Source organism: Brachybacterium phenoliresistens (genome assembly GCF_039530785.1).
Classification (GTDB): domain Bacteria; phylum Actinomycetota; class Actinomycetes; order Actinomycetales; family Dermabacteraceae; genus Brachybacterium; species Brachybacterium phenoliresistens.
This window is the reverse complement of sequence record NZ_BAAAOW010000002.1, coordinates 561,148-616,278: the sequence shown is the minus strand read 5'-3', so window position 1 is coordinate 616,278 and position 55,131 is coordinate 561,148. Positions and strand designations below refer to the sequence as shown.

The following is a 55,131-nucleotide window of genomic DNA, read 5'->3' as shown; positions in this document are numbered from 1 at the left end:
TCGCGCAGCGCACCCACGCCGTCCGCGCCCATCTGCTCGACCAGCTCGGCGAGCACGAGCGCGCCGCCGACGCGTACCGTGCCGCCGCGGCCCTCACCGAGAACGAGACCGAACGGCGCTATCTCCATCGCCGAGCACGCCGGTCCGCGCCGGAGCAGGAATCGCAGCCCCGCGGCGCACAGGCCGCCGACGACGCCGCGACCTGCACCGACGTCCCCCGAGGAAGGCCCGGACGCGTCTGAGCGCCGGCCTGCAGACGACGCAGGGCCCCGGCGAGAACCGGGGCCCTGCGTCGTGGACCGAGCTCCGAGACATCGGCGATGTCCCGAGCCGTCACATCGGTGGAGATGGCGGAGGACGCAGGCATCGGCGGATTCAGGTGGCCGGCTGGGTCCGGGTGTCGAGCTCGGGGCTGTCGGCGAGCTTGAGCCAGACGACGCCGGCGATGATGACGGCGAGCCAGAAGCCCTTGGCCAGGGTCAGGGTCTCGTCGAAGAACACCGGTCCGAGCACCGCGGCGCCGACGGCGCCGATGCCCGCCCAGACCGCGTACCCGATCCCGACATCGATCCGCTTCAGCGCGACGCTGAGGAAGAACAAGGTGAACAGGAAGAACACGACGGCGATGATCGACCAGAGCGGGTCGGTGAAGCCCCGGCTGCCGTTGACGCTGAGGGCGTAGCCGACCTCGAAGACGCCAGCGATGAGCAGCGCGATCCAGGCACCGCCCCTCTTCTCACCCTGGATGGGGGCCGCAGAGGTGGTGGAAGTGGTCATGGAGGCTTTCCTTTCGAGAGTGTGTGGGGGCCGGATCAGGCGGTGCCGGCGAGGTTGAGGCCGACGACGCCGCCGATGACGACGAGGATGCCGAGGAACTTCTTCCAGGTGAGCTTCTGCGACAGGAACAGGGCGCCGACGATGACGATCCCGACGCCGGCGAGCGAGGTCCAGAGTGCGTATCCGATGCCGACGTCGAAGGTGAGGAGGGCGAGGCTGAGGAAGAAGGTCGCGATCCCGCCCGAGACGAGGGTGGCGATCGTCCACCAGAGGTGCGTGAACCCATTCGCTTTCCCGGCGGCGATGCCGACAGCGACCTCGAAGACGACGGCGATGGCGAGATAGAGCCAGCTCATGATGATGTTCCTTTCAATCGGTTGCCCGGTCGAGCGGATGCGCGGCCGGAGGTGCGGTGGTGCAGATAGCGGGTGAACGGGTCGGCACCGTGCGGCACGGCCAGCGGCCGGTAGAGGCGGTCGCGTGCTGCGCCGGTGATGCCGAACGCGGGATAGCTCGCCCGATAGTCGAAGCCGAACCCGGCGACCTCGTCGCGGTCGACGGCGACGTGGACGGTGCCGATGCCGCGATCGAGCGCGTAGCGGTAGCACAGGCCGCACGGCTCCCCGGTAGCCAGCACCGTGAACCCGGCGAGGGAGTCGAGACCGTGACGAGTCATGGCATCGCGCATCGCGACGACCTCGGCGTGCGCCATCGGATCGCCGGTCTCGGCGACCCGATTCACGCCGAACACCGAAGCCGCCTCACCGTCGGTGCCCACGAGGACGCCGACGAACGGGAGGCCGCCTGCGTCGACATGCGCGGTGCAGGCGTCGACGGCCTGCGACATCACCGACGCCAGGGTGCTGGTCCCGGTGCTCACGACTGCCCCGGACGTGCTGCGACCTTGCGCTCGGTGACGTCGTCGACGATCTTCTGGAGCCGGGTCGCTGACGGCACGCCGCGCAGCACCTGGCCTTCGATCACGATGCCGGGCACCGAGTCGATGCCGACCGTGTGCACGGCGTAGCCCTGGTCGGCGCGCTGCCGGTCACGTCGCTGCTCGCTCCGCAACGCCGCTTCGACCTCGGCCCGGTCGAGGCCCACAGAGACGGCGACGTCGATGATGACCTCATCGAGGCCGATGTTGCGATCCTGCTGGAAGAACGCGGCGAACATCGCCTCGGTGTACGCCTCCGCCAGGCCGCGCTCCTGTGCCAGCTGCAGCACCATGAACGCCTTCTCGGTGCGTGGCTGTGGCGAGACGGTCGGCAGGGTGATCGGCAGGCCGACCTGGTCCGACATCGGGTACACCGCGTCTCGCCACACGCGCGGCAGGTACTCGTCCTCCGGGCGCAGCGTCGGCACCGGATCGGGGCGCAGCTCGAACGGACGGATCGTGACCTCCACGTCACGGTCGCGCTTCAGTTCCTCGATCGCCGGCTCCACGAGGAAGCAGAACGGGCAGACGTAGTCCACGAACACGTCGATCGTGATGGGCATGGATCATCCTCTCTCTAGGTGTGTGTACATGCACTTATTTGGGCGAGAAGCACGCCCGCAACGGAACGCTGCGGGCGTCAGGGCTTGATGAGTGCGCCCACCTCCGCCAGCGCCGAGGCCACGAGACCGGTGTCGAGGTGGGGGAAGTGCTTCACCGGGTTGCTCAGCAGGTCGTGCACGCGAGCCTCGAACGGCTCGCGCACCTCGCGCAGCAAGGCCTCACCGGACTCATCGATCACGGCATAGACGCCGCGACCATCGTCGGCACAGACATCCCGACGGGCATGCCCCTTGGACTCCAGGCGGCTCACCAGGCGAGTGGTCGAGGTCGACGTGAGGCCGACCCGCTGCGCGAGCACCGCGATCCGCAGCTCCTTGTCCGACTCCCGGCTCAGGAGGGTCAGCGCGCGATACTCGGTCAGGCCGAGTCGGTAGTTGTCACCGAGCCACTTGTCGAGGCTCGCATCCACCGCCGAAGCGAAGGCCGCAACCCGAGACCACGCACCGCTCGCATCCCCGATCACGCTGTCCCCCGATCGCCTAAGTGTGTGTACATGCACCAAGATTAGCACGATGCCCTGCCGTGTCACATCTCCCCCGCTCGATCACCTGCAGCGCCCGTCCCTCCCGCTCGACACCGGAGTGGAGGTCCGCCTTCCTCATCGACCGCGATGACGTCCTCGTCACCGACCTCGAGTCCAGGGTAATCCTGGCCGAGTCCACCATCGACCGCACTCGCGGCCACCGACAGAAGAAGCAGGGCCCCGGCAAGAACCGGGGCCCTGCTTCGTGAACCATGTCCCGAGACATCTGCGAACGATGTCCCGAGCCGTCACATCGGTGGAGCTAGGGGGATTCGAACCCCCGACCTTCTCATTGCGAACGAGACGCGCTACCAACTGCGCCATAGCCCCGGGCGGGTGGTCGCCGCGCCGCGAGGCGTGGAACCGAGATGACACCCTACCAGAGCCCGGCCCGGATACCGTGGCCTCCTGAGGCCCCGGGAGGAGGGACGCCCATGCGCATCACCCGCCGCGGATGGCTGGCCGGGGCGATGCTCGGCGGCCTGTCCGCCTGCACCGCTCCCCCGCCGCCGCCCGGCGCCGGCGACGACGAGGCGCGCGTGATCGCCGACGGGCTGGAGGTCCCCTGGTCTCTGGTGTTCCACGAGGGCGCGGCCCTGGTCAGCGAGCGCGACAGCGGGCGGATCCTCGAGGTCTCCGAGCAGGACGGCGTGCTGCGGGAGGTCGCGGTCCTCGAGGACGTCGCAGCCCGCGGCGAGGGCGGCCTGCTGGGACTCGCCGTGCTCGACGGGCACCTCTACGCGTACCTCACCGCCGCGCAGGACAACCGGATCGTGCGGATGCCCCTGTCGGGCACGGCCGCATCCCTGGCCCTGGGCGCGCCGGAGACGATCGTGGACGGCATCGCGGCCGCGCAGATCCATGACGGCGGCCGCCTCGGGGCCGGCCCGGACGGGATGCTGTACGCGACCGTCGGCGATGCCGGGTCCCCCGACTCCGCCCAGGACCCGGGCAGCCCGAACGGGGCGATCCTGCGGATGATGCCCGACGGCACGGCCCCGGCGGACAATTCCCGCGCCGGCTCCCTGGTGTGGAGCTGGGGCCACCGCAATCCCCAGGGCATCGCCTGGGACGCGGACGGGACGATGTACGCCAGCGAGTTCGGGCAGAGCAGCTGGGACGAGCTCAACATCATCGAGCCGGGGGCGAACTACGGGTGGCCCCTCGTCGAGGGCGTCGGCGGGCAGGGGAGGTTCCGCGACCCGATCGCGCAGTGGGCTCCGGCCGAGGCCAGCCCCAGCGGCATCGCGATCGCCGAGGGCACGGTCCATATCGCGAACCTGCGGGGGCGGCGCCTGCGCAGCGTCGATCTCGAGGATCCGACCCGACAGCGCGAGCGGCTGGTGGGCACGCACGGCCGGCTGCGGGACGTCGTGCTCGCGCCCGACGGCTCGCTGTGGGTGCTCACCGGCAACACGGACGGCCGCGGAGATCCCGCGCCCGGCGACGACAGGATCCTGCGGATCGCCGCGCCCTGAGGGCGCTCTGCCGCGCGGCAGCCGCCGGCGGGTGACGGCACTGTCCCGGGGGTCCCCCGCCCCGCACGGGCTCTGGCGTGTCCCGGCCCGACGCGGGATCATGGATCAGGAGGTGCATCATGTCGGACCTGATCATCACGGACGTCGAGCCCGAGACCATCCGCGCCCTCGAACGGACGGCGATGGCCCGCGGACTCTCGCGCGACGAGTTCCTCCGTCACCATCTCGAGCTGCTCGCGGAGACGGAGAGCCGCCCGATCCTCACCCGCGCCGCCCTGGCCCGCCCGCTCTCGGCGAGCACGGACCTGCGCGACGATCACCAGGAGCATCGCGCCGCGTCCTGACGGGCGGAGGCCGATCGGCAGCCGGACGGATCGGCAGCCGGGCGGCGCGAGGCGCCGGCTGCCGATCAGCCGAGCGTGCTGCGGAAGAAGCGGGCGGACGCCTCGATGGCCTCCCCGCGCGCCTGCTCATCGACCTGATCGGGGATCACGAAGCCATAGTGCCCCGTCTCGGGCCCGCCGACGGCCGCACCGTCGGCGCCGGGGATCCCCCGGGTGTAGAGCTCGCCGTGGGTCTCCGGCGGGGTCTCGGTATCCGCCCGGGTCCAGCGCACCGCCACCGGGACGTCGATCGCGGCGAGGCTCGCCGGGTCGATGGCCGGCCCCAGCGCCGGGCACAGCAGGAATCCGGCGCGCACCCTCGGGTCGCGCAGATCCTCGGCGGCGCGCGACGCCCAGGCCTGCGCCGCCTCCGCGCCGTAGCGGGACCTCAGCTCCTCCCGCAGCCCCGGGTACTCCGGCGGGGACGGCAGGTCCTCGGCGCTGCGCAGCAGCGCGCGGTAGGCATCGGCCCCCACCCGGGCGCCGCACAGGGCCGCCGCCGAGTACCCGCCGAGGGAGAATCCCGCCGCGCCGACGGGCCCCCGGGCGGGCACCCGGTCCAGGGCGAAGCTCAGGTCCGTCGGCCGCTCCCACCACCAGGCGAAGCCTTCGGCGCGGTACGGCTCGACGTGCGTGTTGCCGTGGTGGTCCGGGGCGAGGACGTCGAATCCCTCCGTGCGCAGCGCCTCGGCCCACCAGGCCAGATCCTCCGCCGCGCCGCCCGTGCCGTGGGAGAGCAGCACCAGCGGCGCCGCGGCGCGATCCGCCTGCCAGCGGTGGATGCGCACCGGGCGGGGCCGGTCCCCGTCCAGGGCCCGGCGGGTGGGGTCCTCCAGGACCTGGCAGGTCGCGCTCATGCCGGCTCCCTGTCGGATCGAGCCTCGGTGAGGAAGGCACGGGTCGCCGCGAGGAAGGCGTCGGGCTGGTCGTAGGTGACGATGTGCCCGGCGTCGGGGATCGTGACCAGCTGCGAGCCGGGGGCGGCCGCTGCGGCCGCGGCCACCTCCTCGGGCGCCACCAGGGTGTCCCGGTCGCCGCGCATCCACAGCGTCGGCACCTGCAGCCGCGGCAGCTGCGGCAGCAGGTCCAGGCGCATGGACCGCGGCCCGTAGGCGTGGATCTGCCAGTCGTCCAGCACGCGCTCGTGATGGGCCTGCTTGGCGCGGGCCTCGTCGATGACCCGGTGCAGGATCTCCTCGAAGCCGGGCGTGTCCTCGCCGGCGACCAGCTGCCCGGCCAGGGAGCGGCGGATCATCCCCGGGGAGCGCGCCAGCAGCAGGGTCGAGGCGCGCAGCAGCCCCGGGGTGCGCAGCATCGCCCAGGTGAGCAGCTGGGCGGGGCGCCGCGCGCCGATGCCGCCGGGGCCGACGGCCACCAGCGCCTCGACCCGCTCGGGATGGCGCAGGGCGATCCCGGTGGCCAGCCCGCCGCCCATGGACAGGCCGATCAGCGCCGCCTTCGGGAGGTCGAGCCGGTCCAGCAGCTCGAGCAGGATCGGCCGCAGGGCGTCGTCGTCCAGCACGCCGCGCCAGGGGCGGGAGGCGCCGTGGCGCGGCAGGTCGACCACGTGGACGTGGTGGTCCTCGGCGAGCGCCGGGGCGACCTCCCGCCACACGCCGCGGCCGGTGTCGAGCATCGCGCCGTGCAGCAGCACCAGGGCCGGTGCCTCCGGGTCCCCGCCGCGGTGGACCCGGATCGGCCCGCCGGCCACCCTCAGGTCGAGGGGGCTGTCGAAGAAACGGCTCATGGGGGCTCCTCCTGGCGGCGGGGTCTGCTCGCAGTCTTCCACGGTTCCCGGTGCCGGGCAGGGACCCCCGGCCCCCGGGTAGCAGGGCGCGGCCCGGCGCGCACGGCCCGGCGCGGACGCCTAATTCCCTTGCCGCCGCGCCCGCGGCGTCCATACCGTGCAGGCATGCCCCACCTCGACGTCTCCGCCATCGGCTATGCCCTGCCCGACGGGCGCCCGCTGCTCAGCGACGTCTCGCTGCGGGTGGGCCAGGGTGAGCGCGTCGCCCTGATCGGCGCGAACGGCGCCGGGAAGACGACCCTGCTGCGGATCATCCTCGACGAGGTCGCCGCGAGCTCCGGGGCGATCACCCGTGCCGGCACTCTCGGGGTGATGCGCCAGTTCGTCCGCGGCGGCACCGTGCGCGAGCTGCTGCTCTCGGTCGCCCCGGCCCCGCTGCAGGCCGCGGGCGCGGAGCTGGAGCGGCGCGAGGCGGAGATGGAGGCCGCGGGCACCGAACGCTCCCAGATGGCCTTCGCCGCGGCCGTGGCCGCGTGGGGAGACGCCGGCGGATACGAGGCGGAGGTCCTGTGGGACACCTGCACGATCGCCGCCCTCGGCATCCCCCTGGACCGCTGCGGGGACCGCCCCCTGACCACGCTCTCGGGCGGGGAGCAGAAGCGCCTGGCCCTGGAGGCGCTGCTGCGCGGCCCCGACGAGCTGCTGATCCTGGACGAGCCGGACAACTCCCTGGACGTCCCGGGCAAGCGCTGGCTCGAGGAGCAGCTGCGCGCCACCGACAAGGGGGTGCTGTTCGTCAGCCACGACCGCGAGCTGCTGGCCCGGACGGCGACCGCGGTCGTCACGCTCGAGCTGGGGGCGGCCGGCAGCACCGCCTGGACGCACCCCGGCAGCTTCGCCTCGTATCACGCCGCCCGCGCGCAGCGCTTCGCACGCCTGGACGAACTGCGCCGCCGATGGGACGAGGAGCACGCCAAGCTGCGGGCCCTGGTCCAGATGTACAAGCAGAAGGCGGCCTACAACTCGGACATGGCCTCCCGCTACCGGGCCGCGCAGACCCGCCTGGCCCGCTTCGAGGAGATCGGTCCGCCCGAGGAGCAGCCCCACGAGCAGAACGTGCGGATGCGTCTGCCCGGCGGCCGCACCGGCAAGCGCGCCCTGGTCTGCACCGGGCTCGAGCTGACCGGGCTGATGCACCCCGTCGACCTCGAGGCGCGGTTCGGGGACCGCGTGGCGGTGCTCGGATCCAACGGCTCGGGGAAGTCGCACTTCCTGCGGCTGCTCGCCGCCGGCGGCTCCGATCCGGAGCCCGAGCACGCGCCCGTCGGCGAGGTCGAGATCGCCCCGGTTCCGCACACCGGCACGGCGCGGCTGGGCGCGCGGGTGCGCCCCGGATGGTTCGCGCAGAACCAGGGCCGGCCCGAGCTGCACGGCCGCACGCTGCTGGAGATCCTCCACCGCGGCGACGAGCATCGGGCGGGCATGCCGCGGGAGGACGCCTCGCGGGTGCTGGCCCGTTACGACCTGGCCCGGGCGGCGGAGCAGATGTTCGGCTCGCTCTCCGGCGGGCAGCAGGCGCGCTTCCAGATCCTGCTGCTGGAGCTGGGCGGGGCGACCATGCTGCTGCTGGACGAGCCCACCGACAACCTCGACCTGGTCTCCGCCGAGGCGCTGCAGGATGCGCTGGCGCTGTTCGAGGGGACGGTCCTGGCCGTCACGCACGACCGGTGGTTCGCCCGGGACTTCGACCGCTTCTGGGTGTTCGGGGCCGATGGCGAGGTCCGCGAGAGCGACGAGCCCATCTGGGACGAGGGACGGGTCGCCCGGCCGCGCGGCTGAGCCGCAGGCCCCGGGCTCCGAGTCCTGAGCCGAAGGTCCGCGGAGAACCGCTATCGTCGGTGCATGAGCACGAGCAGCGCCGACCGCATCGTCCAGGACCTGCAGCCGTGGATCGCCGCGGCCCCGGCCGGTGCGCGGATGCCCTCCAGCCGCGAGCTCGCGGCCCGCTACGGGGCGAGCCCGGTGACGGTGCAGCGGGCGATGCGGACGCTGGTGGGCCTGGGCCTGGTGGAGAGCCGCCCCGGTGCGGGGAGCTTCGTGCTCGGCGCGCGCACGCACCGCCCCTCGGACTTCGGCTGGCAGACCGGCGCCCTGCGCTCGGCCGGCGGGCGGGTTCCGCTGCTGTCGACGCCGCTGCGCGATGCGGCGACCGACGCCATCGGCCTGCATTCGGGGTACCCGGCCCGCGAGCTGCTGCCGGAGCGGCTGGTGCGGGCGGCGCTGACCCGGGCGGCCCGCGGGCACGGCGCGCTGACCCGCGGGCCGGCGACGGGCCTGCCGGCGCTGCAGTCCTGGTTCGCAGCCGAGCTCGCCGCGGCGACGCCCCCGGGGATCACCCCGGTCGCCGCCCGCGACGTGCTGGTGGTGCCCGGGACCCAGAGCGGCCTGAGCTCGATCTTCCGGGCCCTGGCGACGACCGGCAGCCCGGTGGTCGCCCAGTCCCCCACCTACTGGGGCGCGCTCCTCGCGGCCGCGCAGGCCGGAGTGCGGGTGGTGCCGGTCGAGAGCGACGCCGAGGGGCCGGTGCCGGAGGATCTCGGGCGGACCCTCGCGCGGACGGGAGCGCGCCTGTTCTATGCCCAGCCGACCTTCGCGAACCCCAGCGGGGCCAGCTGGTCCCCGGCCCGCCGCGACCAGGTGCTGTCGGTGGTGCGCGAGCACGGCGCCTTCCTGGTCGAGGACGACTGGGCGCGGGACTTCGGCATCGACGAGGCGCCGGCGCCGCTGGCGGCCTTCGACGACGCCGGGCATGTCATCCACGTCCGCTCGCTGACCAAGAGCGTCTCCCCCGCGGTGCGCGTGGGCGCGGTGATCGCGCGCGGCCCCGTGCGCGACCGGCTGCTGGCCGATCTCGCGGCCGAGTCGATGTACGTCAGCCCCGTGCTGCAGGCCGCCGCCACCGAGGTCGTCCTGGACCCGTCCTGGCGCGCCCATCTGCGCCGCCTGCGCGACCAGCTGCGCGAGCGCCGGGACCTGCTGGCGCGCAGCGTGGCCGAGCACATGCCCGCCGCGAGGATCGAGCGCCTGCCGCGCGGCGGGCTGAACCTGTGGGTGCGCCTGCCGGACGAGGTCGACGCGGATCAGCTGGAGCGGGACTGCGAGCAGGAGGGCGTGCTCATCGCCGCCGGGACGGAGTGGTTCCCCTCCGATCCCTCCGGGCCGTACGTCCGCCTGAACTATGCCGGCCCCGATCCCGCGCGCTTCCCCGAGGGGACCGAGATCATCGGCCGCGCGATGGTCCGGCAGATGCGCTGACCCGCGAGAGGGTTCGGCAGATGCGCTGACCCGCGCGATGCGCCGCGCCCGGGCCCTGGTCGTGCGGCACGTGTCTCCGCCCCCGACGGAGCCGCGATGTCCAGGACTCACTGCTATCGTGGTGCATGAATCAAGAGAGTAGCGCTACTACTTCTGGGGCGATCCCGCTATCCCGATCCTCCGGGCTCGGATGGGGGCTGCTGGGCGTCGCCGCCTTCTCCCTCACCGTCCCGCTGACCCGCATCGTCGTGGACGGCGGGGCCATGTCCCCCGTCTTCGTGGGGGCGGGGCGCGCCGTGGTCGCCGGCACGCTCGCCGTGGCCGCCCTGCTGCTGACCCGCCCGCGGCGCCCGCAGGGGCGCCAATGGCTGCGCCTGGCGATCGTCGCCGGAGGCATCGTGGCCGGCTTCCCGCTGCTGACCTCCTTCGCCCTGCGGACCGTCCCGGCGGCGCACGGCGCGGTGGTGATCGCCCTGCTCCCGGCCGCGACCGCGGTGGTGGCGGTCCTGCGCACCCGCGAGCGGACCCGCCCGGCGTTCTGGGCGGCCGCGGCGCTCGGCGCCGTGGCCGCCGGCGCCTTCGCCCAGGTGCAGGGCGGCGGCTTCGGCGGACTGCACCGCGAGGACCTGCTCCTGTTCGGCGCGGTGATCGCTGCAGGAATCGGCTACGCGGAGGGCGGGCTGCTGGCGCGGGAGCTCGGGGCGTGGCAGACGGTGGCCTGGGCGCTCGTGCTGTCGCTGCCGGCCATGACCGTCCTCGCCGTCGCCTCGATGGGCCAGGGCCTGCCCCACGCCTCCGGCGTGCAGTGGGCAGGGTTCGCCTATCTCGCGGTGGTCAGCATGTTCCTGGGGTTCTTCGCCTGGTACCGCGGCCTCGCCATCGGCCCGATCACGCAGGTCAGCCAGATCCAGCTGGCACAGCCGGTGATGAGCATCGGCTGGGCGGCGCTGCTGCTGGGCGAGCCCCTCACCGTCGCGACGGCGGCCGGCGGCCTGGCCGTGATCGCCTGCGCCCTGCTGGCCGTGCGATCCCGCGGCACTGGTCGGGCCTCGCCCGCCTCTGCGCCGACCAGCGCGACCGGCGAGCCCCGGGAGGAGGAGGTGAGCGTCCAGCCCGCCTGACGGGACCTCCCCGACGGCGCGCAGTACGAACGGCCCGTGGGCCACGGGTCTCGCCCGACGGGCGACGGGAGCCGCTCAGCGGAGTCGGGAGCCGCCGAGCGGCGACAGTCCTCGCCTGTCGCGACCGAGGTGCCGCGAGGGGTCCGATTGACGGGCGCCGACAATATCGATAGGCTGGCTAACAGTTAGAGTTTCTACCTAGACCGGGCCGCGTGTCGGCCCTCCAGCCGCGAGGACGCCATGACCACCATCGAGGTCGCACCGGACACCCACGTCTCCCCCGCCTCGCAGGACGCCCTCATCCCGCTGTGCGAGGAATTCATCAGCCAGGTGCGACACCGCTGCCAGGCGGCGGTGCGGGCGCTGCCCGGGGTGTGCGACGGAGAGCTGCTGATCGCCCGGCTCGCGGACGGCCCGGAGTTCGTCGCCCGGGTGGCGGTCCGCTCCGAGTCGGCGTTCACCGCGACCGTCGCCGAGCTGATGGATGTCATCGTGCCGCAGGCGGAACGCGAGCTGGGGCAGGCGTTCACGAGCTTCCGGATCGACGTGGCGGTCGCCGAGCCCCGCCACGGGGTCGCCGGCAGCGGAGGCGCCGTCCTGTCGATCATCTGATCGGCCGCGACGAGGTCCTCGTCGCCGATCTCGTCAGCAGCGGCAGCCTGGCCGCGTGCCCCCTCGACCGCACCCGAAGCTGTCATGCAATGAAGCAGGGCCCCGGAGGAAACCGGGGCCCTGCTTCATGAAGGATGTCCCGAGCCATCGGTGATCGATGCCCGGACAGTCCCACTGGTGGAGCTAGGGGGATTCGAACCCCCGACCTTCTCATTGCGAACGAGACGCGCTACCAACTGCGCCATAGCCCCAGGTACCCGAACAGATTAGCACCGGTGGGCACCCTGCTCGGGACCGTCGGGCCCGCTCTTGACGAGGATCACACCGCGGCGGGGCGGCCTCAGGCCGTGCCGGTGCGGACCTCCTGCAGCTGGTCCATGAGCTCGTCGAAGACGTCCAGGCGGCCGGTCCCGGTGCACGCCACGTAGGCGGGCCGCTCGTGGTCGGGGGCGTCCGCAGGGCCGCGGCCGGGCCAGGTGCGGATGCTCCCGCCGGCGCGGCGCACCAGGTGGAAGCCGGCTGCCACGTCCCAGGCGTTGATCCGGCCCAGCCCCGTCGCGTCGGCGAAGCCGGCGGCCACGTAGGCGAGCTCGAGCGCGGCGGAGCCCAGATGACGCACCGCCGAGACCTCGGCGTGCAGGCGCCGCGTCGCGGTGAGCGAGAGCTCCTCCTGCTCGACCAGCACATGCTGGCCGGGGAAGCCGCTGACCACGAGGGCGTCGGCCGCGGCCCGCGTGGGGCGCGGGGTCAGCTCCTGGCCGTTGAGCATCGCCGGCCCGTCGGCCGCGGTGAAGACCTGGCCGAGGATCGGGGCGTCCACGACGCCGGCGACGATCTCGTCGCCGATCGCCGCGCCGATGGAGATGCAGAACAGCGGCAGCCCGGCCGCGAAGTTGCTGGTGCCGTCGATGGGGTCGACGAAGAAGGTGACGGGGCTGTCGGACTCGCGCACGCCGCCCTCCTCCCCCACGATCCGCGCCTCGGGCACGGCACGGTGGAGCGCGGCGACGATGATGTCCTCGCAGGCCTTGTCGTGGAGGGTGACGATGTCGTGGCTGGAGGTCTTGTACTCGCGGGAGATGCTCGTGCGGTCGATGCCGCGGATGTACTCCGCGGCCTCATGCGCCGCGGCGGTCGCGGCCTCGAGGAGCTCGGTCGGGGTGCGGACGAGGGCTGGGAGCGGGGTCGCGTTCATCCCCACCAGGGTAGATCGCCGATCGCACAGGATCGAGGATCATCCTCACCGTGGACCCGATGCCGAGCCGCTCGGCGATCGCCCGCTCCGGGGCGATCTGCGCGGCGAGACCTCCGCCGCGCACGATGATGCCCGCCCCCACGCGGTCCAGGGACTCGATCACCACGTCATGGGTCGTCGCGACGTCGGCACCGGTCGGGGCGTCGCGCCGGGGAGCGGGATCGGCGGGGACGGCCCCCGCCTCGCCGCGATGCTCCAGGCGGACGGCCGCCGGGTCCAGCAGCACGAGCGCCTCCCCTCCGGCCCGAAGCCCCGCCTCGGCGCTGCCGGCCACGAGGCGTCCATGGTCGCGGGTGCGCAGCACCGCCCGATCGCCGGCCACCTCCTCGACCGTGCCGGGCAGCAGCTCCTTGCCCAGCAGGTGCGCCGCATAGCCGGTGCGGGGCCGGGCGAGCACCGCGGAGCGCTCCCCTGCCTGGGCGATCCGCCCGCCCTCGAGGACGAGCACGTCATCGGCGAGCACGAGGACGTCCAGCAGGTCATGGGTGACCAGCAGCACCGTCCGGCCCTGCAGCATCCGGGCGCACAGGGCCCGCAGATGGGTCGAGGCCTCCGCGTCCAGGGCGGCGAAGGGCTCGTCCAGCAGCACCAGGGACGGGTCCGAGGCCAGGGCCCGCGCGATCGCGACCCGCTGCGCCTGCCCGCCGGAGATCTCCCGGGGACGGCGCGGGGCGAGCTCGGCCGCTCCGACCTCCTCCAGCAGGGCGCGCGCCCGGCGATGCGCCGCGGACCGGCCGCGACCGGCGGCCCGGGGTCCGAAGGCGACGTTCTCCAGCACGCTGAGATGCTCGAACAGCACCGGATCCTGCCGCAGATGGGACACCCCGCGGCGGTGGGCGGGCAGCGCCAGGATCTCCCGCCCTTCGACGGCGACGCTGCCGCGGGCGGGGACGGCCCCGCTGATGGCGCCCAGCAGCGTGGACTTCCCCGCCCCGTTGGGGCCGATGACCGCGGTGATGCGCCCCGGGCGCGGCGCCACGGCCAGGTGCACGTCGCGGGTGGGCACCCGGACCTGGACGTCGAGGCGTGCCGCCCGCCCCGGAGGCACCGCGTCCGCGGGCCCGGCGGGCCCGGTGCCGCCCGCCCCTGCTGCCGCTGCGGCTGCTGCGGTCATCGGGCCTCCTCCTGCGTCCGTCCCGGGGCGCCGCGGCGGGCGTAGGCCAGGAGCACCACGAGGATCGCCACGAGCACCAGCAGCAGCGAGAGCACCGCCGCGGAATCGGGATCGGATTCGCGGGCCAGGTAGATCTCCAGCGGCAGGGTGCGGGTCACCCCGGGCATGGAGCCGGCGAAGGTGAGGGTCGCCCCGAACTCGCCGAGGGAGCGCGCGAAGGCGAGCACCGTACCGGTGACGATCGCCGGCGCCAGGCGCGGCAGCGTGATCCGCGCGAGCACCGTCGACGGTCGCGCACCCAGCGAGGCGGCGACCTGCTCGGGCACGGTGCCGGCGCTGACCAGGGCGCTCTCCAGGGTCAGCACGGTGAACGGCAGGGACACGAAGACCTGGGCGATGACCACGGCGGCGGTGGTGAAGACGATGCGGGCATCGGCCTGCTCGAGCAGCGGTCCCAGCAGGCCGCGCCGGCCCACGGTCATCAGCAGCGCGATCCCGGAGACGACCGGCGGCAGCACGAGGGGCACCAGGACCATCGCGCGCAGCACCTCCCGGCCGGGGAAGCGGGTGCGGGCGAGCAGCAGCGCCAGCGGCAGCCCCAGCCCGAGGCAGACCGCGGCGGCGCAGGCGGCCGTGAGCAGCGACAGCCGCAGCGCCTGCAGCGACGCCGGGGAGAACAGCAGCGCGGTCGCGCCCTCCCACGGCACCTGCAGCACGATCGCCGCCAGCGGCAGCACGATGCTCGCGGCCGCGATCACGCCGAGGGCGCCCACGCCCAGCGGCAGCGGCGGGGCGGTGCGGGCGCTCACGGCGGGCCGAACCCGGCGTCGCCGAGCGCCGCGCGTCCCTCCGGGCCGAGCACGGCCTCCCGGTACGCGGCGGCGAGCTCCGGATCCTCGGCCCGGTCGGTCACGGCGATCGGGTAGACGGTGGCATGCGCGGCGGCGCCGGGGATCGTCACGGCCTCCGCCGCCCCGCCCGAGCGCGCGACATCGGTGGCGTAGACGAGCCCGGCATCGGCCTGGCCGGAGGTCACCTTGCCCAGCACGTCGGTCACGGAGTTCTCCTCGCTCACGGCGACCAGGGGGATGCCGGCGTCGGCGAGGACCTCGTCGGCGACGGCCCCGCAGGGCACCGGGGCGGCGCAGCGCACCACGGCGAGATCGGGGTCCGTGAGGTCCGCGAGCGAGGTGATGCCGCGCGGGTTCCCGGGCGCCACGGCGATGGTGAGCGTGTTGGTCGCGAAGGGCCGGGGATCCTCCGCGGTCAGGCCGAGCTCCTGGGCCCGGGCCATCGTCCGCTCGTCGGCGGTGGCGAGGACGTCCGCCGGGGCGCCCTGGTCGATCTGGGTGACCAGATCGGAGGAGCCGGCGTTGGTCATGACGACGCGCACCCCGGGATGGTCCGCCTCGAAGTCGGCGTTGACCTGCTCGAACACGTCGGTGAGGCTGGCGGCGGCGAACACCGTCAGGGTGCTGTGCCCGGCATCGCCCGCGGTCCCGCGGGGCCCGGCGCAGGCGGCCGCACCGAGGGCCAGGGCGATCACGCCGGCGGCGCCCAGGAGCCGCGGAAGGCCCCGGCGCCGCGAGGCGCGGGCCGGGGACGCGTCCAGGGCGCAGGACCGCACGGCGGGCCGCTCAGGCGCGCCGGCGCTCGAGGATCTCGTCCAGGCGCAGGTCCAGCGCGGTGCGCGCCGGGGCGGGGTCCTCGGTGAGGGCCTCGTCGCCGGCGGACGCCTCGGTCTCCAGCGGCACCGGCCGGCCGATCACCGAGTCGCGGTGCACGGCGTGACGCGTGGCGAGGTCCTGGACGTCGCCCCGCAGGGCGTAGGTGGGCCGGGGCACCGGGCGCGGCGTCCACTCCCCCGCTCGGGTGACCGTGCGGGCGGCGCTCTCGATGCGTGCGTCGACCTCGGCCTCCTCCTCGGAGGTCTTCTCGATCTCCCGCGGAGCGGCGGGGGCCTGCGGAGCCTCCAGCGTGGGCGTGGGCGCGACGCTCGGCGCCGTCGGCACCGCCCGGGCGCTCGCGGCGATGCGCCGGGCCGCGGCGGCACGGCGGGCCCGGCGACGCAGCTCGGCGCGGCGCAGACCGGTGATGTAGAGGACGTCGACCGCACCGGCGAGGGCGATCGCCCACCACGGCACGACATGCAGCACGAACAGCGCGACGACGCCCGCGGTGAGCAGCGCCAGCACCACGAGCGCACCCCGCAGGGCGCTGCGGTGGCGGTCCACCTCGGCCCGGGTGTCGATGCGGGAGCCGGGCTCGTCCTCGAAGCGCGGGCGGCGCGTGGGATCGGCCGGGCGGAGCAGGGGGCGGGGCTGGGTCATGGTCGAGGTCTCCTCCAGAGTCTTCCGCTGGACGCGCGCGGCATCGGAGAGATCCCTCGCGGCAGGGTTCGACTCCCGGTGGCTGCGCGCCGTGATCGCCTGGCCCATCTCCGCGCGCCGCTGCGCAGTGCGCGGCACGACATGGGCGAGCCACAGCACGATGAGGAGGGCGAACAGGACAGCCCCGAGATTGATCGATTCCACGAGCCAAGACTAATGACGCCGCTGTGTTTCAACAGCTCACGACGCGCCCACGACGCGGTGAATGTTCTCTCTACCGTTCCCGGCGCAGCCGTTCGAGGACTCCGCGGCCCGATGCGTCCCGCAGATGCCCCGGGATCTCCTCCGCGGTCAGGGCGTAGGAGACATGGTCGCGCCAGGCCCCGTCGACGTGGATGAGCCCGCGATGGAAGCCTTCTTCGCGCATGTGGAGCTTCTCCGCCACGCGGCGGCTGGCGGAATTCTCGGGGCGGATGGCGACATCGACGCGATGCAGCCCGAGCTCGGCGAAGCAATGGTCGATCATCAGGGCCGCCGCCCGCGGGGCGATGCCCTGGCCCGCCCGGGCCGAGTCCACCCAGTACCCGAGCGTCGCAGTGGACTGCGCCCCGTGCAGGATCGGCCCCAGCGAGACCTGGCCGGCCAGGGCCCCGTCCACCACGATCACCAGGTTCAGCGCCGTGCCGCTGCGGCCCTGCCTCCGGTTCCAGCGCACCAGGGCCGAGAACGGCGGGCGCAGGTGCGGGTGGGCGGGATCGGTCGCGTCCCAGGGCAGGAGCCAGTCGCGGTTGCGCTCGCGCAGGGCCAGGTACTCGCGGCGGTCCCGACGGCGCAGCGGTCGCAGGCGCAGATCTCCGTCGCGCAGATCGAGGGGCCAGACGTGCGGCATCGGGACATCGTACGGCCGCCGTGGCACGCTGTGAGCATGGACTCGCTGCGCAGGGATCTCAAGGCGGCCGTGCGCCGCCGCATCCGCACCGCCCGGCGCCGCGCCGCCGATCGGCCGGACGCCGCGGCGGAGCGTGCACGGGAGGCCCAGGACATCCTGCGCCACGGCGCGCCGCTGGTGGAGCTGGTGCGCGCCGCGGCGCGCACGGGCCGCGCGCCCCGCATCGCGGCCTACCACCCGATGCCTGCCGAGGCCGATCCGCTGCCGCTGGTGCAGCAGCTCGCGGAGGCCGGGGCGGAGGTCGTGCTGCCGGTCTCCCCGCCGGGCCCGGACCGGCCCGGCGACCTGGACTGGGTCCGATGGGACGGCCGCGCGCAGGTCCTCCCCTCGGCCGCGTCGGGCTTCGGCGCGGAGCCCGAGGGGCCCCGGCTGGGGGCCGACGCCCTCGCCGAGGCGCTGCTCGTGCTCGCCCCGGCGGTGGCCGTGGACGTCACCGGGTCGCGGATCGGCCACGGCGCCGGCTACTACGACCGGGCCCTCGCCCGCGCCGGCGCCGACGTGCTGGTCGTCGCGGTCGTCCACCCGCAGGAGGTGCTCCCGCCCGGGGCCGTCCCCACGACCCCGCTGGATGTCCCGGTGCACGCCGTGCTCACCGCCCAGGGACTGCGCCCCCTTCGCGCCCACCCCGCCCTCGGCGATATGATCGACGGCGGTGCCTGAGCCGCCCGGAGCGGCAGCACCGCCTGAACGAGCCCCGGAGGAACCGTGCCCACGTATGTGTATGCCTGCAAGAGCTGCGGCAACCAGTTCGAGAAGTACCAGAGCTTCAGCGAGGACTCCCTGCTGACCTGCCCCGAGTGCCACCAGGACGCCCTGCGCAAGGTGTTCAACAGCGTCGGCATCGTCTTCAAGGGCTCGGGCTTCTACTCGACCGACTCGACGGCCTCGAGCGCGACGAGCACCTCCTCGTCCTCTGCCGCCGACGCCTCCGGGAAGGTCTCCGCTCCCGCGGCCGAGTCCTCGACCTCCTCCGCATCCTCCAGCAGCACCGCGGCTCCCGCCGCGGCCGCCGGCGCCTGATCCGCTCGACGCCGCCGATCCCCCGACGCGCCCCGCACCACCCCGGGGAGGGCGTGCGCCCGGCGCTGCTCCTCCCCAGGGGCCGGTTCTCCACCGCGGCGCCCCGGCCCCGCCGCCCCTCGGCGGACGCGCCTAGCGTCGGGGCATGCTCGAGAGATTCCGCGCCGCCGTCCCGCACTGGCGCCGTGCCCTGCGCCGGCGTCGCCGCCTGCTGACGCTGCTCGCCCTCGCGGCGGCGCTCGTCGCCGTGCTGCCCGGGATGCTGCCGCCGTCGGCGCGAGGCGTCGAGGTGCTGGTCGCCGCCCGCTCCCTGCCGGCCGGCAGCGTGATCGCCGCCGAGGATCTGCGCCGCGAGCGCGTGGCCGGCCCGCTGGTCCCCGAGGGCGCCCTGCAGGATCCTGCCCAGGCGACGGGCCGCGTCGTGCGGCACGAGATCGTCGCGAGCACCCCGGTGCTCCCCGGCCACCTCGCCTCGGCGGAGGAGACGGTCGCCGTGGACGGCCGGTCCCGCATGGTGGTGCCCCTGGACGCGGCCCTCGCCCCGCACGTCGGGACGGGCACCTCGCTGCGCATCGTCCTGTCCGGGAGCGATCCGGGCACCCCCCGCACCGTCACCGCCCAGGTCCTGGAGGCCCCGTCCGACCCTGCGGCGGCGGGCGGGAGGGCCTCGCTGCCCGCCGCAGGGGCGCAGGTGGTCCCGCTCGTGGTGGTCCTCGCCCCGCAGGACGTCCCGCTCGTGGCCCAGGCCATGCGCGAGGGATGGGTCAGCGTGACGATCTTCGGCTAATCTCCCCGAAGAACCATTCCTCCTCAGACAAGGATTCCCGTGAAGGGCTTCAAGAACTTCATCATGCAGGGCAACGTCATCGACCTCGCCGTCGGCGTCGTCATCGGCAGCGCCTTCACCGCGCTCATCAAGGCGTTCGTGGACCATCTCATCCAGCCCGTCATCAACGTCGCCGGAGGCACCAACGTCACCGGTCTCGCGTACGAGATCATCGACGGCAAGGAGTCCACCACCGTCGACTTCGCCGCGATCATCTCCGCCATCATCGCCTTCCTCATCACCGCGGCCGTCGTCTACTTCATCTTCGTGCTGCCGATCGCCAAGGCCCGTGCCTTCGACCGCAAGCGCCGCGGCCTTCCCGAGGCCGACGAGGATCCCGTCGCCGAGGACGTCGCGCTCCTCACCGAGATCCGCGACCTGCTCAAGGCCCAGCAGATCTCCGAGCGCTGACCGGCCCGAGCACGCCGCAGCCGCAGGACGCCACGGGGCGGGACCGTTCGGTCCCGCCCCGTGCGCATGTGCGCTACCGTCTGCGGGTGCCCGACTCCGCCCTCCCCCGTCTTCCCGATGCCGGCATCGATGCCGTGATCGACTGGTTCGCCCGCAGCGCCCGCAGCCTTCCCTGGCGGGAGGACGACGCGACCCCGTGGGGGATCCTCGTCTCCGAGATCATGCTCCAGCAGACCCCGGTCGTCCGGGTGCTGCCGCGCTGGCAGCAGTGGATGGCGCAGTGGCCCACCCCGGCGGATCTCGCCGAGGCGCCGACGGCCGAGGTGCTCCGCGCCTGGGACCGGCTGGGCTACCCGCGCCGGGCCCTGCGGCTGCAGGAATGCGCCCGGGCGATCGTCCGCGAGCACGCGGGCCGGGTCCCCGGCACGCAGGAGGAGCTGCGCGCCCTGCCCGGGATCGGCGAGTACACGGCCGCCGCGGTCGCCGCCTTCGCCTTCGGGCGCCGCGCCGCCGTGGCGGACACGAACATCCGCCGGGTGCTGGTGCGGACGATCGCCGGGGAGCAGCGTCCCGCCCCCTCCTACACGGCCCGGGAACGGGCGATGACGCAGGCGACCCTGCCGGACGAGACCGAGCGCAGCGTGCTGTGGAACCAGGCGGTGATGGAGCTGGGCGCCCTGGTGTGCACGGCCCGCTCCCCGCAGTGCGGCCTCTGCCCGGTGCGCGCGCACTGCGCCTGGGATCGGGCCGGCCGGCCCGAGGCGCCCGCGGACGCCCCGCGGCGGACCCAGCGCTTCGAGGGGACGGACCGGCAGATGCGCGGCCGGATCATGGCGGCCCTGCGCTCGGCCGATCAGGTGCCCGTCTCCCTGCTGCTCGCGCTGGATCCCGAGGATCCGGCCCGGGTGCGCCGCTGCCTGGGGACGCTGCTGGCCGACGGCCTCGCCATGCGCGACGGCGACCGGGTGCACCTGCCGCGCTGAGCACGCGCCGGTCCCGGCCCGCGCGTCGACGGCGGGGGTCAGCTCTCCAGGCGCAGGATCATGCGGGTGTTGCCGAGGGTGTTCGGCTTGACGCGGGCGAGGTCGAGGAACTCCGCGACGCCCTCGTCGTGGGAGCGCAGCAGCTGCATGTACACCTCGGGGTCCACGCCGCCGTCGGCGAGGACCTCGAAGCCGTGCCGCTCGAAGAAGGGCACCTCGAAGGTCAGGCAGAACACCCGCGCCAGGCCCAGGGCCCGGGCCCGCGCGAGGAGCTCGTCCAGCAGCCGGTGCCCGACGCCGGTGCCGCGGACGGCGTCGCTGACGGCGAGGGTGCGGACCTCGGCGAGGTCCTCCCACATGACGTGCAGGGCCCCGCAGCCCACGACCTGGCCGTCCTCGTCCACCGCGACGGTGAACTCCTGGATGGCCTCGTAGTAGGCCACGAGCTCCTTGGCCAGGAGGATCTTGCGGTGCGCCAGCGGCAGCACGAGGGCCTCGATCGCCCGCACGTCGGCCGGCCGGGCGGGGCGCAGGGTGATGCTCACGGGGTGATCTCCTCGTCGACGGGGTCCGGGCTGTCGGGAAGGCCGCGCGGGGATCCCGGCTCGGCATCGGCCCGGGCCTCCTCCTCGGCGGCGGTGCGGCGCTCGGCGCGCAGGGCGTCCTCCGCGGCCTCGCGGCGCTCCGCGCGGGCGTCGAGCGCCCGATGCAGGGCCGTGACCAGACGCTCGACGACCAGCGCGATGACGACTGCGAGCACCAGCGCGACGGTGACGGCCAGCAGGTGGTGGTTCTCGAACCAGGCGCCGGCCACCGCGCCGATCACGCAGGAGTACACGGCCCAGACGAAGGTGGAGGCCAGCGACCGGTGCCAGAACTTGCGGTGCGGGTAGTGCACGGCGCCGGCCACGAGGTTCACGGCGGTGCGCCCGAAGGGGATGTAGCGCGCGGTCATGAGGAACAGCAGGGCGCGCTTGTTCAGCCCGGACTCCGCGGCCTCCACCGCGACCTTCCCCTTGCCCTCGCGCAGGAATCGGAACCGCTGGGTGCCCACGGTGCGGCCGATGAGGTAGCCCACGTTGTCGCCGGTGAACGCGCCGGCCCAGGCCAGCAGCGCCACGAGCCAGATCAGCGGCCGGCCGGAGGAGGACCACAGGGAGGACAGCGTGACGATGACCGATTCGCTGGGGACGGCCGGGAAGAAGCCGTCGAAGGCGGAGAGCACGTAGACGGCCATGTAGATCCACCAGGCATCGGCCAGCGAGAGGATCCAGTCCTCGATGAGGTTCACTCCGTGTGCTCCCCTTCCGTGGGAGGTTCAGGATGATCGGCGAACGCCGCGACCCCCTGGGGGCCGCGGCGTTCGCGGGGGCTCAGGACGCGTGGCTGGCGCTCGCGCCGCTGTCCTGGTCGGAGGGAGCCTCGGACTGCGTGGCCTCCTCGGCACGGGCCCGCGTGATCGAGTCGATGTCGACGGCGTCGGAGATCTCCACCGGCTCGCCGTCGGCCTCGCGACGGAGGAAGCGGAACTCGCCCAGCAGTCCCTCGCCCTCCGCATCGATCTGGATCTCGTCGCCGGCGTGGACCTGGCCGAACAGGATCTTCTCGCTGAGGGCGTCCTCGATGTCCCGCTGGATCGTGCGACGCAGCGGCCGCGCGCCGAGGACCGGGTCGTAGCCCTTCTCGGCGAGCAGGGTCTTGGCGGCATCGGTCAGCACCAGCGTCATGTCCTTCTCCGCCAGGCGCACCGCGAGCTTGGCGATCATCAGATCCACGATCTGGATGATCTCCTGCTGCGAGAGCTGCGGGAAGACGACCACGTCATCGACACGGTTGAGGAACTCGGGCCGGAAGTGCTGCTTGAGCTCCTCGTTGACCTTCGCCTTCATCCGCTCGTAGTCGGTGGCGAGGTCGCCGCCGGCCTGGAAGCCCATGGACACGCCCTTGGCGATGTCGCGGGTGCCCAGGTTGGTGGTCATGATGATGACGGTGTTCTTGAAGTCGACCGTGCGGCCCTGCGAGTCGGTCAGGCGACCGTCCTCGAGGATCTGCAGGAGCGAGTTGAAGATGTCGACGTGGGCCTTCTCCACCTCGTCGAACAGCACCACGCTGAACGGCTTGCGGCGCACCTTCTCGGTGAGCTGGCCGCCCTCGTCGTAGCCGACGTATCCGGGGGGCGAGCCGAACAGGCGCGAGGCCGTGTGCTTCTCGCCGAACTCGGACATGTCCAGCTGGATGAGGGAGTCCTCGTCGCCGAACAGGAACTCCGCGAGCGCCTTGGCCAGCTCCGTCTTGCCGACGCCGGTGGGGCCAGCGAAGATGAACGATCCGCCGGGGCGCTTGGGATCCTTCAGACCCGCACGGGTGCGGCGGATCGCCTGGGACAGGGCCTTGATCGCCTCGTCCTGGCCGATGACCCGCTTGTGCAGCTCGGACTCCATGTGCAGCAGGCGCGAGGACTCCTCCTCGGTCAGTTTCACGATCGGGATGCCGGTCGAGGCGGCCAGCACCTCGGCGATGACCTCCTCGGACACCGTGGTGACCGCATCGTTCTCCCCGTGGCGCCAGGCGCTGTCCTTCTCGGCGCGCTCGGCCTTCAGACGCTGCTCCTCGTCCCGCAGGGAGGCGGCCTTCTCGAAGTCCTGGCCGTCGATCGCCTCCTCCTTGCGCTTGCGGGTCTCCTCGATGCGCGCGTCGAACTCCTTGAGCTCGGGCGGCGCGGTGAGGCGGCGGATCCGCAGGCGGGCGCCGGCCTCGTCGATCAGGTCGATCGCCTTGTCCGGCAGGAACCGGTCGTTGACGTAGCGGTCGGCGAGGTTCGCGGCGGCCACGAGGGCGCCGTCGGTGATCGTCACCTTGTGGTGCGCCTCGTAGCGGTCCCGCAGGCCCTTGAGGATCTCGATGGTGTGCGTGACGCTGGGCTCGCCCACCTGGATCGGCTGGAAGCGGCGCTCGAGCGCGGCGTCCTTCTCGATGTGCTTGCGGTACTCCTCCAGGGTGGTCGCCCCGATGGTCTGCAGCTCGCCGCGGGCCAGCATCGGCTTGAGGATGCTGGCGGCGTCGATGGCGCCCTCGGCGGCGCCCGCCCCGACGAGGGTGTGGATCTCGTCGATGAACAGGATGATGTCGCCGCGGGTGCGGATCTCCTTGAGCACCTTCTTCAGGCGCTCCTCGAAGTCGCCGCGGTAGCGGGAGCCCGCCACCAGGGAACCGAGGTCCAGCGTGTACAGCTGCTTGTCCTTGAGGGGCTCGGGCACGTCGCCGCGCACGATCGACTGGGCCAGCCCCTCGACGACCGCGCTCTTGCCGACGCCCGGCTCGCCGATCAGCACCGGGTTGTTCTTGGTGCGGCGGCTGAGCACCTGCATGACGCGCTCGGCCTCGTGCTCGCGGCCGATGACCGGATCGAGCTTGCCGTCGCGCGCGGCCTGGGTGAGGTTGCGGCCGAACTGGTCCAGCACGAGGGAGCCGGCCGGCTGGCCCTCGGCGGGACCGCCCGCGGTCGCGGGCTCCTTGCCCTGATAGCCCGACAGGCGCTCGATGACCTCCTGGCGCACCGCCGCGGGCTCCGCCTTCAGGCGGGAGAGGACCTTGACGGCCGTCCCCTCGCCCTCGCGCAGCAGGCCCAGCAGGATGTGCTCGGTGCCGATGTAGTTGTGGCCCAGCTGCAGGGCCTCGCGCAGGCTCAGCTCGAGCACCTTCTTGGCGCGCGGGGTGAAGGGGATGTGCCCCGTCGGCGCCTGGTTGCCCTCGCCGATGATGTCGCGCACCTGCTCGCGCACGGCGTCCAGGGTCACGCCGAGGGCCTCGAGGGCCTTGGCGCCGACCCCCTCGGCCTCGTGGATCAGGCCGAGCAGGATGTGCTCGGTCCCGATGTAGTTGTGGTTGAGCAGACGTGCCTCGTCCTGAGCCAGGACGACGACGCGGCGCGCGCGATCGGTGAAGCGTTCGAACATGGTCCTCCCCCATCCGGTGGTGGTAGATGCGTCGAGCCTACGCGGCCGGAGGGCGGGTGTCCGCCCTGTTCGCCCCTGGCGTGAAAGGGAGGGCACGTACCATTCCATCACCGGCACCCACCGGCACCCGAGGAGGACGCATGGCAGTCACGGACAAGGCGATCACTGCGATCAAGCAGATGATCGTCGACGGCTCGATCGGTCCCGGCGACCGTCTGCCCCCGGAGAAGGAGCTCTCGGAGTCCCTGGGGCTCTCGCGCAACTCGCTGCGCGAAGCCGTCAAGGCGCTCGAGCTGATCCGGGTGCTGGACGTGCGCCAGGGGGACGGGACGTACGTGACCTCGTTGGAGCCCTCGGTGCTGCTGGAGGCGCTCGGCTTCGTGGTCGAGCTGCACCGCGACAGCTCCGTCCTGGAGCTGTTCGAGGTGCGCCGGGTGCTCGAGCCGACGGCCGTGGAGCTGGCCTGCGACCGCCTGGACGACGCGACCCTGGACCAGCTCGATCGGATCATGGAGCCGCTGCACGAGGGCACGGACGTCGAGTCCCTCGTCGCCGCGGACATCTCCTTCCACCGCATCATCAACGCCGCCTGCGGGAACGCCTACATGTCCTCCCTGCTGGACGGCATCGCCCACGCCACCGTGCGCGGCCGGGTGTGGCGAGGCATCACCGAGACCGGCGCCGTCGCCAAGACCCTCGACGAGCACCGCGCGATCCTGGACGCCCTGCGGGCCCGCCGCAGGGACCTCGCCCGCGCATGGGCGGCGGTGCACGTCGCGGGAGCGGAGATGTGGCTGAGCCATGCCGCGCTCACGGGCACCGAGGGCGTCCCGCTGCGCGCCTCGACGGAGGCCGTCCCGGAGCTCGAGGACTGAGCACCGCCGCCCTCCGCATCGGCCGGAGGGCGGAAGCGGTCACGCCCTCCCGCGGTAGACGCGGTCGGCGGTGCCGCCGAGGACGGCGCCCTGCTCGGCCTCCGACCACGTCCCGAGATGGGCGAGGACCTGGTCCGCGGCGGAGGCGTAGTCGCCGGCGGCCGGCGCGATCGGCCAGTCCGAGCCGAACAGCAGGCGCTCGGCCCCGAAGCAGCGGCGGGCGTGCTCGAGCGCGGCGGCGATCCCCTCGGCGCGGGCGGCCGGATCGGTCTCCGGGCCGCTGGTGGCGAGGCCGCTGCACTTGGCGACCGCGTTCGGCTGCGCGGCCAGTCGGGAGAGCATCTCGCGCCAGGTGCGCAGGGCCGCCGCGTCGCCGAGGGGCGGCTTGCCCAGGTGGTCGAGCACGATGGTGAGCCGCGGATGCTCCGCCGCCAGCTCGGGAAGGTACGCCAGCTGCGCCGGGAAGGCGTCGGGGACGTCCAGCGGCAGGCCGGCCTCCGCGAGCTGTGCGAGGGATCGCCCGACCTCGTCCCGGCGCAGGAAGAAGGGATCCGGGTCGTCATGGGTGAGGTGGCGCACCCCGACCACGTGCTCCATCGCCTCGGCGTCGGAGAGCAGCTCGCCCACCAGGTCGGGCCGGGCCAGCGGGAGCCAGGCCACCACGCCGACCGCCCCGATCCCCGGCGCGCGGCGCGGGATCTCCCGCGCCAGCTCCTGCATCAGCGCCGTGTCCTCCCGCGTGTCGTCGGCCTGGACGAGCACCAGGCGGTCGATCCCGCGCGCACCGAGCGCCTCCAGCACCTCCTCGGGGCGGAAGGCGCGGTGCAGCGGCTGCGGCGCCCCGGCGAGCCAGGCGTACCGGCTGCGCGCCGGGTCCCACAGGTGCAGGTGGGCGTCACAGCGCACGGTCGCCGCCCATCGCGTCGATCGCCTCCCACAGCTCATCGGGGATCTGCGCCTGCATGCGGGACAGGTTCGAGGCGACCTGCTCCGGGGAGCGCATCCCGAGGGTCACGTTGACGATGGCCGGGTGGCGCAGCGGGAAGTGCGTGGCAGCCTCCGGCAGGCTCACCCCGTGCTCGCGGCAGGTCTCGGCGAGGGCGACGGCCCGCTCCCAGACCTCGCGCGGCACGCGACCGTACTCGTAGGAGGAGTCCGGCGAGGGGGAATCGCTCGCGAGGATCCCCGAGTTGTAGACGCTCACCGCCACGGCGGAGGTGCCGTGCTCCTGGCACAGCGGCAGCAGCTCGCGCGCGGCGGGCTGCTCGAGCAGCGTGTAGCGCCCGGAGATCATCACCAGGTCCAGGGCGCCCGTGGCCACGAAGCGGGCCAGCGTCCGATCGGACTTGGAGCCGACGCCGATGGCGGAGACGACGCCCTGCTCGCGCAGGGCGACCAGCGCGGGGATCGCCTCGTCCAGGCCCTGGTCCTCGGGGCCCTCCTCCGGGTCGTGGAGGTAGACCACGTCCAGCCGGTCCAGGCCCAGGCGCTCCAGCGACTCCTCGATGCTGCGGCGCACGCCGTCGGCGCTCATGTCCCACACCCGGCGGGTCGCATCGGGCACCGCGAAGCCGTGGTCGAGGTCGTCGCCCGCGCCTCCGCCGGGGTTCGGGACGATCCGGCGACCGACTTTGCTGGAGAGCACGAACTCCTCCCGGGGGCGGGTGGACAGCATCGCGCCGAGGCGCCGCTCGGACAGCCCCATGCCGTAGTGCGGTGCGGTGTCGTAATACCGCAGGCCTCCGTCCCAGGCGGCTTCGAGGGCGGCCTCGGCCATGTCCTCGGGCGTGACGCGGTAGAGGTTGCCCATCTGCGCGGCGCCGAAGCCGAAGGCCGGCAGGTCCACGCCGGGGCCCGTGCTCATGCCGCTCCCCCGCCCGGCGTCGGGGCCTGCTCGGGCAGCGCCCAGACCAGCGGGATGCCGTCGTCGTCGCCGGCGTAGGAGTCGGCGACCTCGAGGAAGGCGTTGATGTGCTCCTGCCAGGCGAGGTTCGCCGGGTCCTCGGCGAGCGCGCGCCGCATGGCGCGGTAGTCCTCGACCTCGACCACGTGGAACAGGTCCCGGCCGTCCCGCCAGATCCTCCAGGAGCCGACGCCCGCACGGCGCAGCGCCGCATCGAGATCGGAGGGGATGACGGCGTGCTCGCGCTCGTAGTCCTGCTCGTGGCCGGCGGCGATGCGGGTGTGCAGGGCGATGGTCTGCATCGGCCTCACTCCTGACCGGTCAGGCGGATCTCGAGCACGGGCAGCAGCACGTCGGGGCGCATGATCGGCAGGGTGAAGGTCACCACGTCCGCGCCGAGACCGCCGACGGTCGTGTTCCACGCCTTCTGCTCGGGATCGATGGTGGTGTGCGCGACCTCGGAGCCGTCGTGCAGCAGCCGCGCGAAGCGGACCTTCCCGGCCAGCCCGCTGATGTGCACGTGCTGCATCGGCCAGGTGGTCAGGTGCACGTACAGCCGGTCGCCGCGCTGGGTGAGCAGGGTGCCCTCGGGCGCCCGGAGGCCCGCGGCCGGACCTGCGCCGTGGACGGACTCGCCGTGCAGCTCCATCCAGTCCCCGATGCTCGCGAGCACGTCGACGTCCTCGCGGCGCAGTCCGCCGCGCCCGTCGGGGCCCACGTTCAGCAGCATGTTGCCGTCCTTGGCGACGGAGTCCACGAGCATCCGCAGCAGCAGGTCCGCGCTCTTGAACTCGAGGTTGTCGCGGTCGTACCCCCAGGAGCCGTTGGTGGTCTGGCAGGCCTCCCACCGCACCGGCGTCCCGTGCTCATCGGTCATGGGCGCCGCCGGCTGGTACTGCTCGGGGGTGACGAGGTCCCCGGGGATGCCGAGCCGGTCGTTGACGAGGATCCCGGGCTGGAGCTCGCGGACCATCGCCATCAGGTGCTCGGCGTCCCAGTCGGCCGGGAACTTCCCGCCCTCGAAGGCGTAGGTGAAGTCGAAGAACAGGTAATCGATCGTGCCGTAGCGGGTCAGCAGCTCCCGCACCTGGCCGTGGAGGTACTCGCGGTAGCGGGCCATGTCGCGCCCGGCGTTCAGGCTCTCGCGGTCCGGGTGGTCCCGCAGGGGGTGCTGCAGGTCGATGGTGTAGTCGGGGTGGTGCCAGTCCAGCAGCGAGTGGTAGAACCCGACGCGCAGCCCCTCCGCCCGCAGGGCCTCGACCCATTCGGCGACGAGGTCCCGGCCGCAGGCGGTCTGCGAGGTGTAGTCGGTGAGGTCGCTGTCCCACAGGCAGAAGCCCTCGTGGTGCTTGGTGGTCAGGACCGCGTAGCGCATGCCGGCCTCGCGCGCGGCGCGGGCGATGCGCCGGGCGTCGAAGCGGTCGGGGTCGAAGACCTCGGCGTAGCGCGCGTAGTCCTCGACGGTGCGGCGCTCGCGGGTCATGGACCATTCGTGGCGGGCGGGGATGGCGTAGAGGCCGAAGTGGACGAAGAGCCCGAAGCGGGCCTCGTCGAACCAGGCGTGGGGGTCGGTCATGATGCGAGCTCCTTCCAGACCGGCCCGTCGGGGAACCGGTGGGACTGTATCGAGGCAGGGAGCATGCGGGCTCCGATGCCGGGCTGCTGCGGCGCGAGATAGCGGCCGCCCTGGATGCGCACGGGCTCGACGAAGTGCTCGTGCAGGTGGTCGACGTACTCGATGCGCCGGTCCTCCATGGTGCCGGTGATCGCGACGAAGTCCAGCATCGCCAGGTGCTGGACCATCTCGCACAGCCCCACGCCCCCGGCATGGGGGCAGACCGGGACGCCGAACTTCGCCGCGAGCAGGAGGATGGCGAGGTTCTCGTGGATCCCGCCCACCCGGGTCGCGTCGATCTGGACGACGTCGACGGCGCCGGCCTGCAGCAGCTGCTTGAACATGATCCGGTTGTGGACGTGCTCGCCGGTGGCCACGCGCACGGGGGCGATGCGCCGGCGGATCTCGGCATGCGCGAGGACGTCGTCGGGGCTGGTGGGCTCCTCGATCCAGTACGGGCGCGCCGCGGAGAGCGCGCCGACGGCGGCCACGGCGTCCTCGACGCCCCAGCGCTGGTTCGCGTCGGTGGCGACCAGGAAGTCCTCCCCGAGGACGCGCCGGGTGATGGCGAAGCGGCGCAGGTCGTCCTCGAGGTCGGCGCCGACCTTGAGCTTGACCATGTCGAAGCCCGCGTCCCGGGCCTCCCGCAGGAGGCGCTCGAGCTTCTCGTCGGAGTATCCGAGCCAGCCCGGGGTCGTGGTGTACGCGGGGTACCCCTCGGCCTCGAGCTCGGCGATGCGCCGGTCCCGCCCCGGGCGGGCGGCCTCGAGGATCTCCAGCGCCTCGGCGCGCGTGAGGGCGTCCTCGAGGTAGCGGAAGTCGACCAGGTCCACGAGCTGCTCGGGCGTGAGATCGGCCAGCACCCGCCACAGCGGGCGGCCCTCGCGCATGCACCGCAGGTCCCACAGGGCGTTGACGACGGCCCCGATCGCCATCTGCATGACGCCCTTCTCCGGGCCCAGCCAGCGCAGCTGGGAGTCGGCGATCATGGCGGCGCCGGCGGCGCCGATGTCGGCGAGGACCTCGTCGACGCCGCGCCCGAGCACGTGGTGCGAGAGGGCGCGGATCGCCTCGGACTGCACGTCGTTGCCGCGGCCGATGGTGAAGACCAGGCTCGTGCCCGTCTCCCCCTCGGAGGTGGTCAGCTCGAGATAGGCCGCGGAGTAGTCGGGGTCCTTGTTCATGGCGTCGGAGCCGTCGAGCGACTGCGAGGTCGGGAAGCGGACGTCGGTGACGTCGAGGGACGTGAACGTGGGCATCGAAGACCTTCTCGGGCAGTGGGGGTCCGGACCGCAGCAGAACCGCGTCAGACCTCGGATGTTTGAAGACTGTACGTCAGCCCTCCGAGCAAGGCAAGCAAACATCCGACATTTGCTCAGCACATCCTCGCTGGTCAGCGGCTCGCCGCTGAGTCATCAGTCAGATCCCGTCACCGAACGGTCATCAGGCGCGCACGACGCTTGCCTCATTCGTCGGGTCTATGTCATAGTCCGTCTGTCGTAGCACCCCCATCCGCGCTGAAGACGAAGGAGTCTCCCGTGACTGATCGCGCACCCCTGGACCACCCCACGCCCCCGACGGAGCCGGCATCCCGCTCAGGACTGGGCCGGCGCGCCTTCCTGGGCCGCAGCGCCGCCGTCGGCGCCACCTCGGTGGCCGTCCCCCTGGTCCTGTCCGCCTGCGGCGGCGGAGAGGACACGGAGACCACCGGCGGCGAGGACTACACCCCCGGCAGCGCCGAGCTCACCGTCGAGCTCGCCCCGGAGATCGAGGGCGTGCTCTACCCCGAGGACTACGTGGGCCCGCGGGCCCGCGAGCTGGAGCCCTTCGGCGACGGCGAGACCGAGTTCACCATCCTCAGCCAGGTCGACCCCGACATGGACCTCGCCACCAACTACTACTCGACGCTGGTGGCGGAGAAGACCGGCGTGAACGCCACCTACGTGACGGTCCCGGCGGGCGAGGACGGCAAGACCAAGGTCAACGCGATCGTCGCGGGCGGGGACCTGCCGCATGCCCTCATGGTCGGCCAGGGCATCTTCAACCTCAACGAGATCAGCATCTACGGCCAGCAGGGGATGTTCCTCCCGCTGGACAAGCTGATCGACGAGAACTGCCCGCACATCCTGGACATGTTCGCCGCCTTCCCCGGGATGCGCCAGCAGTACAGCTCCCCCGACGGGCGGCTCTATGCCGTGCCGTCGATGAACGACTGCTACCACTGCAAGTCCGCGAACGTGCGCACCTGGATCAACAAGAACTGGCTCGAGGGCGTGGGCGCGAGCGCCCCGGAGACCCTGGACGACTACAGCGTGCTCATGGACGAGTTCCGCGCCTACACGGGCAAGCCGGACGGCTCCGTCCTGACCACGGCCAGCGCCGAGACCATGCTGCAGCTGATGCAGTTCTTCCTGGGCTCCTTCCTCGAGATGCCGTCCCTGTGGCTGCGCCGGTCCGGCCAGACGCTGGAGTGGATCCATGAGGACCCGGCCTTCCGCGAGGGCATGATCTGGATCCAGGAGCAGTTCGCCAAGGGCAACTTCGACGCCGGGATCCTCTCGAACACCCCGGAGCAGTACCAGAAGCTGGGCGACGGGGCGCAGGGGCCGATGTTCGGCATGGCCTACGGGTACTCGTCCTTCCACTTCGCGGCGACCCTCGACTACGCCGACCCGGACAACGTCGCCAACATCATGGTGCCGATCGCCCCGATGGCCGGGCCCGGCGGCGTGCGCACCGCGCAGTGGGACCACTTCTCCTACGGCTACCCCAACTTCGTCATCACCCCCGACTGCCCGGACCCGGTGCAGATGATCCGCTGGGCCGACTACCAGTTCGAGCTGGGGATGACCATCTCGGTGGGCCGCGGCGAGCAGGGCGTGGGCTGGGACTACGCGACCGAGGGCGAGAAGGGGATCGACGGGCGGCAGGCGATCTACAAGGTCCTGCCCACCCCGGAGGACCTCAAGAACCAGGCCTGGCGCGAGTGGGGCCCGCTGTACAAGTCGATGGACCAGCGCCACGGCGAGGCCGTGCTGCCGGAGGCCTCGACCGTCGAGCCCACCCTGTACGCCGCCGGCAAGGCCTACGAGCCGTTCGCCACGAAGGAGGAGTCCGGCGTCCCGCCGGTCGTCTTCGACCTCGACCAGTCCGCGCAGATCGGCGAGATCGAGACCAACCTCGAGGCGCACCTCAAGCAGACCATCGCCAACTTCGCCACCGGCAAGAAGGACGCGAGCAAGGACGCCGACTGGAACGAGTACCTCGAGACCGCGAAGGCCATCGGCATCACCACCTACACGGAGATCCACCAGACCGCCTACGACCAGCAGTACAGCTGATCCGGGTCTGCGGCAGGAAGGTCACCTCCCCATGACAGCTCAACCCGCGGTGTCGCCGCCCGGCGTGCGGCGCATCAAGGACCCGCGCTCGGACCGCATCCTCAACGTGGTCCTCATCGTGCTGCTGGCCCTGTTCACGCTCACGATCGTGTACCCGTTCGTGTACATCGTCAGCGCCTCGCTCTCGGATCCCACGGCCGTCTCCTCCGGGGAGATGTGGCTGTGGCCCGTCGGCTTCAGCATGGACGCGTACCAGGCGGTCCTGGACTACCCGGCGATCACGCGCGGCTTCCTGAACTCGCTGCTGTACTCCGGGTCGGCGATGCTCGTGGGCACGGCGGTCACCGTGATGGGCGGCTACGCGCTCTCGCGGGCGGACCTCGTGGGCCGCAACCTGTTCACCCTCATGTTCGTCCTCACGATGATGTTCTCGGGCGGCATGATCCCGACCTATCTCGTGGTGAAGAACCTGGGGATGCTCAACACCATCTGGGCGATGATCATCCCCACCGCGGTGAGCGTGTGGCAGCTCATCGTCACCCGCACCTTCTTCCAGACCACGATCCCCCACGAGCTGCTGGAGTGCTCGCGGATCGACGGCGCCAGCGACATGCGCTTCTTCTGGAGGATCGTGCTGCCGCTGTCCAAGCCGATCATCGCCGTGAACCTGCTGCTGTACGGCGTGGCCACCTGGAACGCGTACTTCAACGGGCTCATCTACCTCACCGACGAGGACCTGTACCCCCTGCAGCTGGTCATGCGGAACATCCTGCTGGAGAACACCTTCGATCCCTCGAAGATGGCCAATGCCGATCCCGAGCGGATCGCGCAGATGCAGCAGATCGCCGACAAGCTCAAGTACGCCCTGATCATCATCGCGTCCGTCCCGCCGCTCATCGCCTATCCGTTCGTGCAGAAGCACTTCGTCAAGGGCATGATGATCGGCTCGCTGAAGGGCTGAGGAACCTATGAGCACCGACCAGGGAAGCTTCGTCGACCAGCTGCGCGTGGACGACACCCCGCGCCGCAAGAGCCCCCGCCCCGAGATCACCGACCAGCGGGGGAAGAAGCCGCTGTCGCGCCGCCTGCTCCATTCCTGGCAGCTGTACCTGCTGCTGCTGCCGGCCGTGGTGTGGGTGATCCTGTTCGCCTACTGGCCGATGTACGGCATCCAGATCGCGTTCCGCGACTTCACGCCCGTCGGCGGCATCACCGGCTCCGACTGGGTCGGGATGAAGCACTTCGAGAAGTTCGTGACCAGCTACAACTTCTGGCCGCTGCTGCGCAACACGCTGGTGCTGGCGTTCTACGAGCTGATCGCCGGGTTCCCCGTGCCGATCATCCTGGCGCTGGCGCTGAACGCGGTGCGGCAGAAGTACTTCTCGCGCATCGTCCAGCTGATCACCTACGCCCCGAACTTCATCTCCATCGTGGTCGTCGTGGGCATCCTCGTGATGCTGCTGGACCCGCAGACGGGCATCGTCTCGCACGCCTTCGAGCTGCTGGGGCTGAACGCCCCGGCGTTCCTCACCGACCCGGGCTGGTTCCGCCACACCTACGTGTGGTCGGGCATCTGGCAGACCGCCGGGTTCAGCGCCATCATCTACCTCGCGGCGCTCTCCTCGGTGCCGCCGGAGCTGCACGAGGCCGCGAAGGTCGACGGGGCGAGCCACCTGCGGCGCATGTGGCACATCGACGTCCCGGCGATCCTGCCGATCGCGATCGTCCTGATGATCCTCAACGTCGGCTCGATCATGTCGGTCGGGTTCGAGAAGGTCCTGCTCATGCAGAACCCCCTGAACCTCACCACCTCGCAGGTGATCGACACGTACGTGTACGAGGTCGGTCTGAAGAGCCCGATCCCGCAGTACAGCTATGCGACCGCGATCGGCCTGTTCCGCAGCGTCGTCGGCTTGATCCTGCTGCTGGCCGTGAACGCCCTGTCACGCCGGATCACCAAAGCCGGACTGTTCTGATCCCGACGCCCTCCCCGCCGCCCGCGACGGGGAGGGCGTCCTGCATCCCCGCCCTCGTCATCCCCCGTCCGCCCGCTCGCCGACCCTCGGCCCCACCGCCGACCGCCCCCACCCCCAGGAGCACGCGATGACACCCGACAGCCGACCCTCCTCCCCGCCCCGGGGCACCTCCCGCCGCACCTTCCTGGCCCGTGCCGGCGCGAGCGGCGCGGCCCTCGCGGCGGCGCCCGCCGTCCTGTCCGGCTGCGGCGAGGACGCCGGCGGCGGGGCCGATGCCCCCGCCGACTACGTCCAGGGCAGCGCCGATCTCCAGGTCGAGCTCGGCCCCGAGATCGAGGGCGTGCTCTATCCGGAGGGCTACGAGGGACCCCGCGCCCGCGAGCTCGAGCCCTTCGGCGACGGCACCACCGAGTTCACGGTGCTGGGCCGCACCATCCCCGATCTCGACTACGCCACCAATGCCTACGCGGCGCTGGTCGAGGAGCGGACGGGGGTCACGGTCAGCTACCTCGAGGTGCCCCTCGGCGAGGACGGGCAGACGAAGGTCAACGCCATCCTCTCGGCCGGCGACCTGCCCGACGCGATGATGACCGGCATGGACCTGTTCAGCGTCTCCCAGGTCTCCGTCTACGGGCAGCAGGGCCTCTTCCAGCCCGTCGACCGGCTCATCGACGAGCACGCCCCGCACATCCGCGACATGTTCGAGACCTTCCCGGACATGCGGCGCCTGTTCACCTCCCCCGACGGGCGCATGTATGCCGTCCCCTCGATGAACGACTGCTACCACTGCAAGACCGGCGGCATCCGCACCTGGTACAACTCCGACTGGCTCGCGGCCGTCGGCGCGGAGGTCCCCCAGAGCCTCGAGGACTTCGACGCGCTGCTGGACTCCTGGGGGCCGCTCGCCTCCCGGCCCGCGGACTCCGTGCTGGGGGTGACCACCTCGGGCACCGTCCTGAACCTGTTCACCTTCTTCCTGGGATCCTTCCTGGAGGTCTCCGGCGATCATCGGCTGCTGCGGGACGGGACGGTGACCTGGCTGCCCACGCTGGAGGAGTACCGCGAGGGCGTCATCTGGATCCAGCAGCAGTTCGCGAAGGGCCATCTCGACCCGGTCATGTTCTCCACCACCGACGAGCAGCTGCAGCGCATGGGCGACGGCCCGGACGGTCCGCGGTTCGGCGTGGTCTACGGCAACTCGCAGGGGGCGTTCTCCGCCGCGGCCGATCCCTCCGATCCCCGCAACGTCGCCTCGATCATGAAGCCCCTGCCGCCGATGGCCGGCCCCTCCGGCGTGCGCACGTGCGACTGGGAGTGGTTCCGCATCGGCTCCCCGAACTTCGTGATCACCAGCGCCTGCCAGGACCCGGTGACCATGATCCGCTGGGCCGACCACCAGTTCGAGCTGAGCATGACCACGTCCATGGGCCGCGGCGTGCAGGGCACCGGCTGGGACTGGGCGGGCTCCGGCACCTCGGGACTGGACGGCGCCCAGGCCGTCTACGAGGTCATCCCCGGCAGCACCGACCTGAAGAACCAGGGCTGGTGGGAATGGGGGCCGTACTACAAGTCGATGGGCCAGCGGCACGGCGAGGCGCAGCAGGAGGGCTCCACCTCCATCGAGCCGTCCCTGTACGCGGCCGGCGCGGCCTACGAGCCCTACCGCCTGCCCAAGGAGCTCAAGATCCCGCAGCTGGCCTTCGATCTCGACCAGTCGGCGCAGATCGGCGAGATCGAGACGAACATGGTCCAGCACCTCACCCAGGGTCTGGCCGCCTTCGCCACCGGGACCGCCGACGCCACGAAGGACGCGGACTGGTCCACGTTCACGGAGACCTTCTCCAGCATGGGGCTGGAGACCTATCTGGAGATCACCCAGCAGGCGTACGACGCGCAGGCCTGATCTCCGTTCCTCCCCGGGGGCGGAGCATCCCGTCCGCCCCTGCCCGCGGCGCGCCGCGCCGCTCGTCACGAAGGAGTGCCGATGTCCCCTGTCCCGCCCACCACCTCCCCCGCCGCTTCCGTCCCCGACCCCGGGCCCGGGCCCTCGCCCTCCTCCGCGGCCGCGCCCTCGGGGCGGACGATGGCCCGTCGCGCCCTGCTCGCCGGCGGGCTGGCGATCCCGGCGGCCGCCCTGGCCGCCTGCTCCGACGGCTCCGGGGGCAGCACCTCGGCCGATGTGCCCCAGGTCGACTACGTCCAGGGCTCCTCCTCGCTGAAGGTCGAGCTCGGACCGGAGATCGACGGGGTGCCCTACCCGGAGGGCTACATCGGCCCGAAGGCCCGCGAGTCCGAGCCCTTCGGCGACGGGCAGACCGAGTTCACGATCCTCACCCGCACCGACACCGGGCTCGACCTGGCCGAGAACGCGCATTCCCTCTACCTCGAGGAGAGGACCGGGGTGAGGATCGCCTACCAGACCGTCCCCCAGGGCGAGGAGGGCGCCCCGAAGGTCAACGCCGTCATCTCCAGCGGCGACCTGCCCGATGCCCTGATGCTCGGCCCCGAGTGGATGGGCGGCTTCACCAAGGCGCAGCTGTACGCCTACGGGCAGCAGGGGCTGTTCCAGCCGCTGGACCAGCTGATCGACGAGTACGCCCCGCAGCTGCAGGAGCTGTTCGCCCAGAACCCCGACCTGCGGGCGTCGTGGACCGCCCCGGACGGGGCCATGTACGGCATGCCGGCGGTGAACCAGTGCTACCACTGCGCCTCCTCCGGGGTGCGCACCTGGGTGCACCAGCCCAGCCTCGAGGCGGCCGGCTGGTCCGAGCAGCCGGCGACCCTCGAGGAGTTCGAGCAGATGCTGCGGGACATGAAGGCCGCGAACCCCGAGCTGCTGCCGATGAGCGGGGACAAGACGGTCCCACCCTTCGGCCTGATCGGCGCGACCTTCCTGGACACCGGCATCAACTGGCTGCGCCGCGACGGGGACGCGATCGTCTACACGCCGATGGACGAGGCGTTCCGCGAGGTCTACGCCGTGGTCGCCCGGCTGGTCCGCGACGGCCTCCTGGACCCCAACGCCTTCACCCAGGACAACGACCAGTTCCAGCGGCTGACCATGGATCCGGCCGGGTCCCGGGTGGGCGTGGTGCAGAACGGCAACCAGTTCGGCGTGGCGGAGGTCGACTACGCGGACCCCGCGGCGCGCTGGCGCGAGTTCGTGCCGCTGGCGCCCTTCTCCGGGCCCGGCGGCGACCCGATCATCCCGTGGAACGAGAACCACGGCGAGGCGACGGGCCTGGTGGTCACGAGCGCCTGCGAGGACCCGGCCACGCTGGTGCGATGGGCCGACTTCCAGCTGGGGCTGCTGCCCACCCTGGAGATGCGCCTGGGCAGGCAGGACCAGCACTGGCAGTGGGCCTCGGAGGGACAGCTCGGGATCGACGGCCGCCCGGCGCTGTACACGAAGATCCCCGGCGAGAAGGAGAACGTCACCTGGCCCGAGTTCGGTCCCTACAACCTGGGGATGGACGTGCGCCACGGGGAGAACGTCGACGAGCTCACCTCGGTCGAGCCGGTGCTCTACCAGGCCGGGAAGATGTACGAGACCTACCGCAACCCGCTGGAGTCGGTGTTCATCCCGCCGTTCTTCGACGCCGCGCAGTCCGCGGAGATCGGGGAGCTGCGCGCGAACCTCGACGGGATCTTCGCCCAGGGCGCCGCGCACATGTGCCTGGGCGATCTCGACCCGACCGATGACGCCGACTGGCAGTCCTACCTCGAGCCGTTCACCGCGGCCGGGGTGGAGCGCTACCTCGAGGTCCTCACGGAGGCGGACCGGGCCCGCGCCTGAGGCGCGGGCGCGCCGGACCGTCCTCGCCGTCGCGGAGCGATCCCGGCGGGGCGATCCCCGGGATCGCCCCGCCGGCGCTGCTTCCGGAGGTGGCCGCCGGCGCTGCTTCCGAAGGCGGCCGCCGCCCCTGCTTCCGGAGGCGGCCGCCGGCCCCGCTCCCGGGGTCGGACGGGCCCGCCGCGTCGCGGGTCAGTCGATCGGGGCGTCGGTAGGGGCGCGGTAGTCCTCCGGGAGCGCCGGGGCGGGGGCGCCGGTGGCGTCATGCACCCGGACCGCCTCGATCACGGCGCCCTCGCCCTCGACCTCGAGGATCAGCGAGGCGGCCTCGACCGCGGCGGGCAGACGGTGGATGCGCCGCACGCCGATGGTCCCGCCCTGCGCCAGCACGGTCCCGTCCGAGTCGAGCACGCGGTGGGCGCGCACCCGCTGACCGGTGGAGACGTCCTCGACCAGCTCGACATGGTCGAAGACGGTGGGCCCCGGCAGCTCCGCCTCGACGCGGGCGCCGGCGGGAGCGGCGATCGCGCGCAGATCGGCCGCGACCGGTGCGCCGAAGCGGGCGTCCAGGGCCGCGCGCAGCTCGACCAGGCGGGCGGCATCGACCGGATCGATGCGGCCGCGGCGGTCCGGCGGCACGTTCAGCAGCAGGTTCGCACCCAGGCCCAGGGACCGGTCGTGGATCTCCAGCAGGTGCTCCACGGACTTGGGCTCCTCCCCCTCCTGCCAGAACCAGCCGCGGCGCAGGGAGACGTCGCACTCCGGCGGCAGGTACCGGGCCTGGCCCAGCTCCACCACATCGGGGTCGTAGTTGTTCAGGTCGGTGGAGCGGGTGACGTACTCGCAGGGGTCCGCGGCCAGCCCGTCCTCGTTGCCGACCCAGCGGATCGTCGCCGGCCCCATGTTGAAGACCATCGCCTGGGGCTGCAGCTCGGCGAGCAGCGCGCCGATGGCCTCCCAGTCGTAGACCCGCCCGGCGGAGCCGGCGCCGTCGAACCACACCTCGAACAGCTCGCCGTAGTTCGTGCACAGCTCCCGCAGCTGGCGCAGGTAGAAGGCGTCATAGGCCTCGGGATCCTCGTAGCAGGGCTCGTGCCGGTCCCACGGGGAGAGGTAGAGCCCCAGACCCAGCCCGTGCTTCCGGCAGGCGGCGGCGACATCGCCGACGACGTCCCCGGAGCCGTCCTTCCACGGAGAGGAGGCCACGGAGTAGTCGGTGGTCGCGGTGGGCCACAGGCAGAAGCCGTCATGATGCTTCGCGGTGAGCACGACGTAGCGTGCTCCGAGGTCCCGTGCGGTGCGGACCCACTCCTCGGCGTCGAGGTCGGTGGGGGCGAAGTCGGAGGCCGGGACGGTGCCGTCGCTCCACTCCTTGCCCGCGAAGGTGTTGATGCCGACATGGAAGAACATCCCGAGTCCGGCCCGCTGCCAGGCGAGCTGCTCGGGGGTGGGGGCCAGGAGTGCGGACTCCGTCTCTGCAGTCATACCTCTAGCCTTCCAGAGATCGGAGGAATTGGCGAACCGTTCCCCAGCAACATCGAGCTCTCGGCTGGTCACCCCGAGACATCCGCCGTATTCATCGGTAGTCTGCTGGTATGGCGACGCGATCGAGCACCGGCCCGCAGCATGTCCCCTCCTGGGCGCTGCGGGCGAACGAGGCGGTCGACGCCGCCCTGACCCTGGTGGTGGTCTCCCTGCTGTGGTGGGCGCTGACGCTGCTGGGGCTCGTCGTGCTCGGGGCGGCACCGGCCAGCTGCGCGGCCGCCGAGGTGATGCGCGCGCGGGCCGAGGGCCGCGCCGTGCCCGTGGCGCGCACCATGTGGGCCGCGTACCGCCGCGAGCTCGTCCCCGCGACCCTGCGGCTGCTGCCCTTCGGCGTGATCATCCTCGGCGGGCTCTCGACGCTGTTCCTCGCCCTGCGCGGCGGCGTGCCGGAGCCCTGGATGCTGGCTCCGGTGGCGACCCTCGGCGCGGTCGCGGCCGGCTGGGCGACGGCGAGCGCCGCCGCCCTGATCGCGGTGCCCCGGCTGCGCCGCCAGGACCTCCTGGTCTCCTGGCGGGCGGCCCTGCTGTGCCCCGGCGCCGTCCCGGTGGCGGCCTTCCTGCTGGTCGTCTCGCTGGCGGTGATCGGGCTGGCGGCTCTCGTGCTGCCGCCCGTCGGCCTCCTGCTGGGACCCGGCGGCGCCGCGCAGGCCGCGGGCGCCCTGATGGGCCGGCGCACCGAGGCGCTGCTGGCCCGGCACGAGTCCCCCTCCTGACCCCGCCCCCTCCTGCTCCGCCCCTGCCCTGCCCTGCCCTGCCCCGCCCCACCCCTGCCCCGCCCTGCTCCTGGACCACCGCGAGAAACGGACCCCTCCATGATCGACCCCCGCCACGCCCTCGTCTCCGACCGTGCGGCAGAGGCCTGGACCGATGCGTTCCCCCTCGGCAACGGCCACCTGGGGGCGATGAGCTTCGGCCGGCCCGGCACCGATCGCCTGCAGATCAACGACTCGGGCGTGTGGCGCGGCGGCCCGCGCCCCCGCCGTTCGGCCGACGGCGCGCACGAGGCCTTCCTGGCCGCCCGCGCCGCGGCCCTGGCCGGGGACCTGGACGCCGCGGAGGAGCACGTGCACGCCCTGCAGTCCGGCGACTCCCAGATGTACCAGCCCTACCTCGACCTCAGCATCGCCGAGCCGGCCGACGCCGATGCCGGGACGGTGCAGCGTGTCCTGGACCTGCGCACGGCGGTGGCCCGCGCCGTCCTCGGCGAGGGGCCGGCGTCCCGGGAGGTGCTCACCGCGGTGAGCGCCGCCGACGACGTGCTGCTGGATGTGCGCACCTACCCCTCCGCCACGGACCTGGACCTGCAGGTCACGTCCCTGCACCGCCAGCAGGTGCGGGCCGAGGCCCTCGAGGACGGACGCGTCGTGCTGGTCGGCCGCCTGCAGGTCGCCGCGGCGGTCGACCCCGACGCCGGGGGCGACTGCCCCACCCGGGAGCCCGCCGGCTTCGACGAGTCGGTGCACGCCTCCTGGGCGCTGGAGGTCCGCAGCGACGGCGCGCTGGAGCCGGACGGCGACGGGCTGCGGGTGCGCGGGGCGCGCCGCCTGGAGCTGCGCCTGGTCTCGGCGACCCAGTTCGCCCTGGACGGCTCCCTGCGCCACGGGGACCACGCGGCGCTCGAGGCGGAGGTCCTCTCCCATCTGGAGGAGCTCGCGGCACGGCCGGTCGAGGAGCTGCTCGCCCGGGCGGAGGCCGCCCATCGCGCGCTGTACGACCGCACGGAGCTCGACCTGGCCCCCGGCGCCGACCGGGAGGGCGCCCCCGTCACCACCGAGGCGCGACTGGTCGCGGCGCAGCAGGGCACCGCGAGCCCGGCAGAGCTCGCCGACCTCGTCGCGCTCCTCGCGCACATGGGCCGGTATCTCCTGATCAGCGGGGGACGCGGCGCGAACCCGCCGCTGAACCTGCAGGGCATCTGGAACGAGGACGCGGTGCCGGCATGGTTCTGCGACTACACCACCAACATCAACCTCGAGATGAACTACTGGCCCGCGGGCCCCGCGAACCTGCTCGAGATCGGCGAGGGGCTGACAGGCTGGTCCGGCCGGCTGGCCGCGCAGGGGCGGGAGGTGGCCCGCGAGGTGTACGGCGCCCGCGGCTGGACCGTGCACCACAACTCCGACCGATGGGGCTATGCGGGCCCGGTCGGCGACGGCGGCAACCGGCCCAAGTGGTCGTTCTGGCCGCTGGGCGGCGCCTGGGTCGCGATCACCGTGGTGGACCTGCACCGCTTCGGCGGGCAGGAGGTGCCCGCCCCGGTGCGGGAGCTGCTCGTGGAGGCGTGCCGCTTCGTGCTGGACCTGCTGGTCGAGATGCCCGACGGCAGCCTGGGGACGGCGCCGGCGACCTCCCCGGAGAACGTGTTCGCGGTGCCCGGCGGCGCCGAGCACGAGGTCCACGTCTCGACCACGAGCGACCTCGCGCTGGCCCGGGAGGCCCTGACCGCGCTGGTCGAGGTCGCCGCACCGGAGGATCCCGAGCTGACGGGGCGGGCCCGCGACGCCCTGGCACGGATCCCGCGCGAGCCGGTCCTGCCGTCCGGGCTGATCGCCGAATGGTCCGATCCCGCCTTCACCGACCCCGAGCCGCTGCACCGCCACCAGTCCCATCTCATCGGCCTGCACCCGGGGACCTCCCTGGATCCCGAGACGGACCCGGAGCGCGGACGGGCCGCCCGGGCGAGCCTGCTGGCCCGGGGCTTCGAATCCACCGGCTGGTCGCTGGCCTGGCGGATCTGCCTGGCCGCCCGGCTGGGCGATGCGGAGCTGGCCCACCGCTTCGTGCGCCGCTTCCTGCATCCCGTCGACCTGGAGCCGGTCGCCCGGCGGGTCTCGACCTCGGACGGCGGCGTCTACCGCACCCTGCTGTGCGCGCATCCGCCGTTCCAGATCGACGGCAACTTCGGCGCGCTGGCGGGGATCCTCGAGCTGCTGCTGCAGTCCCAGCGGACCACCGACACCGGGGCGCGGCGCCTGGACCTGCTGCCGGCCGTGCCGGCGGACTGGCCCCGCGGGGAGGCCCGGGGCCTGCGCGCCCGCGGCGGGGTCGTCGTCGACCTCGCCTGGGACGAGGAGGAGGTCCGGGCGACGCTGACGGCGCAGGCGCCGATCGCGGTCGAGGTCCGCTGCGGCGCGGCGACGGCCGCCCGCGAGCTCGCCGCCGGGGAAAGCGCACGCCTGCGCCTGACGCGCTCGCGGACCGGGTTCGGGCCGCAGGACGAACGCGGCTAAGCTGGGGCGGATGGCCGCCCGATGCCCAGCGCGTGTGCGATCGGGCCCACACCCACGAGCTGGAACGGAGTGACATGGCTGACCTCAGGGTGGACGTGACCCGAGCGGACGCAGTGCTGATCGGCGGCGGGGTGGCGAGCGCGACGCTCGCGGCGCTCCTGGCCGAGCTGGAGCCGGACTGGGACGTGCAGGTGCTCGAGCGCCTGGACGCCGTGGGGCTGGAGTCCAGCGACGGGTGGAACAACGCCGGCACCGGGCACAGCGCCCTGTGCGAGCTGAACTACACCCCGCAGGACGTGGACGGCTCCGTCTCCCCCGCCAAGGCGATCTCGATCAACGAGCAGTTCCAGGTCTCCCGCCAGTACTGGGCCCATCTCGTCGACTCCGGCGCGATCGCGGATCCGTCCTCCTTCATCCGCACGGTCCCGCACATGTCCTTCGTGCACGGCGTGGAGAACGTGGACTACCTGCGCCGGCGCCATGCCGCGCTGAGCGCGAACCCGCTGTTCGACCGGATGGAGTTCACCACCGAGCACGGCACCCTCGCGCGGTGGGCGCCGCTGATCGCCGAGGACCGGCCGGTCACCGAGACGATCGCCGCCACCTTCTCCCCCGACGGCACCGACGTGAACTTCGGGGCGCTGACCCGGTCCCTGTTCGCCGTCGCCGAGCGGGCCGGGACCACGGTCACCACGGGCCGCGAGGTCACCTCCCTGCGGCGCCTGGGGACGGACTGGGGCGTCATGCACCGGGACGTCGTCACCGGCGACGTCCGCGTGATCCGCACGCCCTTCGTCTTCGTCGGCGCGGGCGGCAACGCCCTGCCGCTGCTGCAGAAGTCCGGGATCGACGAGATCCGCGGCTTCGGCGGCTTCCCGATCTCGGGCCAGTGGCTGCGCTGCACCAACCCCGAGATCATCGCCCGCCACAGCGCCAAGGTGTACGGGAAGGCCGCCGTCGGCGCCCCGCCGATGAGCGTCCCCCACCTGGACACCCGCTACATCGACGGGCGCCAGGGCCTGCTGTTCGGCCCGTACGCGGGCTGGACGCCGAAGTTCCTCAAGACCGGCTCCTACACGGACCTGTTCGCCTCCATCCGTCCCGACAACGTCGCGCAGATGGCCGCGGTGGCCCCGCCGAACCTGGGCCTGATGAAGTACCTCGTCACCGAGGTCGCCGCGACCCGCGACAAGCGGCTCGAGGCGCTGCGCGAGTACATGCCCTCCGCCCGCGACGAGGACTGGGAGCTGGTCACGGCCGGCCAGCGCGTGCAGGTCATCGCGCCGGACCGCAAGAAGCTCGGGGTGCTGCAGTTCGGCACCCAGCTCATCACCGCGGCGGACGGCTCGATCGGCGGCATGCTGGGCGCCTCGCCGGGCGCCTCCACGGCCACCACGATCATGCTCGAGCTGCTGGGGAAGGTCTTCCCGGCCCGCCGCGACGTGTGGGCGCCGCGGATCGCGCAGATGGTCCCCAGCTACGGCACGCACCTGTCCGAGGATCCGCGCGCCGCCCACGCCTCCCTCGCCCGCACCGCCGAGACGCTCGGCCTCGACCACGAGTGAGCTGACATGCGCATCTCCCTGATGACCACGTGCCTGGCCGATGTGATGGCCCCCGACGTGGCCCGCTCCACGGTGATCCTGCTCGAGCGCCTCGGCCACGAGGTGGTCTACGACCCCCGCCAGACGTGCTGCGGGCAGATGCACACCAACACCGGCTACTACTCCGAGGCGGCGCCCGTGGTGCGCCACTTCGTGGACACCTTCGAGCGGCAGCTCGACGACGTCGACGCGATCGTCATGCCCTCGGGATCGTGCACCGGCTGCGTGCGCGACCAGCACAGGCTGGTCGCCCAGCACGAGCAGGACGAGGATCTCGAGAAGCGGGCCGGCGCGGTCGCCGCGAAGACCTACGAGCTCTCCGAGCTGCTGGTGGACGTGCTGAAGACCACTGATGTCGGGGCCTACTTCCCCCACTCGGTCACCTACCACCCGACCTGCCATTCCATGCGGATCCTGAAGGTCGGCCCGCGCCCGATCAAGCTGCTGCGCGCGGTCGAGGGCATCGAGGTCGTCAACCTGCCCGAGTCCTCGACGTGCTGCGGCTTCGGCGGCACCTTCTCCGTGAAGAACTCCGACACCTCCAACGCGATGGTCACCGACAAGGCCGCCAACGTGGTGAGGTCCGGCGCGGAGTTCGTCGTCGCCGGGGACGCCTCGTGCCTGATGAACATCGGCGGCAAGCTCGCCCGCAACGGCGATGCCCCCCGGCCGATCCATCTCGCCCAGATCCTCGCCTCGACCCGCGAGGACCCGTTCGTCCCGTCCGCCGAGATGCTGGGGAGGGCCTCATGAGCACCGTCCATCTGGGGATGCCGGGCGTCCGGCCCCAGCACGCCTCCCCCGGGTCCTCGCACCTGCGCGGGGACCGGTCCTTCCCCGCGAAGGCCCGCACGGAGCTGGCCAACCCCGTGCTGCGCCAGAACCTCCAGCACGCGACGAGCACCATCCAGGCCAAGCGGGCCTCCGTGGTGCGCGAGGTGCGCGACTGGCAGAAGCTCCGCGACGCCGGCAGCGCCCTGAAGTGGCAGGTCACCGACCACCTCCCGGAGATGCTGGTGCAGCTGGAGGAGTCGGTGCAGGCCGCGGGCGGCACCGTCCACTGGGCGCGGGACGCCGAGGAGGCCGGGGAGATCGTCACCCGACTGGTCCTCGAGCGCGGCCAGCAGGAGGTGCTCAAGGTCAAGTCGATGGCCACCCAGGAGATCGGCCTCAACGAGACGCTCGCCCATGCCGGCGTCCACGCGATCGAGTCCGACCTCGCCGAGCTCATCGTCCAGCTCGCCGGCGACACCCCCAGCCACATCCTGGTCCCCGCCATCCACCGCAACCGCGCGGAGATCCGCGAGATCTTCCTGCGCACCATGCCGGACCTGGATCCGTCGATCACCGACGACCCCGCCGAGCTCGCCGGGGCGGCCCGCCGCTTCCTGCGCGAGAAGTTCCTGGACATGTCGGGCTCCGTGGCGATCTCGGGCGGCAACTTCGCCGTCGCCGACACCGGCACCGTCGCGGTCGTCGAGTCCGAGGGCAACGGCCGCATGTGCCTGACGCTGCCCAGGACCCTCATCACCGTGCTCGGCATCGAGAAGATCGTCCCGTCCTTCCAGGACCTCGAGGTCTTCCTCCAGCTGCTGCCGCGCTCCTCCACCGGGGAGCGCATGAACCCGTACACGACGCTGTTCACCGGCGTCGCCGAGGGGGACGGCCCGCAGGAGTTCCATCTGGTGCTGCTGGACAACGGCCGCAGCGCCGTGCTCGCGGACCCGGAGGGCCGCAGCGCCCTGCACTGCATCCGCTGCTCCGCCTGCCTGAACGTGTGCCCCGTCTACGAGCGCACGGGCGGCCACGCCTACGGCTCCACCTACCCGGGCCCGATCGGCGCGATCCTCTCCCCGCAGATGACGGGCGTGACCGGACCGGACGATCCCAACGCCTCCCTGCCCTACGCCTCGAGCCTGTGCGGGGCCTGCTACGACGTGTGCCCCGTGAAGATCGACATCCCCTCGATCCTCGTGCACCTGCGCGCGAAGGAGGTCGACCAGCGCCGCGAGGCCTCCGGGCAGTTCCACGGCACCTGGGACGTGGCCATGCGCGGGGCCTCGAAGCTCATGTCCTCCCCGCGGGCGTACGACGCGGCCGTGCGGGCCTCCTCCGCTCTCGGCGCGGTCAAGCGCACCGGCAACATCGGCAAGCTCCCCTCGGCGCTGCCGCTGATCCCGGGCTGGACCGACCACCGGGACCTGCCGGTCCCCCGGCAGTCCTTCCGCAGCTGGTGGAAGGATCGCGAGCGCCACGGCGGCGCCCCCGCCCCGCGCCCCGACGGCGACGGCCCCGAGGACTCCCCGGCGAGCGGAGAGGACGCATGAGCGCCTGGCAGGACACCCGACCCTCCCGCGTCGCCGGCATGAGCGCCCGCGACGAGATCCTCGCGCGGCTGCGCAGCGCGCTGGAGGTGCCCCGGCGCGACGAGGTCACCGAGCCCGGCGACGTCCCGCGCACCTACCAGCGGGCCGATGACCGCGCCGAGGGCTCCGACCCCGCGAAGATCCGCCAGCTCCTGGTCAAGCGGCTCGAAGACTACACCGCGACGGTCCACCGCACCACCGAGGCCGGTCTGCCGGAGGCCGTCGCCGCCGCCCTCGAGGGCGCCGCCTCCGTGATCGTGCCGCCCGGGGTCCCCGAGGCCTGGCTGGCCTCGAGCGACCTCTCCGTGACCCGCGACGACGGCACGGCAGGCCCGCGCGCGCTGGACCGCATCGACGCCGTGCTCACCGGCTGCCACACGGCGATCGCCACCACGGGCACGATCATGCTGCGCTCGGACGACCTCTCCGGGCGCCGCGCCATCTCCCTGCTGCCGGATCTGCACGTGATCGTCGTGCAGGCCGATCAGATCGTCCTCGGCGTGCCGCGGGGCATCGAGCGCATGGGCGAGGACCCGACGGCCCCCTGGACGATGATCTCCGGCCCGAGCGCGACCAGCGACATCGAGCTCAGCCGCGTCGAGGGCGTGCACGGCCCGCGCCGGCTGCACATCGTCATCGTCGAACCCGAGCCCGAGCCCGAGCCGGGGCCCGCCCCCGACGCCCCGAAGACCGCACCGACCTCCCAGGAGACCTCATGAGCACGTCCCCCGCCCCGCACGACCGCCCCGAGCTCCCCCGCGGCCGCACCTGGGAGATCGTCGCCGGCCCGTACCGCGCCGGCATCGCGGCCGTGGGAGCGATCGTGGAGCACCTCACCGTGGACGGGCGCGACCTGCTGGTGCGCAACCCGGCCACCGGGCCGATGCAGTTCTACCGCGGCGCCGTGGTCGCCCCCTGGCCCAACCGGATCGGCGACGGCCGCTACACCTGGGACGGCCAGGACATCCAGGCGCCGCTGACCGAGCCGGACCGCCAGAACGCGCTGCACGGACTGGTCTCCTTCGTCCCGTTCGAGGAGGTCTCCTCCGCGGACGAGGCCGTCACGCTGCGCACCCTGCTGTACCCCAGCCCCGGCTACCCCTTCGCCCTCGAGCTGACGGTCGAGCACCGGGTGGATGCCGAGACCGGTCTGACGACCACGGTCACGGCCCGCAACGTGGGCGACCAGGACGCCCCCTACGGCGTGTGCCCCCACCCCTACCTGGTGGCCGGCCCTGAGCCGCTGGACACCTGGACGCTGCGCACCTCCGTGGGCACCGTGATGACGGTGACGCCGGACCGGCTGCTGCCCACGGGCCTCGTGCGCGTGGACGAGGGCGGCGAGTTCGACTTCCGCGAGGGGAAGGTGCTGGGCTCCCAGGAGATCGACCATGCCTTCACCGACCTGGGGCGGGACGAGCAGGGCCTGGCCCGCGTGGTGGTCACCGCCCCCGGCGGCACGGGCGTGGAGATGGTGGCCGATGAGCGCTGCCCGTGGCTGCAGCTGCACACGGCGGACCGCCCCGAGCCCGAGAACAACCGCCTCGGCCTCGCCGTGGAGCCGATGACCTGCCCGCCCGATGCGTTCCGCTCCGGCGACGGCGTGATCCGTCTGGCCCCCGGGGCGTCCCACGAGGCCGCCTGGAGCGTCCGCGGCCTCTGACCGCATCCCGGCCCGGCGCGCGGCGACCGCGCACCGGGCCGGAGGACGACGAGGGCGCCGCACCCGACGGGGTGCGGCGCCCTCGCGGCGTCCGGGGAACGCTCAGTGCGCGTTCTCGTAGGCGTTGCGGATCTCGGCGGAGATGCGGCCGCGGTCGGAGACCTCGTAGCCGTTCTCGCGCGCCCATTCGCGCACCTTCGCGGAATCCTTCGCCGGCGCCGAGGCACCGGTGCCCCGGGTGCGGCGGCCGCTGACGCGACGGGACTTGGCGACCCAGGCCCCCAGCTCCTCGCGCAGGCGGGTGGCGTTGTCCTCCGACAGGTCGATCTCGTAGGAGACTCCGTCGAGGGAGAACGTGACGGTCTGCTCGGCCTTCGAACCGTCGATATCATCGATCAGCTCGACGAACGTCTTGCGGGCCATGGGTACTCCTCGAATAGATGTTGTGGACGGGGCGCGTCATACCCTGCCGGCACAATACTCGCGCGTTCCGGACGGAAAATCAATCCTCGACGTGATTGATCGCGGTCGCGCCGCCCGGGGTGGAGGATTCCCCGTCGCGTCGTGCGGCCCGGAATTCCTTCTCGGCATCCCGCTCGGCCTCTCGTTCGCGCCGGTCAGCGCGAAGAATGGCGCGCATCGCGAACCAGAAGAGCAGGCCCACGCCGATCGACGGGAGCAGCGCCCCCGCCTCGAACCAGAATCCGCCGTCCATCTCAGGCCCCCGGCTTCACGAGGGGGAAGAGGATCGTCTCGCGGATCCCCAGCCCGGTGAGCGCCATGAGCAGCCGGTCGATCCCCATGCCCATGCCGCCGGTGGGCGGCAGCGCGAACTCCATCGCCTCGAGGAAGTCCTCGTCCAGGCGCATCGCCTCGTCGTCGCCGGCCGCGGCCAGCCGCGCCTGCTGCTCGAAGCGCTCGCGCTGGACGACCGGATCCACGAGCTCCGAGTACCCGGTGCCCAGCTCGAAGCCCCGCACGTACAGGTCCCACTTCTCGACCACGCCGGGGGTCTCGCGGTGCGCGCGCACCAACGGGCTCGTCTCGACGGGGAAGTCGCACACGAACGTCGGCGCGTGGAGGTGATCGCCCACCTGGTGCTCGAAGAGCTCCTCCACGAGCTTGCCGTGGCCGTAGCGCGGGTGATCCAGGTCCAGGTCCAGGGAGCGGGCGATCTCCCGCAGACGCTCCGGGGTGGTCTCCGGGGTGATCTCCTCGCCGAGGGACTCCGACAGCGAGCCGTAGACGGTGATCCGGTCCCACTGCCCGCCGAGGTCGTACTCCTCGCCGTCCGGCAGGGTGACGACGTGGGAGCCGGTCGCGGCGAGCGCGGCCTCCTGCACGAGGTCCCGGGTCAGGTCGGCGATCGTGTGGTAGTCGCCGTAGGCCTGATAGGCCTCCAGCATCGCGAACTCGGGGGAATGGGTGGAGTCCGCGCCCTCGTTGCGGAAGTTCCGGTTGATCTCGAACACGCGCTCCATCCCGCCGACGGCCGCGCGCTTGAGGAACAGCTCCGGCGCGATCCGCAGGTACAGATCCATGTCGAACGCGTTGATGTGGGTGACGAACGGCCGCGCCGCCGCCCCCGAAGGAATCACCTGGAGCATCGGCGTCTCGATCTCCAGGAAATCACGGCCGCGGAAGGACTCGCGCAGGGAATGCATGACCTCCGAGCGAAGACGCGCCACCCGGCGCGCCTCGGGGCGCACGATGAGATCGACATAACGGCGCCGAACCCGCGACTCCTCGCTGAGATCGGCGTGGAGCACGGGAAGGGGGCGCACGGCCTTCGCGGCCATCTGCCAGGAATCCGCGAAGACCGACAGCTCGCCGCGCCGGGAGCATCCCACGCGACCGTGGAAGAAGACGTGGTCGCCGAGGTCGACATCGGCCTTGAGGTCGGCGAGGCGCTCGGCGCCCACGTCCGCCTGGCTGGCCATGATCTGGATGCGCTCGCCCGCCCCGTCCTGCAGGGTCACGAAGGCGAGCTTGCCGGTGTTGCGCAGGAAGACCACGCGCCCGGCGACGCCGACCTCGTCCTCGGTCTCCTGACCGGCGTCGAGGTGGCCGTAGCCCTCGCGGACCGCGGCGATGGTCGTGGTGACCGGCACGGAGACGGGGTACGCCTCCTCGCCGCGCTCCAGCAGCCGCTCCCGCTTCGCCTTGCGCACGGCGATCTGGTCGGAGGTGTCCAGCGGGTCGTGGGGCGCGGGCGCATCAGTCATGGCCCCGATTGTGTCACCCCCTACCGGGAGGTATCACGGAATTCCTGCGGGGATCGGCCGGGCGTGGGCGACCTCACGGAGCGGTCGGCTCCGGCAGCCGGCCGCGGGACACCGGCGGATGCACCCGGCCGGCCACGTGCAGGCTGGTGGCGTCCAGCAGGCGCGTCCCCTCGACCCGGGCGGCCAGCACCACGAGCACCTCGCCCTGGTGGTCGGGGCCGATGGGCTCGAAGGTGGCCGGGTCCACGGCCTCGGCGTAGGCCCAGTCCACCCCGGCCGGCGCCCCGCCGGTGGCCTCGCGCAGGGCGGCCAGCACGGCTCCGGTGTCCGGGGCGGCGGCCTCGACGGCGCGCACGGTGCGCGAGAGCACGAGGGCGCGCTCGCGGCCCTCCTCGCTGAGGTAGGCGTTGCGGCTGGAGCGGGCCAGCCCGCCGGGCTCGCGGACGATGTCGACGGCCTCGATCCGCACCGGCAGGTCGAGGTCGGCGACCAGGCGCTGGATGATCGCGAGCTGCTGGGCGTCCTTGCGGCCGAAGACCGCGGCGTCGGGCCGCACCAGCTGCAGCAGCTTGGTGACCACGGTGACCACCCCGTCGAAGTGGCCGGGGCGCGCGGCGCCCTCGAAGCGGGTGCCCAGGCGGCCGGAGGTGACGCTCACCGGCGGCGGCAGCACGGGGTACATCTCCTCCGTGGACGGCGCGAAGACGAGGTCGACGAGCCCGTCGACCTGCGCGAGGTCGGCCTCGAGCTCGCGCGGGTACGCCTCGAAATCCTCCCCCGGGCCGAACTGGAGCGGGTTGACGAAGTCGGTGAGCACCACGGAGTCGGCGATCTCGCGCGCGCGGCGCACGAGCATGAGGTGGCCCTCGTGGAGGGCCCCCATCGTCATCACCACGGCGACGGTGCCGGGCAGCTGCGCCCGGGCCCGTCGCAGATCGGCCTTCGTGGTCACCAGGGCGGTCATGGTCCCTCCTCGGGAGTCGTCGGTGCGGGATCGAGGATGCCACGGATCCGGGCGCGCCGCTGGTCATCGAGCCCGGCCCGTTCCAGCGCGGCCAGCGCGAGCGCCCGGTAGGTGGCGCGGATGTCCGGGGAGCCGGCCCCGTCCTGCTCGAGGTCGCGCAGGGCGGCGAGGTGGCCGGCGACGGTCCCGGCGTCGCCGCGGCGCACCGGCCCGGTCAGCGCATCGGCGCCGCGGTTCAGCGACTCCTCCAGGGCCGCCGTGAGCAGCGGGCGCAGATAGTCGCCGGGGCTGTCCACGCCGAGCCGGGCGAGCACCTCCCGCGCCTGGTCCACCAGGACGACGAGGTGGTTCGCCCCGTGGGACAGCGCCGCGTGGTAGAGGGCGCGGTCGCCCTCGGCCAGGCGCACGGGGCGCCCCTCGAGCTCGACCACGAGCGCCTCCGCGATCGGGGCGAGGGCGGGCCGCGCGGTGATCGCCATCGGGCAGCCCACCAGACGCGGGAGGTCCGCGGCGGTGCCGGTGAAGGTCATCGCGGGGTGGATGGCCAGGGCCACGCAGCCGGCCTCCTCGAGCGGGGACAGCACCTCGATCCCGTGGGCTCCCGAGGTGTGCACGATGACCTGCCCGCCGGGGCTGATCCCGGCGGCGGCGATGCCGGCGGCCAGCCCCGGCAGCTCGTCGTCGGGGACCGTCAGCAGGACCAGCTCGCTGCGCTCGACGATGCGGTCCGCGCCGAGCAGCGGCACCCCGGGCAGCAGATCCGCGGCCCGGGCACGGGAGCTGTCGGAGACCGCGTACGCCCCGGTGATCGCGTGGCCCTCGCGCCGCAGCGCGGCGGCGAGCACCGCTCCGACCCGGCCGGCGCCGATGACGCCGATGCCCAGCCGCTGCGGCGCGCTCATCGCTGCTGCTCCTGGCCCGCGTCCTCGCGTCCGCCGTCGGGCCCGCCCTGCGGCAGCGGCCGATGCTCCTGCCGCGGGGACAGCGCGGGCCGCGGCCAGCGCGCACGGTCCCGGTATCGGCGCAGATGGGCGGAGTCGTGCTCGAGCACGGTGCGCATCGCGAGCACCTCCGGCTGCTCCATGCCCTGCGCGGTGAGGGTGGCGCCGGCGACGGGGACGGTGAGCGTGAGCAGGCCGCAGCGGCGCTCGATCGGCCCCTGGGAGATGCCCACCCCCTGGATGCGGTCGCGGGAGATCATCTGGAGCCGGCGGGTGAGGATCCCCGACCGGCGCACCAGGAAGCCGGGCATCAGCACGACGACCTCGGTGCGCCGGGCGATCCACTGCCAGCGGCGGGTCGCCCGCATCCCGGGGATGTCGCGGGCGCGCGCCCCGAGCAGGCCCTCGAGCGCGGCGGCATCGTCCTCGGTGCCCAGGGGCGGCAGCAGGTGTCCGACGGTCCGGCGCAGCTCCTCGGGCGTGCCCACGGGCAGCACGGTCAGCGACCCCTCGGATTCGCTGTCGCCGATCCCGGCGACGGTCGCGGTCACACGGGTCCACCGCTGCGAGCGCCACAGCGCCGGCTGGGAGAGGGTGATCTCCTGGATCCGGTCGGGCGGCACGTTGTCGGTGCGCGTGTTCAGCAGACCGCGGCGCATGCGCAGGCCGCGGTCGGTCATCCGGGCGACGAACCCCCAGCCGGCCTCGATCTTCCCCAGCACCAGGCGGGGCACCGCGACCAGCGCGGGGATCAGGGCGACCGCCGCGCCGAGGCCCGGACCGTCGTCCCAGAGCAGCAGCCCGCCCGCGACGAGCAGGCCCAGCAGCAGCGCGAGCGCGCCGAGCAGGAACTCGGCGTCGCGGACCATCGAATGCACCAGGCGCGCCGTCGGCACGCGGGCGATCTGCTCCCCGTCGCTCACGCCGTCCAGCACGACCTGGTCCCACAGGCTCCCCGGGGCCGGCGCGGCGGGCGCGGCGCCCTGCGCCCAGGGCTCCGCGCCGGCCTCCCCGCTCGCGGCGCCGGGAGCGGCGGACCGGTCGCCCGGGCCGGCGCCGAGGGCCGCCTCGGTGGGGACGGGTCCTCCGTCCGCCCCTCGCACCGCGGCGGGACCGGCCGGCGGGCCGGCGGGCGGGACGGAGCCGGGATCGGAGGGACCGGCGGAGGCCCCGGCCGGGGCGACCGCGGCGGACCCGGCCTGGGCCGAGGCGGCCGCGCGCAGGATCTCGCGACGGATGCGCTCGGCATCGGCCGTCCGCACGTACGCGATGTCCAGGTGCGACTCCCCGCCGCCGGCGACCTCCACGCGGACCTTGGCCAGGCCCAGCAGGCGCGCCAGCAGCGGCCGCTCGACGGAGACCGAGTCGATCCGGGCCCGGGGGGCGAAGCGGCGGGAGCGGGTGAGGACCCCGCTGCGCAGGGCGACCCCGTCCTCGGTGATCGCATAGGCGGTGAAGCGCCAGGACAGCGCGGAGATCACGATCGAGAGGACGATGACCACGGCCAGGATCCCGAGCCCGATGAGCAGGCGGGTCAGGGTGAACTCCCGCACCAGGGACCCGATGTTCTGGATCGACACGGCCGCGACGATCGCCGCGATCACCTTCCAGCCGCTGACCAGCGGCGTGATCGGGTGGGTGCGTCGGAACGCGGACTCGGGGACGGCGCTGGCGGTCCCCTGCTCCGGGGCGGGCGCCGGGGTCCCGCTCACAGCGCCGCCATGGTCTCGACGCCCCGGCGGGCCAGCAGCGCGCGCAGGCGCTCCGCCTCCTCACGGGGCAGGCCGGGGATCGTGAGGTCGGCCTCGGCGGAGGCGGTCGAGACCGAGAGGGTCGCCAGCCCCAGGCTGCGTTCGATCGGGCCCTCGTGCACCTCGACGGACTGCACCCGCGCGAATGCGACGGTGGACACGGAGCGGAACATGATGCCGGAGGCGAACACGAGGTCGTCCTCGCGGTCGAGGTAGCCCAGCGCCCGCACGCGCCGGGGCGTGAGCAGCAGCGACTGCAGGGCGAGGATCAGCGCGAGCAGCGCCGGGAACACCGTCCACCACCACCCCAGCCAGGCCCAGAGGACGACGCAGCCCGCGATCACGATCAGGGCGAGGGCGTAGCCGATCAGGCCGGCGAGATAGCGGGCGCGGATCAGCGCCTCGGAGACGGGCCGCAGGCCCTCGGCGCCCAGGCGCCCTCCGGCTCCGGGAGGTGCTGCGAGGGCCGGGGCAGGATCCGGGGAGGGGGTGCTCATGACGTCCATCGTCTCAGCTGCGCCGGGAGGGGCTCCTCCGACTTTGGTCGTCGGTCGCCTCAGGCGGGGCTGGACTCGCCGGAGGGCTCGCCGTCCTCGGGCGGCAGCTGGCCCCAGTGCTCGACGATCACGCCCAGCACCGCCAGGGCGAGCCCGGCGACGGCGGCGAACAGGGTGGGCAGGACGGCCCCGGCGAGGGTGCCGGTGCCGGACATCCCCAGCTGCACGGCGATGCCCAGGTGGATGCCGCCGACCACCGAGCCGGTGTAGGCGCAGGCGCGGGCGAAGGTCACCGTGCGGAAGGCGGTGATCATGTCCAGCTGATGCCGGCGCGGTGCGAAGGTCCCGCTCTCGGCGCGCTCGGCGGTCTCCTTCATGTAGCGCCGCAGCGGCAGCCCCATCACCAGCAGCACGCCGCCGAGGACCAGCTCGAGGACCCCGGTGAACCATCCGGTGATCGGGATGGTCCCGCCGCGGGCGG

At 72.9% G+C, this 55,131-nt stretch carries 56 protein-coding genes and 2 tRNA genes (2 of these 58 cut by a window edge); 26 read left to right on the top strand and 32 right to left on the bottom strand.

The annotated features are described in order from the left end of the window. On the top strand, positions 1-242 hold the end of the coding sequence (locus tag ABD234_RS07245; RefSeq protein WP_084148540.1) for an RNA polymerase sigma factor. The gene continues 1,123 nt to the left of window position 1, outside the view; the window shows 242 of its 1,365 coding nt (coding positions 1,124-1,365); its start codon lies off the left edge, out of view; the stop codon is at positions 240-242. A 133-nt stretch (positions 243-375) separates the two neighbouring features. Here the strand turns inward: ABD234_RS07245 and ABD234_RS07240 are convergent, their stop codons facing one another. From ABD234_RS07240 to ABD234_RS07220, 5 genes are all read right to left on the bottom strand, one after another. Beyond that, a complete protein-coding gene (locus ABD234_RS07240; protein WP_038373199.1) occupies positions 376-777 on the bottom strand; it encodes a DMT family transporter in 402 nt (133 codons plus the stop codon). Positions 778-812: 35 nt separating this feature from the next. Next, a complete protein-coding gene (locus ABD234_RS07235) occupies positions 813-1,133 on the bottom strand; it encodes a DMT family transporter (protein ID WP_038373201.1) in 321 nt (106 codons plus the stop codon). After that, on the bottom strand, positions 1,130-1,657 hold the full coding sequence (locus ABD234_RS07230; RefSeq protein WP_038373202.1) for a tRNA-specific adenosine deaminase: 528 nt from the start codon (positions 1,655-1,657) through the stop codon (positions 1,130-1,132). Before ABD234_RS07230 ends, ABD234_RS07235 begins: the two co-directional genes overlap by 4 nt. Next, a complete protein-coding gene (locus ABD234_RS07225) occupies positions 1,654-2,277 on the bottom strand; it encodes a DsbA family oxidoreductase (RefSeq protein WP_344354788.1) in 624 nt (207 codons plus the stop codon). The genes ABD234_RS07230 and ABD234_RS07225 overlap by 4 nt, the downstream gene beginning before the upstream one ends. A 77-nt stretch (positions 2,278-2,354) precedes the next feature. Beyond that, positions 2,355-2,747, bottom strand: a complete 393-nt coding sequence (locus tag ABD234_RS07220; protein ID WP_232226415.1) for a MarR family winged helix-turn-helix transcriptional regulator — start codon at positions 2,745-2,747, stop codon at positions 2,355-2,357. 113 nt (positions 2,748-2,860) lie between these two features. On the opposite strand from ABD234_RS07220, the gene ABD234_RS07215 reads away from it, so the two are divergent. After that, entirely contained in the window at positions 2,861-3,070 is a 210-nt protein-coding gene (locus ABD234_RS07215) for a hypothetical protein (protein WP_038373206.1), read from the top strand. 48 nt (positions 3,071-3,118) lie between these two features. Here the strand turns inward: ABD234_RS07215 and ABD234_RS07210 are convergent. Beyond that, a tRNA-Ala gene (locus tag ABD234_RS07210) sits at positions 3,119-3,191 on the bottom strand. 104 nt (positions 3,192-3,295) lie between these two features. Between ABD234_RS07210 and ABD234_RS07205 the strand changes: the two genes are divergently transcribed. Beyond that, positions 3,296-4,339 (top strand): PQQ-dependent sugar dehydrogenase, encoded by a 1,044-nt coding sequence (locus tag ABD234_RS07205; RefSeq protein ID WP_344354786.1) that lies wholly within the window; start codon positions 3,296-3,298, stop codon positions 4,337-4,339. 119 nt (positions 4,340-4,458) lie between these two features. Next, the gene (locus ABD234_RS07200) at positions 4,459-4,683 is read left to right on the top strand and encodes a hypothetical protein (RefSeq protein WP_038373209.1); all 225 of its coding nucleotides are present in this window, start codon (positions 4,459-4,461) and stop codon (positions 4,681-4,683) included. A gap of 65 nt (positions 4,684-4,748) precedes the next feature. Here ABD234_RS07200 and ABD234_RS07195 read toward each other — a convergent pair whose 3' ends face one another. Continuing rightward, positions 4,749-5,579, bottom strand: coding sequence for an alpha/beta hydrolase family protein (locus ABD234_RS07195; RefSeq protein WP_038373210.1), 831 nt, complete (start codon positions 5,577-5,579; stop codon positions 4,749-4,751). Next, the gene (locus ABD234_RS07190) at positions 5,576-6,469 is read right to left on the bottom strand and encodes an alpha/beta fold hydrolase (protein ID WP_051486935.1); all 894 of its coding nucleotides are present in this window, start codon (positions 6,467-6,469) and stop codon (positions 5,576-5,578) included. Before ABD234_RS07190 ends, ABD234_RS07195 begins: the two co-directional genes overlap by 4 nt. Before the next feature lie 165 nt (positions 6,470-6,634). Here ABD234_RS07190 and ABD234_RS07185 point away from each other — a divergent pair, with 165 nt between their 5' ends. From ABD234_RS07185 to ABD234_RS07170, 4 genes are all read left to right on the top strand, one after another. After that, positions 6,635-8,308, top strand: a complete 1,674-nt coding sequence (locus ABD234_RS07185; protein ID WP_038373211.1) for an ABC-F family ATP-binding cassette domain-containing protein — start codon at positions 6,635-6,637, stop codon at positions 8,306-8,308. A 63-nt stretch (positions 8,309-8,371) separates the two neighbouring features. After that, positions 8,372-9,784 (top strand): aminotransferase-like domain-containing protein, encoded by a 1,413-nt coding sequence (locus tag ABD234_RS07180; RefSeq protein WP_038373212.1) that lies wholly within the window; start codon positions 8,372-8,374, stop codon positions 9,782-9,784. Between the two features lie 125 nt (positions 9,785-9,909). Then, complete coding sequence (locus ABD234_RS07175) at positions 9,910-10,905, top strand: DMT family transporter (RefSeq protein ID WP_344354784.1); 996 nt, start codon at positions 9,910-9,912, stop codon at positions 10,903-10,905. A 240-nt stretch (positions 10,906-11,145) separates the two neighbouring features. Beyond that, the gene (locus ABD234_RS07170) at positions 11,146-11,517 is read left to right on the top strand and encodes a hypothetical protein (RefSeq protein WP_038373214.1); all 372 of its coding nucleotides are present in this window, start codon (positions 11,146-11,148) and stop codon (positions 11,515-11,517) included. Positions 11,518-11,692: 175 nt separating this feature from the next. On the opposite strand, the gene ABD234_RS07165 is transcribed toward ABD234_RS07170, so the two are convergent. The 7 genes from ABD234_RS07165 to ABD234_RS07135 all read right to left on the bottom strand — a co-directional run bounded on the left by ABD234_RS07165 (position 11,693) and on the right by ABD234_RS07135 (position 17,105). Continuing rightward, positions 11,693-11,768 (bottom strand) — tRNA-Ala (locus ABD234_RS07165). An 89-nt stretch (positions 11,769-11,857) separates the two neighbouring features. Beyond that, positions 11,858-12,712 carry an inositol monophosphatase family protein gene (locus ABD234_RS07160; protein ID WP_038373309.1) on the bottom strand — a complete coding sequence of 285 codons (855 nt, stop codon included), beginning with the start codon at positions 12,710-12,712 and terminating at the stop codon, positions 11,858-11,860. Then, the gene (locus ABD234_RS07155) at positions 12,636-13,886 is read right to left on the bottom strand and encodes an ABC transporter ATP-binding protein (protein ID WP_051486936.1); all 1,251 of its coding nucleotides are present in this window, start codon (positions 13,884-13,886) and stop codon (positions 12,636-12,638) included. Before ABD234_RS07155 ends, ABD234_RS07160 begins: the two co-directional genes overlap by 77 nt. Beyond that, positions 13,883-14,695: an ABC transporter permease gene (locus ABD234_RS07150; protein WP_344354781.1), complete on the bottom strand. Its 813-nt coding sequence runs from the start codon at positions 14,693-14,695 to the stop codon at positions 13,883-13,885. The genes ABD234_RS07155 and ABD234_RS07150 overlap by 4 nt, the downstream gene beginning before the upstream one ends. Further along, on the bottom strand, positions 14,692-15,513 hold the full coding sequence (modA, locus tag ABD234_RS07145; RefSeq protein WP_344354779.1) for a molybdate ABC transporter substrate-binding protein: 822 nt from the start codon (positions 15,511-15,513) through the stop codon (positions 14,692-14,694). Before modA ends, ABD234_RS07150 begins: the two co-directional genes overlap by 4 nt. Before the next feature lie 10 nt (positions 15,514-15,523). Next, positions 15,524-16,420, bottom strand: a complete 897-nt coding sequence (locus ABD234_RS07140; RefSeq protein WP_344354777.1) for a hypothetical protein — start codon at positions 16,418-16,420, stop codon at positions 15,524-15,526. A gap of 70 nt (positions 16,421-16,490) precedes the next feature. Next, positions 16,491-17,105: a GNAT family N-acetyltransferase gene (locus ABD234_RS07135; RefSeq protein ID WP_344354775.1), complete on the bottom strand. Its 615-nt coding sequence runs from the start codon at positions 17,103-17,105 to the stop codon at positions 16,491-16,493. Positions 17,106-17,141: 36 nt separating this feature from the next. Here ABD234_RS07135 and ABD234_RS07130 point away from each other — a divergent pair, with 36 nt between their 5' ends. From ABD234_RS07130 to ABD234_RS07110, 5 genes are all read left to right on the top strand, one after another. Further along, complete coding sequence (locus ABD234_RS07130; RefSeq protein WP_038373219.1) at positions 17,142-17,825, top strand: 5-formyltetrahydrofolate cyclo-ligase; 684 nt, start codon at positions 17,142-17,144, stop codon at positions 17,823-17,825. 45 nt (positions 17,826-17,870) lie between these two features. Continuing rightward, positions 17,871-18,185 (top strand): FmdB family zinc ribbon protein, encoded by a 315-nt coding sequence (locus ABD234_RS07125; protein WP_038373221.1) that lies wholly within the window; start codon positions 17,871-17,873, stop codon positions 18,183-18,185. Positions 18,186-18,330: 145 nt separating this feature from the next. Next, positions 18,331-18,972 carry an SAF domain-containing protein gene (locus ABD234_RS07120; protein ID WP_344354772.1) on the top strand — a complete coding sequence of 214 codons (642 nt, stop codon included), beginning with the start codon at positions 18,331-18,333 and terminating at the stop codon, positions 18,970-18,972. 39 nt (positions 18,973-19,011) lie between these two features. Beyond that, on the top strand, positions 19,012-19,422 hold the full coding sequence (gene mscL / locus ABD234_RS07115; protein WP_344354770.1) for a large conductance mechanosensitive channel protein MscL: 411 nt from the start codon (positions 19,012-19,014) through the stop codon (positions 19,420-19,422). Between the two features lie 86 nt (positions 19,423-19,508). Then, positions 19,509-20,405 carry an HhH-GPD family protein gene (locus ABD234_RS07110; protein WP_344354769.1) on the top strand — a complete coding sequence of 299 codons (897 nt, stop codon included), beginning with the start codon at positions 19,509-19,511 and terminating at the stop codon, positions 20,403-20,405. A 38-nt stretch (positions 20,406-20,443) separates the two neighbouring features. Here ABD234_RS07110 and ABD234_RS07105 read toward each other — a convergent pair whose 3' ends face one another. The 3 genes from ABD234_RS07105 to ABD234_RS07095 all read right to left on the bottom strand — a co-directional run bounded on the left by ABD234_RS07105 (position 20,444) and on the right by ABD234_RS07095 (position 24,361). After that, complete coding sequence (locus ABD234_RS07105) at positions 20,444-20,950, bottom strand: amino-acid N-acetyltransferase (RefSeq protein WP_038373222.1); 507 nt, start codon at positions 20,948-20,950, stop codon at positions 20,444-20,446. After that, entirely contained in the window at positions 20,947-21,696 is a 750-nt protein-coding gene (locus tag ABD234_RS07100) for a DedA family protein (RefSeq protein ID WP_344354767.1), read from the bottom strand. The genes ABD234_RS07105 and ABD234_RS07100 overlap by 4 nt, the downstream gene beginning before the upstream one ends. 82 nt (positions 21,697-21,778) lie before the next feature. Continuing rightward, positions 21,779-24,361 carry an ATP-dependent Clp protease ATP-binding subunit gene (locus tag ABD234_RS07095; RefSeq protein WP_344354766.1) on the bottom strand — a complete coding sequence of 861 codons (2,583 nt, stop codon included), beginning with the start codon at positions 24,359-24,361 and terminating at the stop codon, positions 21,779-21,781. 140 nt (positions 24,362-24,501) lie between these two features. Here ABD234_RS07095 and ABD234_RS07090 point away from each other — a divergent pair, with 140 nt between their 5' ends. Next, positions 24,502-25,236, top strand: a complete 735-nt coding sequence (locus ABD234_RS07090) for a FadR/GntR family transcriptional regulator (protein WP_051486939.1) — start codon at positions 24,502-24,504, stop codon at positions 25,234-25,236. A 39-nt stretch (positions 25,237-25,275) separates the two neighbouring features. Here ABD234_RS07090 and ABD234_RS07085 read toward each other — a convergent pair whose 3' ends face one another. Genes ABD234_RS07085 through ABD234_RS07065 form a run of 5 tightly spaced genes read right to left on the bottom strand, consistent with a single transcriptional unit; the run spans position 25,276 to position 30,013 of the window. Next, positions 25,276-26,142: an amidohydrolase family protein gene (locus ABD234_RS07085; RefSeq protein WP_344354763.1), complete on the bottom strand. Its 867-nt coding sequence runs from the start codon at positions 26,140-26,142 to the stop codon at positions 25,276-25,278. Continuing rightward, positions 26,132-27,100, bottom strand: coding sequence for an aldo/keto reductase (locus tag ABD234_RS07080; protein WP_344354762.1), 969 nt, complete (start codon positions 27,098-27,100; stop codon positions 26,132-26,134). The genes ABD234_RS07085 and ABD234_RS07080 overlap by 11 nt, the downstream gene beginning before the upstream one ends. Next, a complete protein-coding gene (locus ABD234_RS07075; RefSeq protein ID WP_344354760.1) occupies positions 27,097-27,441 on the bottom strand; it encodes an L-rhamnose mutarotase in 345 nt (114 codons plus the stop codon). Before ABD234_RS07075 ends, ABD234_RS07080 begins: the two co-directional genes overlap by 4 nt. A 5-nt stretch (positions 27,442-27,446) precedes the next feature. Continuing rightward, positions 27,447-28,715 (bottom strand): alpha-L-fucosidase, encoded by a 1,269-nt coding sequence (locus ABD234_RS07070; RefSeq protein WP_344354758.1) that lies wholly within the window; start codon positions 28,713-28,715, stop codon positions 27,447-27,449. Then, positions 28,712-30,013, bottom strand: a complete 1,302-nt coding sequence (locus ABD234_RS07065; RefSeq protein WP_038373231.1) for an enolase C-terminal domain-like protein — start codon at positions 30,011-30,013, stop codon at positions 28,712-28,714. The genes ABD234_RS07070 and ABD234_RS07065 overlap by 4 nt, the downstream gene beginning before the upstream one ends. 279 nt (positions 30,014-30,292) lie before the next feature. Between ABD234_RS07065 and ABD234_RS07060 the strand changes: the two genes are divergently transcribed. The 5 genes from ABD234_RS07060 (at position 30,293) to ABD234_RS07040 (ending at position 37,867) form a co-directional block, all read left to right on the top strand. After that, positions 30,293-32,095: a type 2 periplasmic-binding domain-containing protein gene (locus tag ABD234_RS07060; RefSeq protein WP_344354755.1), complete on the top strand. Its 1,803-nt coding sequence runs from the start codon at positions 30,293-30,295 to the stop codon at positions 32,093-32,095. 31 nt (positions 32,096-32,126) lie between these two features. After that, positions 32,127-33,056: a carbohydrate ABC transporter permease gene (locus ABD234_RS07055; protein WP_051486940.1), complete on the top strand. Its 930-nt coding sequence runs from the start codon at positions 32,127-32,129 to the stop codon at positions 33,054-33,056. A 7-nt stretch (positions 33,057-33,063) separates the two neighbouring features. Next, on the top strand, positions 33,064-34,071 hold the full coding sequence (locus ABD234_RS07050; RefSeq protein ID WP_084148543.1) for an ABC transporter permease: 1,008 nt from the start codon (positions 33,064-33,066) through the stop codon (positions 34,069-34,071). A gap of 127 nt (positions 34,072-34,198) precedes the next feature. After that, a complete protein-coding gene (locus ABD234_RS07045) occupies positions 34,199-35,974 on the top strand; it encodes a type 2 periplasmic-binding domain-containing protein (RefSeq protein ID WP_038373233.1) in 1,776 nt (591 codons plus the stop codon). Positions 35,975-36,055: 81 nt separating this feature from the next. Next, a complete protein-coding gene (locus ABD234_RS07040) occupies positions 36,056-37,867 on the top strand; it encodes an extracellular solute-binding protein (RefSeq protein WP_038373235.1) in 1,812 nt (603 codons plus the stop codon). 189 nt (positions 37,868-38,056) lie between these two features. Here ABD234_RS07040 and ABD234_RS07035 read toward each other — a convergent pair whose 3' ends face one another. Next, complete coding sequence (locus ABD234_RS07035) at positions 38,057-39,349, bottom strand: alpha-L-fucosidase (RefSeq protein WP_038373236.1); 1,293 nt, start codon at positions 39,347-39,349, stop codon at positions 38,057-38,059. Between the two features lie 110 nt (positions 39,350-39,459). Between ABD234_RS07035 and ABD234_RS07030 the strand changes: the two genes are divergently transcribed. From ABD234_RS07030 to ABD234_RS07000, 7 genes are all read left to right on the top strand, one after another. Then, positions 39,460-40,122, top strand: coding sequence for a DUF624 domain-containing protein (locus ABD234_RS07030; protein ID WP_038373237.1), 663 nt, complete (start codon positions 39,460-39,462; stop codon positions 40,120-40,122). Positions 40,123-40,221: 99 nt separating this feature from the next. Beyond that, positions 40,222-42,639, top strand: a complete 2,418-nt coding sequence (locus ABD234_RS07025) for a glycosyl hydrolase family 95 catalytic domain-containing protein (protein ID WP_038373239.1) — start codon at positions 40,222-40,224, stop codon at positions 42,637-42,639. 74 nt (positions 42,640-42,713) lie between these two features. Continuing rightward, positions 42,714-44,204 (top strand): malate:quinone oxidoreductase, encoded by a 1,491-nt coding sequence (locus ABD234_RS07020; RefSeq protein WP_038373241.1) that lies wholly within the window; start codon positions 42,714-42,716, stop codon positions 44,202-44,204. 6 nt (positions 44,205-44,210) lie between these two features. After that, on the top strand, positions 44,211-44,996 hold the full coding sequence (locus tag ABD234_RS07015) for a (Fe-S)-binding protein (RefSeq protein ID WP_038373242.1): 786 nt from the start codon (positions 44,211-44,213) through the stop codon (positions 44,994-44,996). Then, complete coding sequence (locus ABD234_RS07010) at positions 44,993-46,570, top strand: lactate utilization protein B (RefSeq protein WP_051486941.1); 1,578 nt, start codon at positions 44,993-44,995, stop codon at positions 46,568-46,570. The genes ABD234_RS07015 and ABD234_RS07010 overlap by 4 nt, the downstream gene beginning before the upstream one ends. Further along, positions 46,567-47,328: a LutC/YkgG family protein gene (locus ABD234_RS07005; protein WP_344354747.1), complete on the top strand. Its 762-nt coding sequence runs from the start codon at positions 46,567-46,569 to the stop codon at positions 47,326-47,328. The genes ABD234_RS07010 and ABD234_RS07005 overlap by 4 nt, the downstream gene beginning before the upstream one ends. Then, positions 47,325-48,272, top strand: coding sequence for an aldose 1-epimerase family protein (locus tag ABD234_RS07000; RefSeq protein WP_051486942.1), 948 nt, complete (start codon positions 47,325-47,327; stop codon positions 48,270-48,272). The genes ABD234_RS07005 and ABD234_RS07000 overlap by 4 nt, the downstream gene beginning before the upstream one ends. Positions 48,273-48,374: 102 nt before the next feature. Here ABD234_RS07000 and ABD234_RS06995 read toward each other — a convergent pair whose 3' ends face one another. The 8 genes from ABD234_RS06995 to ABD234_RS06960 form a co-directional block, all read right to left on the bottom strand. Further along, positions 48,375-48,695: a histone-like nucleoid-structuring protein Lsr2 gene (locus ABD234_RS06995; RefSeq protein ID WP_038373245.1), complete on the bottom strand. Its 321-nt coding sequence runs from the start codon at positions 48,693-48,695 to the stop codon at positions 48,375-48,377. 79 nt (positions 48,696-48,774) lie between these two features. Continuing rightward, entirely contained in the window at positions 48,775-48,987 is a 213-nt protein-coding gene (locus ABD234_RS06990; RefSeq protein WP_038373246.1) for a hypothetical protein, read from the bottom strand. A 1-nt stretch (position 48,988) separates the two neighbouring features. Beyond that, positions 48,989-50,497, bottom strand: a complete 1,509-nt coding sequence (gene lysS / locus ABD234_RS06985) for a lysine--tRNA ligase (RefSeq protein WP_038373248.1) — start codon at positions 50,495-50,497, stop codon at positions 48,989-48,991. A gap of 73 nt (positions 50,498-50,570) precedes the next feature. Next, positions 50,571-51,461 carry a pantoate--beta-alanine ligase gene (gene panC / locus ABD234_RS06980; RefSeq protein ID WP_051486943.1) on the bottom strand — a complete coding sequence of 297 codons (891 nt, stop codon included), beginning with the start codon at positions 51,459-51,461 and terminating at the stop codon, positions 50,571-50,573. Further along, positions 51,458-52,363, bottom strand: coding sequence for a Rossmann-like and DUF2520 domain-containing protein (locus ABD234_RS06975; RefSeq protein WP_038373249.1), 906 nt, complete (start codon positions 52,361-52,363; stop codon positions 51,458-51,460). The genes panC and ABD234_RS06975 overlap by 4 nt, the downstream gene beginning before the upstream one ends. Then, positions 52,360-54,114, bottom strand: a complete 1,755-nt coding sequence (locus tag ABD234_RS06970) for a PH domain-containing protein (protein WP_051486944.1) — start codon at positions 54,112-54,114, stop codon at positions 52,360-52,362. Before ABD234_RS06970 ends, ABD234_RS06975 begins: the two co-directional genes overlap by 4 nt. Further along, positions 54,111-54,650: a PH domain-containing protein gene (locus ABD234_RS06965; protein ID WP_232226423.1), complete on the bottom strand. Its 540-nt coding sequence runs from the start codon at positions 54,648-54,650 to the stop codon at positions 54,111-54,113. Before ABD234_RS06965 ends, ABD234_RS06970 begins: the two co-directional genes overlap by 4 nt. A gap of 59 nt (positions 54,651-54,709) precedes the next feature. Beyond that, a protein-coding gene (locus ABD234_RS06960; RefSeq protein WP_038373251.1) for a DUF3180 domain-containing protein crosses the window boundary here: on the bottom strand, positions 54,710-55,131 show its 3' portion. 82 nt of this gene lie beyond the right edge of the window; only the last 422 of its 504 coding nucleotides appear in the window; its start codon lies off the right edge, out of view; it ends in the stop codon at positions 54,710-54,712.

Coding starts and splice junctions, on each gene's coding strand:
- ABD234_RS07240 (WP_038373199.1), bottom strand. CDS start 777: ATGACCACTTCCACCACCTCTGCGGCCCCCATCCAGGGTGAGAAGAGG.
- ABD234_RS07235 (WP_038373201.1), bottom strand. CDS start 1,133: ATGAGCTGGCTCTATCTCGCCATCGCCGTCGTCTTCGAGGTCGCTGTC.
- ABD234_RS07225 (WP_344354788.1), bottom strand. CDS start 2,277: ATGCCCATCACGATCGACGTGTTCGTGGACTACGTCTGCCCGTTCTGC.
- ABD234_RS07205 (WP_344354786.1), top strand. CDS start 3,296: ATGCGCATCACCCGCCGCGGATGGCTGGCCGGGGCGATGCTCGGCGGC.
- ABD234_RS07200 (WP_038373209.1), top strand. CDS start 4,459: ATGTCGGACCTGATCATCACGGACGTCGAGCCCGAGACCATCCGCGCC.
- ABD234_RS07195 (WP_038373210.1), bottom strand. CDS start 5,579: ATGAGCGCGACCTGCCAGGTCCTGGAGGACCCCACCCGCCGGGCCCTG.
- ABD234_RS07190 (WP_051486935.1), bottom strand. CDS start 6,469: ATGAGCCGTTTCTTCGACAGCCCCCTCGACCTGAGGGTGGCCGGCGGG.
- ABD234_RS07185 (WP_038373211.1), top strand. CDS start 6,635: ATGCCCCACCTCGACGTCTCCGCCATCGGCTATGCCCTGCCCGACGGG.
- ABD234_RS07180 (WP_038373212.1), top strand. CDS start 8,372: ATGAGCACGAGCAGCGCCGACCGCATCGTCCAGGACCTGCAGCCGTGG.
- ABD234_RS07175 (WP_344354784.1), top strand. CDS start 9,910: ATGAATCAAGAGAGTAGCGCTACTACTTCTGGGGCGATCCCGCTATCC.
- ABD234_RS07170 (WP_038373214.1), top strand. CDS start 11,146: ATGACCACCATCGAGGTCGCACCGGACACCCACGTCTCCCCCGCCTCG.
- ABD234_RS07160 (WP_038373309.1), bottom strand. CDS start 12,712: ATGAACGCGACCCCGCTCCCAGCCCTCGTCCGCACCCCGACCGAGCTC.
- ABD234_RS07155 (WP_051486936.1), bottom strand. CDS start 13,886: ATGACCGCAGCAGCCGCAGCGGCAGCAGGGGCGGGCGGCACCGGGCCC.
- ABD234_RS07135 (WP_344354775.1), bottom strand. CDS start 17,105: ATGCCGCACGTCTGGCCCCTCGATCTGCGCGACGGAGATCTGCGCCTG.
- ABD234_RS07130 (WP_038373219.1), top strand. CDS start 17,142: ATGGACTCGCTGCGCAGGGATCTCAAGGCGGCCGTGCGCCGCCGCATC.
- ABD234_RS07120 (WP_344354772.1), top strand. CDS start 18,331: ATGCTCGAGAGATTCCGCGCCGCCGTCCCGCACTGGCGCCGTGCCCTG.
- ABD234_RS07095 (WP_344354766.1), bottom strand. CDS start 24,361: ATGTTCGAACGCTTCACCGATCGCGCGCGCCGCGTCGTCGTCCTGGCT.
- ABD234_RS07090 (WP_051486939.1), top strand. CDS start 24,502: ATGGCAGTCACGGACAAGGCGATCACTGCGATCAAGCAGATGATCGTC.
- ABD234_RS07080 (WP_344354762.1), bottom strand. CDS start 27,100: ATGAGCACGGGCCCCGGCGTGGACCTGCCGGCCTTCGGCTTCGGCGCC.
- ABD234_RS07075 (WP_344354760.1), bottom strand. CDS start 27,441: ATGCAGACCATCGCCCTGCACACCCGCATCGCCGCCGGCCACGAGCAG.
- ABD234_RS07070 (WP_344354758.1), bottom strand. CDS start 28,715: ATGACCGACCCCCACGCCTGGTTCGACGAGGCCCGCTTCGGGCTCTTC.
- ABD234_RS07065 (WP_038373231.1), bottom strand. CDS start 30,013: ATGCCCACGTTCACGTCCCTCGACGTCACCGACGTCCGCTTCCCGACC.
- ABD234_RS07055 (WP_051486940.1), top strand. CDS start 32,127: ATGACAGCTCAACCCGCGGTGTCGCCGCCCGGCGTGCGGCGCATCAAG.
- ABD234_RS07050 (WP_084148543.1), top strand. CDS start 33,064: ATGAGCACCGACCAGGGAAGCTTCGTCGACCAGCTGCGCGTGGACGAC.
- ABD234_RS07045 (WP_038373233.1), top strand. CDS start 34,199: ATGACACCCGACAGCCGACCCTCCTCCCCGCCCCGGGGCACCTCCCGC.
- ABD234_RS07040 (WP_038373235.1), top strand. CDS start 36,056: ATGTCCCCTGTCCCGCCCACCACCTCCCCCGCCGCTTCCGTCCCCGAC.
- ABD234_RS07035 (WP_038373236.1), bottom strand. CDS start 39,349: ATGACTGCAGAGACGGAGTCCGCACTCCTGGCCCCCACCCCCGAGCAG.
- ABD234_RS07030 (WP_038373237.1), top strand. CDS start 39,460: ATGGCGACGCGATCGAGCACCGGCCCGCAGCATGTCCCCTCCTGGGCG.
- ABD234_RS07025 (WP_038373239.1), top strand. CDS start 40,222: ATGATCGACCCCCGCCACGCCCTCGTCTCCGACCGTGCGGCAGAGGCC.
- ABD234_RS07020 (WP_038373241.1), top strand. CDS start 42,714: ATGGCTGACCTCAGGGTGGACGTGACCCGAGCGGACGCAGTGCTGATC.
- ABD234_RS07015 (WP_038373242.1), top strand. CDS start 44,211: ATGCGCATCTCCCTGATGACCACGTGCCTGGCCGATGTGATGGCCCCC.
- ABD234_RS07010 (WP_051486941.1), top strand. CDS start 44,993: ATGAGCACCGTCCATCTGGGGATGCCGGGCGTCCGGCCCCAGCACGCC.
- ABD234_RS07005 (WP_344354747.1), top strand. CDS start 46,567: ATGAGCGCCTGGCAGGACACCCGACCCTCCCGCGTCGCCGGCATGAGC.
- ABD234_RS07000 (WP_051486942.1), top strand. CDS start 47,325: ATGAGCACGTCCCCCGCCCCGCACGACCGCCCCGAGCTCCCCCGCGGC.
- ABD234_RS06995 (WP_038373245.1), bottom strand. CDS start 48,695: ATGGCCCGCAAGACGTTCGTCGAGCTGATCGATGATATCGACGGTTCG.
- ABD234_RS06990 (WP_038373246.1), bottom strand. CDS start 48,987: ATGGACGGCGGATTCTGGTTCGAGGCGGGGGCGCTGCTCCCGTCGATC.
- lysS (WP_038373248.1), bottom strand. CDS start 50,497: ATGACTGATGCGCCCGCGCCCCACGACCCGCTGGACACCTCCGACCAG.
- panC (WP_051486943.1), bottom strand. CDS start 51,461: ATGACCGCCCTGGTGACCACGAAGGCCGATCTGCGACGGGCCCGGGCG.
- ABD234_RS06975 (WP_038373249.1), bottom strand. CDS start 52,363: ATGAGCGCGCCGCAGCGGCTGGGCATCGGCGTCATCGGCGCCGGCCGG.
- ABD234_RS06965 (WP_232226423.1), bottom strand. CDS start 54,650: ATGAGCACCCCCTCCCCGGATCCTGCCCCGGCCCTCGCAGCACCTCCC.